At 69.7% G+C, this 45,300-nt stretch carries 40 protein-coding genes and 5 pseudogenes; 23 read left to right on the top strand and 22 right to left on the bottom strand.

Features of this window, described 5'->3' with window-relative positions:
* Positions 1–211 precede the first annotated feature (211 nt).
* The 11 genes from ABZ818_RS31705 to ABZ818_RS31755 all read left to right on the top strand — a co-directional run bounded on the left by ABZ818_RS31705 (position 212) and on the right by ABZ818_RS31755 (position 11,753).
* On the top strand, positions 212–565 hold the full coding sequence (locus ABZ818_RS31705; protein WP_361422232.1) for a YciI family protein: 354 nt from the start codon (positions 212–214) through the stop codon (positions 563–565).
* A complete protein-coding gene (locus ABZ818_RS31710; RefSeq protein ID WP_361422235.1) occupies positions 562–1,815 on the top strand; it encodes a DUF6596 domain-containing protein in 1,254 nt (417 codons plus the stop codon). Before ABZ818_RS31705 ends, ABZ818_RS31710 begins: the two co-directional genes overlap by 4 nt.
* Before the next feature lie 439 nt (positions 1,816–2,254).
* Positions 2,255–3,259 (top strand): substrate-binding domain-containing protein, encoded by a 1,005-nt coding sequence (locus ABZ818_RS31715; RefSeq protein WP_361422238.1) that lies wholly within the window; start codon positions 2,255–2,257, stop codon positions 3,257–3,259.
* A gap of 172 nt (positions 3,260–3,431) precedes the next feature.
* Complete coding sequence (locus ABZ818_RS31720) at positions 3,432–5,945, top strand: nitrate- and nitrite sensing domain-containing protein (protein ID WP_361422338.1); 2,514 nt, start codon at positions 3,432–3,434, stop codon at positions 5,943–5,945.
* 11 nt (positions 5,946–5,956) lie between these two features.
* Entirely contained in the window at positions 5,957–6,385 is a 429-nt protein-coding gene (locus tag ABZ818_RS31725; protein WP_361422241.1) for a roadblock/LC7 domain-containing protein, read from the top strand.
* Position 6,386: 1 nt separating this feature from the next.
* A complete protein-coding gene (locus tag ABZ818_RS31730) occupies positions 6,387–6,743 on the top strand; it encodes a DUF742 domain-containing protein (RefSeq protein ID WP_361422244.1) in 357 nt (118 codons plus the stop codon).
* Positions 6,730–7,347: an ATP/GTP-binding protein gene (locus ABZ818_RS31735; RefSeq protein WP_361422247.1), complete on the top strand. Its 618-nt coding sequence runs from the start codon at positions 6,730–6,732 to the stop codon at positions 7,345–7,347. Before ABZ818_RS31730 ends, ABZ818_RS31735 begins: the two co-directional genes overlap by 14 nt.
* 186 nt (positions 7,348–7,533) lie before the next feature.
* A complete protein-coding gene (locus ABZ818_RS31740) occupies positions 7,534–8,556 on the top strand; it encodes a phosphotransferase family protein (RefSeq protein WP_361422250.1) in 1,023 nt (340 codons plus the stop codon).
* A 5-nt stretch (positions 8,557–8,561) separates the two neighbouring features.
* Positions 8,562–9,785, top strand: a complete 1,224-nt coding sequence (locus ABZ818_RS31745) for an acyl-CoA dehydrogenase family protein (protein ID WP_361422253.1) — start codon at positions 8,562–8,564, stop codon at positions 9,783–9,785.
* 259 nt (positions 9,786–10,044) lie between these two features.
* Entirely contained in the window at positions 10,045–10,695 is a 651-nt protein-coding gene (locus ABZ818_RS31750) for an RNA polymerase sigma factor (RefSeq protein ID WP_361422256.1), read from the top strand.
* Complete coding sequence (locus ABZ818_RS31755; protein WP_361422259.1) at positions 10,692–11,753, top strand: CU044_5270 family protein; 1,062 nt, start codon at positions 10,692–10,694, stop codon at positions 11,751–11,753. The genes ABZ818_RS31750 and ABZ818_RS31755 overlap by 4 nt, the downstream gene beginning before the upstream one ends.
* A 306-nt stretch (positions 11,754–12,059) precedes the next feature.
* Here the strand turns inward: ABZ818_RS31755 and ABZ818_RS31760 are convergent, their stop codons facing one another.
* The 3 genes from ABZ818_RS31760 to ABZ818_RS31770 all read right to left on the bottom strand — a co-directional run bounded on the left by ABZ818_RS31760 (position 12,060) and on the right by ABZ818_RS31770 (position 17,279).
* The gene (locus ABZ818_RS31760; protein ID WP_361422262.1) at positions 12,060–12,413 is read right to left on the bottom strand and encodes a hypothetical protein; all 354 of its coding nucleotides are present in this window, start codon (positions 12,411–12,413) and stop codon (positions 12,060–12,062) included.
* A gap of 329 nt (positions 12,414–12,742) precedes the next feature.
* Positions 12,743–15,418 (bottom strand): S8 family serine peptidase, encoded by a 2,676-nt coding sequence (locus ABZ818_RS31765; RefSeq protein WP_361422265.1) that lies wholly within the window; start codon positions 15,416–15,418, stop codon positions 12,743–12,745.
* 244 nt (positions 15,419–15,662) lie between these two features.
* Complete coding sequence (locus tag ABZ818_RS31770; RefSeq protein ID WP_361422268.1) at positions 15,663–17,279, bottom strand: metallophosphoesterase; 1,617 nt, start codon at positions 17,277–17,279, stop codon at positions 15,663–15,665.
* Positions 17,280–17,602: 323 nt separating this feature from the next.
* On the opposite strand from ABZ818_RS31770, the gene ABZ818_RS31775 reads away from it, so the two are divergent.
* Positions 17,603–17,959, top strand: a complete 357-nt coding sequence (locus tag ABZ818_RS31775) for a hypothetical protein (protein ID WP_361422271.1) — start codon at positions 17,603–17,605, stop codon at positions 17,957–17,959.
* Positions 17,960–18,312: 353 nt separating this feature from the next.
* On the opposite strand, the gene ABZ818_RS31780 is transcribed toward ABZ818_RS31775, so the two are convergent.
* Positions 18,313–18,852: a 2'-5' RNA ligase family protein gene (locus tag ABZ818_RS31780; RefSeq protein ID WP_361422274.1), complete on the bottom strand. Its 540-nt coding sequence runs from the start codon at positions 18,850–18,852 to the stop codon at positions 18,313–18,315.
* Positions 18,853–18,974: 122 nt separating this feature from the next.
* Positions 18,975–19,964, bottom strand: coding sequence for a helix-turn-helix domain-containing protein (locus ABZ818_RS31785; RefSeq protein WP_361422277.1), 990 nt, complete (start codon positions 19,962–19,964; stop codon positions 18,975–18,977).
* Positions 19,965–20,174: 210 nt separating this feature from the next.
* On the opposite strand from ABZ818_RS31785, the gene ABZ818_RS31790 reads away from it, so the two are divergent.
* Both ABZ818_RS31790 and ABZ818_RS31795 read left to right on the top strand, forming a co-directional pair.
* The gene (locus ABZ818_RS31790) at positions 20,175–23,936 is read left to right on the top strand and encodes a S8 family serine peptidase (protein ID WP_361422280.1); all 3,762 of its coding nucleotides are present in this window, start codon (positions 20,175–20,177) and stop codon (positions 23,934–23,936) included.
* Between the two features lie 732 nt (positions 23,937–24,668).
* A complete protein-coding gene (locus ABZ818_RS31795) occupies positions 24,669–25,325 on the top strand; it encodes a formylglycine-generating enzyme family protein (RefSeq protein WP_361422283.1) in 657 nt (218 codons plus the stop codon).
* A 22-nt stretch (positions 25,326–25,347) separates the two neighbouring features.
* On the opposite strand, the gene ABZ818_RS31800 is transcribed toward ABZ818_RS31795, so the two are convergent.
* From ABZ818_RS31800 to ABZ818_RS31815, 4 genes are all read right to left on the bottom strand, one after another.
* The gene (locus tag ABZ818_RS31800; RefSeq protein WP_361422286.1) at positions 25,348–26,286 is read right to left on the bottom strand and encodes a sugar phosphate isomerase/epimerase; all 939 of its coding nucleotides are present in this window, start codon (positions 26,284–26,286) and stop codon (positions 25,348–25,350) included.
* Between the two features lie 230 nt (positions 26,287–26,516).
* Positions 26,517–26,717 (bottom strand): hypothetical protein, encoded by a 201-nt coding sequence (locus tag ABZ818_RS31805; protein ID WP_361422289.1) that lies wholly within the window; start codon positions 26,715–26,717, stop codon positions 26,517–26,519.
* A gap of 10 nt (positions 26,718–26,727) precedes the next feature.
* Complete coding sequence (locus ABZ818_RS31810) at positions 26,728–27,045, bottom strand: hypothetical protein (RefSeq protein WP_361422292.1); 318 nt, start codon at positions 27,043–27,045, stop codon at positions 26,728–26,730.
* A gap of 62 nt (positions 27,046–27,107) precedes the next feature.
* Positions 27,108–28,004 carry a methylenetetrahydrofolate reductase gene (locus tag ABZ818_RS31815; protein ID WP_361422294.1) on the bottom strand — a complete coding sequence of 299 codons (897 nt, stop codon included), beginning with the start codon at positions 28,002–28,004 and terminating at the stop codon, positions 27,108–27,110.
* Positions 28,005–28,363: 359 nt separating this feature from the next.
* Between ABZ818_RS31815 and ABZ818_RS31820 the strand changes: the two genes are divergently transcribed.
* On the top strand, positions 28,364–29,107 hold the full coding sequence (locus ABZ818_RS31820; RefSeq protein WP_361422297.1) for a GNAT family N-acetyltransferase: 744 nt from the start codon (positions 28,364–28,366) through the stop codon (positions 29,105–29,107).
* Positions 29,108–29,204: 97 nt separating this feature from the next.
* On the opposite strand, the pseudogene ABZ818_RS31825 reads toward ABZ818_RS31820, so the two are convergent.
* From ABZ818_RS31825 to ABZ818_RS31855, 7 genes and pseudogenes are all read right to left on the bottom strand, one after another.
* Positions 29,205–29,345: pseudogene (locus ABZ818_RS31825) on the bottom strand (NAD(P)/FAD-dependent oxidoreductase); the annotation flags it as partial.
* A gap of 53 nt (positions 29,346–29,398) precedes the next feature.
* Positions 29,399–29,548 (bottom strand): hypothetical protein, encoded by a 150-nt coding sequence (locus ABZ818_RS31830; RefSeq protein ID WP_361422300.1) that lies wholly within the window; start codon positions 29,546–29,548, stop codon positions 29,399–29,401.
* 14 nt (positions 29,549–29,562) lie between these two features.
* Positions 29,563–29,913, bottom strand: a pseudogene (locus tag ABZ818_RS31835) (transposase); the annotation flags it as partial.
* 183 nt (positions 29,914–30,096) lie between these two features.
* Positions 30,097–30,540, bottom strand: a complete 444-nt coding sequence (locus ABZ818_RS31840) for a VOC family protein (RefSeq protein ID WP_361422303.1) — start codon at positions 30,538–30,540, stop codon at positions 30,097–30,099.
* Between the two features lie 68 nt (positions 30,541–30,608).
* The gene (locus ABZ818_RS31845) at positions 30,609–31,004 is read right to left on the bottom strand and encodes a helix-turn-helix transcriptional regulator (protein WP_361422341.1); all 396 of its coding nucleotides are present in this window, start codon (positions 31,002–31,004) and stop codon (positions 30,609–30,611) included.
* A 159-nt stretch (positions 31,005–31,163) separates the two neighbouring features.
* The gene (locus ABZ818_RS31850) at positions 31,164–32,303 is read right to left on the bottom strand and encodes a DUF6596 domain-containing protein (protein WP_361422344.1); all 1,140 of its coding nucleotides are present in this window, start codon (positions 32,301–32,303) and stop codon (positions 31,164–31,166) included.
* On the bottom strand, positions 32,300–32,719 hold the full coding sequence (locus ABZ818_RS31855; protein ID WP_361422306.1) for a YciI family protein: 420 nt from the start codon (positions 32,717–32,719) through the stop codon (positions 32,300–32,302). The genes ABZ818_RS31850 and ABZ818_RS31855 overlap by 4 nt, the downstream gene beginning before the upstream one ends.
* A 122-nt stretch (positions 32,720–32,841) precedes the next feature.
* On the opposite strand from ABZ818_RS31855, the gene ABZ818_RS31860 reads away from it, so the two are divergent.
* The gene (locus ABZ818_RS31860; protein WP_361422309.1) at positions 32,842–33,045 is read left to right on the top strand and encodes a hypothetical protein; all 204 of its coding nucleotides are present in this window, start codon (positions 32,842–32,844) and stop codon (positions 33,043–33,045) included.
* 37 nt (positions 33,046–33,082) lie between these two features.
* On the top strand, positions 33,083–34,216 hold the full coding sequence (locus ABZ818_RS31865; protein WP_361422312.1) for an FAD-dependent oxidoreductase: 1,134 nt from the start codon (positions 33,083–33,085) through the stop codon (positions 34,214–34,216).
* Between the two features lie 93 nt (positions 34,217–34,309).
* On the opposite strand, the gene ABZ818_RS31870 is transcribed toward ABZ818_RS31865, so the two are convergent.
* A complete protein-coding gene (locus tag ABZ818_RS31870) occupies positions 34,310–35,179 on the bottom strand; it encodes an alpha/beta hydrolase (RefSeq protein ID WP_361422315.1) in 870 nt (289 codons plus the stop codon).
* Positions 35,180–35,205: 26 nt separating this feature from the next.
* Complete coding sequence (locus tag ABZ818_RS31875) at positions 35,206–35,598, bottom strand: hypothetical protein (protein ID WP_361422318.1); 393 nt, start codon at positions 35,596–35,598, stop codon at positions 35,206–35,208.
* 155 nt (positions 35,599–35,753) lie between these two features.
* Here ABZ818_RS31875 and ABZ818_RS31880 point away from each other — a divergent pair.
* Positions 35,754–35,933, top strand: a pseudogene (locus ABZ818_RS31880) (LysR family transcriptional regulator); the annotation flags it as partial.
* 149 nt (positions 35,934–36,082) lie between these two features.
* Positions 36,083–36,691 carry a LysR family substrate-binding domain-containing protein gene (locus tag ABZ818_RS31885; RefSeq protein ID WP_361422347.1) on the top strand — a complete coding sequence of 203 codons (609 nt, stop codon included), beginning with the start codon at positions 36,083–36,085 and terminating at the stop codon, positions 36,689–36,691.
* Between the two features lie 387 nt (positions 36,692–37,078).
* Here ABZ818_RS31885 and ABZ818_RS31890 read toward each other — a convergent pair.
* Both ABZ818_RS31890 and ABZ818_RS31895 read right to left on the bottom strand, forming a co-directional pair.
* Positions 37,079–38,091 (bottom strand): annotated as a pseudogene (locus ABZ818_RS31890) (aldo/keto reductase).
* 243 nt (positions 38,092–38,334) lie between these two features.
* Positions 38,335–39,131: pseudogene (locus tag ABZ818_RS31895) on the bottom strand (SDR family oxidoreductase).
* A 221-nt stretch (positions 39,132–39,352) separates the two neighbouring features.
* On the opposite strand from ABZ818_RS31895, the gene ABZ818_RS31900 reads away from it, so the two are divergent.
* On the top strand, positions 39,353–39,820 hold the full coding sequence (locus ABZ818_RS31900; RefSeq protein WP_361422320.1) for a MarR family transcriptional regulator: 468 nt from the start codon (positions 39,353–39,355) through the stop codon (positions 39,818–39,820).
* Positions 39,821–39,871: 51 nt separating this feature from the next.
* On the opposite strand, the gene ABZ818_RS31905 is transcribed toward ABZ818_RS31900, so the two are convergent.
* The gene (locus tag ABZ818_RS31905; protein WP_361422323.1) at positions 39,872–41,044 is read right to left on the bottom strand and encodes a mandelate racemase/muconate lactonizing enzyme family protein; all 1,173 of its coding nucleotides are present in this window, start codon (positions 41,042–41,044) and stop codon (positions 39,872–39,874) included.
* Between the two features lie 127 nt (positions 41,045–41,171).
* Positions 41,172–42,212: a LacI family DNA-binding transcriptional regulator gene (locus ABZ818_RS31910; RefSeq protein WP_361422326.1), complete on the bottom strand. Its 1,041-nt coding sequence runs from the start codon at positions 42,210–42,212 to the stop codon at positions 41,172–41,174.
* Positions 42,213–42,483: 271 nt separating this feature from the next.
* On the opposite strand from ABZ818_RS31910, the gene ABZ818_RS31915 reads away from it, so the two are divergent.
* Genes ABZ818_RS31915 through ABZ818_RS31925 form a run of 3 tightly spaced genes read left to right on the top strand, consistent with a single transcriptional unit; the run spans position 42,484 to position 45,240 of the window.
* Positions 42,484–43,347 carry an ABC transporter permease gene (locus ABZ818_RS31915; RefSeq protein ID WP_361422329.1) on the top strand — a complete coding sequence of 288 codons (864 nt, stop codon included), beginning with the start codon at positions 42,484–42,486 and terminating at the stop codon, positions 43,345–43,347.
* Between the two features lie 37 nt (positions 43,348–43,384).
* The gene (locus ABZ818_RS31920; protein ID WP_361422332.1) at positions 43,385–44,404 is read left to right on the top strand and encodes an ABC transporter substrate-binding protein; all 1,020 of its coding nucleotides are present in this window, start codon (positions 43,385–43,387) and stop codon (positions 44,402–44,404) included.
* Positions 44,401–45,240: an ABC transporter ATP-binding protein gene (locus ABZ818_RS31925; protein ID WP_361422335.1), complete on the top strand. Its 840-nt coding sequence runs from the start codon at positions 44,401–44,403 to the stop codon at positions 45,238–45,240. Before ABZ818_RS31920 ends, ABZ818_RS31925 begins: the two co-directional genes overlap by 4 nt.
* Positions 45,241–45,300 lie beyond the last annotated feature (60 nt).

Raw genomic sequence — 45,300 nt, forward strand, 5'->3', positions numbered from 1 at the left:
CCCGGGGGGGGGGCTCGGTGGGCGGGGGGGGCCGCCTGTGCGGGTGCGGCCCCGCGGGGGGCGCCCCGCCGCCCCGGCGCCCCCCCCCCCCCCCCCCGTCACGAGGCACGCCCTGGGGCGCTCTGCCAAGATTTCTCCGGTCGTCCTGTCGATTCTCCCCGCGGCCATTCGTCATATCCGCGCAACCAACCCCAGGCACGAGGAGCGGACCGTGAAGTACCTGCTGCTGATCAACACCCTGTCGCCCGACTCCCTCGAGGAGCGACCGGCCGAGGGACCGACCGTGGAAGAGTTCATGGCGTTCGACAAGGCCGTCTCCGATGCCGGCGTCAAGCTGGACGGCAACGCCCTGGACGTCTCGAACGCGACCACCGTACGCGTCCGCGTGAATGGTGAGCGCGTCGTGACCGACGGGCCGTTCGCCGAGACCCGGGAGATCGTCGGCGGCTATTACCTGATCGATGTTCCCGACCTCGACGCGGCGCTCGACTGGGCGGCTCGGTGCCCCGGGGCCCGGTACGGCACCGTCGAGGTCCGCACGGTCTGGGAGCCGGATCAGTCGTGAACGAGTGGCGAGCGGCCCGCTCCGTGGAGGCGGTGTTCCGCGAGGACCGGAGCCGGCTGCTCGCCCTGCTCGCGGCTCGGTTCGGAGATCTCGACCTCGCCGAGGAGACCGCCTCCGACGCGATCGAGGCCGCGCTGGAGCGGTGGCCGGTCGACGGGGTGCCGGACAAGCCACTGGCCTGGTTGCTCACCACGGCACGCCGCAAGGCCATCGACCGGATCCGGCGTGACCGCGCGTACGCGGAGCGGCTGGCGGTGCTCCAGGTGGAGAGCGACCGGGCCGCCGCCGAGGTCCCCGCCGAGCCCGGCTTCGACGACATCCCCGACGAGCGGCTGCAACTGTTCTTCACCTGCTGCCATCCCGCGCTCTCTCCGGAGGCACAGACCGCGCTGACGCTGCGCTTTCTCGCCGGCCTGACCACACCCGAGGTCGCCCGGGCGTTCCTGGTGCCCACCGCGACGATGGCCCAGCGCATCGTGCGCGCGAAACGCAAGATCCGCAGTGCGCGCATCCCGTTCCGCGTCCCGGGGCCGGACGAGCTGCCCGCGCGGCTGCCCAGCGTGCTCCGGGTCGTCTACCTCGTCTTCACCGAGGGGTACGCCGCCAGCTCCGGCAACGACCTCGTCCGCCCCGACCTGGCCGACGAAGCCATCCGGCTCGCCCGCATCCTGCACCGGCTGCTCCCCGGGGAACGAGAGGTGACGGGGCTGCTCGCGCTGCTCCTTCTCACCGACGCCCGGCGCGCGGCCAGGACCGACGCTGCGGGAGGCCAGGTGCTGCTCGAAGACCAGGACCGCGCTCTGTGGGACGCCGGCCTCATCGCCGAGGGGCGGCGGCTCGTCGTACCGGCCCTGACCGGTCCCGGCGTCGGACCGTACGCGGTGCAAGCGGCGATCGCGGCACTGCACGACGAGGCGACCGGCTTCGAGTCGACCGACTGGCCGCAGGTCGTCGCGCTGTACGACGTGCTCCTTCAGATCGAGCCATTCCCGCTGGTCGCACTGAACCGGGCCGTGGCGGTCGCCATGTGCGACGGCCCCGAGGCGGGGCTTGACCTGCTGGACGCCCTTGCCGAGGCCGAGGAACTGCGCGGCTACCACCTGCTTCCCGCGGCGCGGGCCGACCTGCTGAGACGGCTGGGCCGCACCACTGAGGCGGCCGCTGCCTACCGGGCCGCCCTCGACCTCGTCGGCAACGAACCGGAGCGAGCCACGCTCGCTCGCAGACTCGCGGAACTCACCGACCGGTGACGGGCCGAAGCCGACGCGGGCGCACCACACCCTGCGCGGTGGCGTCGAGTGGCAGAACCGGCGTCTGCGCCGGGTAGGTGCCGAACTATAGACGCGCGGCGAAAGGACCGGCAAGGTCAACTGGGCCCCGACGAACTCCGGTTCCACCGCCGTCCTTCTCGCCCTCAGCGCGCTCGCCTCGCCGGTCGGCCGCTCACGCACGGGCGACCAGCGCGCGGGACGTACCGGACCTCAACCGTGCCGCCACAAAAGGCAGATGATCACAATGCGGCAGCAACAAGCCACGACAGGTCGCCGGTCACTTGACTACCGGGCGTCACACGCGGTTGGCTCCGGCTCAGCGAGAGCCACCCGCCCGGTCGTACGTCCGTAGGCCCTCCGCCCAAGTCCTCCCCCCGTTTGCTCCATGCTCGGCTGCACAGTGAGGTGCCGCACCCTCATGAAGACTCCTCCTTCGCACAAGTACCGCAGATCCGCCCCCGGCACCGCACTGACGGCCGCCGCCGTCTGCCTGCTCATGGCCGGCTGCTCCGGCACCGGCGACTCGCAGTCCGGGTCGGGCGCAGGGGAATCCGGTGGGTCCGGGCTCAAGGTCGCCATGGTCACCCATGGGGCCGAGGGAGACGCCTTCTGGCAACTGGTCCGCAAGGGCGCCGAGGTGGCCGCGGCCAAGGACGGCGTCGAGCTGACCTACGCGAGCGACGCCGATGCCGCCGGGCAGGCGAAGTTGGTGCGGGACGCGATCCGGGAGGGAGCCGACGGCATCGCGCTGACGCTGGCCAAGCCGGATGCGATGAAGGGGCCGATCGCGGAGGCCAAGGCGGCGGGCATACCCGTGGTCGGGCTGAACTCCGGTATTGGTTCGTGGCGTTCCAGCGGTGTGCTGCAGTACTTCGGCCAGGACGAGAGCGTCGCGGGCCGGGCTGTCGGGGACAAGCTGGACGACCTGGGGGCCAAGCACGCCCTGTGCGTCATCCACGAGCGGGGCAACATCTCGCTGGAGGCACGCTGCGCCGGTGTGAAGAAGGCCTTCGGCGGCAGGACCGACATGCTCTACAGCGACGGCACCGACATGGACTCCTTGACCGAATCGGTCGCGGCCCGGCTGCGGTTGGACCCCGACATCGACGAAGTGGTCACCAACGGAGCACAGTTCGCGCTGGCCGCGGTCAAGTCCGTCCACAAGGCGGGCAGCAGGGCGCATGTCGCCACCTTCGACCTGAACAAGGACCTGGTGAAGGCGGTTCAGGACGGAGATGTGCAGTTCGCGGTGGATCAGCAGCCCTATCTCCAGGGGTACCTGGCCGTGGACGCGCTCTGGCTCTACAAGTCCAACGGCAATGTGAGCGGTGGCGGCGTCGCTCCGGTGCTCACCGGTCCCGCCTTCGTGACCAAGGCGAACGTCGCGTCGGTGGCGAAGCTGGCCGCCGACGGCACGCGCTGAGGACATGCCGTGTACGGGGCGCCGGTGACATGACGACACGGTCGTTCTCCGTCCGCCCGGTCACCTGCGCGGACGGCGTCCCCCGCGCTTCCCGGTCCGTACCGGTCGCGCCGTCACCCCGCCCGCTCGTTTCCCTCGTCCCCGTCTTCCCGCAGATCGCTCTAGGACGATGATGTCTCCACGGACACCGACAGGTTCCCGGCGCCGTCTCGGTTCGATACGGCTCTCACTGGTCCTCCTGGCCCTGGTCCCCACCGTCGCGCTCGCCGCCATGTGGGGTGTGACCACGACGCAGATGTTCTCCGAGGGCCTCCGGCTGCGCTCACAGACAGCGCTGAGCAGGTCGACCGGCGCCATGGGCACCGACGCGGCGCTCGCCCTCCAGTTGGAGCGCGGGCTGTCGGCGGCGTGGCTGGCGTCCCCGCACGGCTCCCGGGCCGCTCTGGACGCGCAGCGCAGCACCACGGACAAGGCGGTGGCCGAGCTGGTCGGCCAGTCCGACTCGATCAGGCAGGCCCCCGCCCGCATCAAGAACCGGATGTACTCGGTCGTCGCGTCGGTGGGCAGCCTGGAGTACTACCGGGGCCAGGTGGACAAACCGACGGACATCACCGGTGAGCAGGCCCTGGACCAGTACACCGCGATCATCGACGACCAGATCCATGCCTTCCAGGAGCTCTCACAGGTCGACGACGGCGACCTCACCTCCCAGGCCGGTCCGCTCGTGGCGCTGGAGCATGCCGCGGAGCTGGTCTCCCAGGAGGACGCACAGCTCACCCTGGCGTGGTCGTCCGGGCACATGGACCAGAAGGCGTGGGACAGGTTCGCCCAACTGGTCCACACCCGGCGCTGGCTCGTCGAGGACCAGATCGTCCCCTCGCTTCAGGGCAGCACGAAGACGCAGACCGAACGGATCCTGCAGTCGGCGGAGTGGCGGACGCTGGAGGCCGTCGAGGACCGCGTGCTCTCGGCCCGGGGCAAGGCCACCGGAGCGCGCGGGTTCGCGCTGCCGGACGCGCGCGAGCGTTGGGGCGCCGCGATCGACAAGCTGTCCGTCCAGTACTCGACGCTGATCCAGCAGCAGACGGCCGCGCTGCTCGACCGCAGTGCCGACCGGGCGTACGGGCTGCTGCTGAAGGCCGCCGTCCTGAGCGCGGCCGGCCTGGCCGCCCTGGTCCTGTGCGTTGGCATGTCCTGGCGGATCACCCGGTCCCTGTCCCGGCGGCTGCTGGGGCTGAGGATCGCCACGCTCCGCCTGGCGGAGGAGCGGCTGCCCGATGTGGTGGCCCGGCTGGAGCGGGGCGAGAAGGTGGACGTGGACTCCGCGACGCCGCCGCTGGACTACGGCACCGACGAACTCGGCCAGGTCGCCCAGGCGTTCAACGCCGCGCAGCGAACGGCCGTGCACACCGCGGTCGAACTCGCCGACACGCGGCGCGGTTTCCAGAAGGTGATCCTCGGGATCGCCCGGCAGAGCCAGAACCTGATCAACCTTCAGCTCAGCAAGCTCGACGCGCTGGAACGGCGGCACCAGGACCCGGAGGTCCTCCAGGGCCTTTACGAACTGGACTCCATGGCAAGCCAGTTGCGCCGTTACGAGGAGAACCTCGTCATCATCAGCGGGGAGCAGCCCCGGCGCAGCTGGACCGAGCCGGTCGCGCTGATCGACATCCTGCGCGGCGCCGTCGGCGAGGTCGCCGAGTACCAGAGGGTGGAGGTGCACACCGACGAGGAGGTGTACCTCGCCCCGCCCGCGGTGGCCGACGTGATCCACCTGATGGCCGAACTCATCGACAACGCGACCGCGTACTCCGCCGCCCCGAGCCCCGTCGGAGTGCGGGCGGCGATGGTGGCCAAGGGCCTCGTCATCGAGGTGGAGGACCGCGGCCTCGGTATGTCCGAGGAGGACTACGGCCAGTTCAACGCCCAGTTGACCGTGTCCCCGCAGTTCGATGTGGTGGCGCTCGCCGACGACCTGCGGCTCGGCATGTTCGTGGTCGCCCGCCTGGCCACCCGGCACGGCATCACCGTGACCCTGCGCTCCTCGCCTTACGGCGGGACCACCGCGATCGTGCTCGTCCCGCACGACATCGTGGTGCACGAGGCCGCCGGCTCCCCGCAGCCGCAGCCGTCCGAGTCCGTCCGGGTGCCCGGGCCGGGGCATCCGGAACGGACCGGCGAGAGCCCGGCCCCCGTCGTCAGCGCCCGGCGGAGGAAGCCGTCCGCGGGGCAGAATGCCTCCCGTGCGGGCGACAGCGGACGCGGGGCGGAACGGACACATGAGCCGGGGCTCTCCCCGCTGCCGCGCCGGGTGCCGCAGAGCAGTCTGGCCGCCGAGCTGCGCGGAGAGGCCGTGCCCGTCGTCGAGGACGACCCCCTCGACGACTTCACCGCCGAACGCGCCGCCTCCTCACTGGCCGGCTTCCAGCGCGGCACACGCGAAGCGCGGCACGACGACACCCAGGAGCGGGCCGGCGACCCGAAAGAGGCCGCCGCACCGGACAGCGCCAGACCGGACGGCGCCAGACCGGCCGAGTCCGCACCGGACGGTGCCAGACCGGACGGCTCCGCACCGGACGGCGCCGATGCGCGCGTTCCCGCCGCAGGCACCACCACCCCCAAGGCCTCGACCGTGTTCGAGCCGGGGGGACATCCACCCTCGACTTCGCCCGCCGACCGCACATGAAGGACACCCACATGACACGCCCCACCCCCGCCACGCACACCCAGCTCGACCAGCTGCTGACCGGTCTCGTGGAACGGGTCGCCGACGTCAACCACGCCGTCGTGCTCTCCGAGGACGGGCTGGTCGTCAGCAAGTCCACCGGATTCCCGCGTGACGACGCCGAGCGGCTGGCGGCGACCGCGTCCGGCCTGATGAGCCTCAGCAAGGGCGTCAGCATGGACTTCGGCGGCGGCCCGGTGCGGCAGGCGCTCATAGAACTGGCCCACACCTATCTGATTCTCACCTCGGCCGGACCGGGCGCCCATCTCGTCGTGCTCACCGGCCCGGGCGCCGACGTCGGTGTGGTGGCGTACCAGATGAACATGCTGGTGAAGAAGATCGGCGAGCACCTGAGCGCGGCCCCGCGTCCGGGTGCCGACGCGTCCGGCAACGGCGCGTGAGGTGAACGGAGGCGACGCGGCGGGCCGGCTCGTTCGGCCGTTCACCCTGACCGGTGGACGGACCCGTCCCAGCCGCGCCGACTTCACCCTCATCACGATGGTGACGGCAGTGGATCCGCCGCCCGAGCGGGCCGTCCGGCCCCAGCCCGAACACGCGCGGATCCTGATGCGGTGCGCGGAGCCGATCACCGTGGCAGAGCTCGCCGCCCATCTCGATCTTCCGGTGAGCGTAGTGGTGATCATGCTCTGCGATCTGCTGGAGGCCGGACGGATCACCGTCAACCGGCCGTCCCCGGTCTCCCGCACCCCGGACCTGGACCTTCTGCAGAAAGTGAGGGACGGCCTTGGCCGGCTCTGACACCACCGCCCGGCCGTCGCCGGCCCCCGACACAGCGAAGATCCTGATCGCCGGGGGCTTCGGGGTCGGCAAGACCACCATGGTCGGGTCGGTCAGCGAGATCGCTCCGCTGCGCACCGAGGAACCACTGACCGCCGCGGGCCTGGGCGTCGACGACCTCGACGGCATCGAGCACAAGCAAGCCACCACCGTGGCCCTGGACTTCGGCCGGATCACGGTCAGCTCGGATCTCGTGCTGTATCTCTTCGGCACACCCGGTCAGCAGCGGTTCTGGTTCATGTGGAACGACCTGGCCGTGGGCGCGCTCGGCGCCGTCGTCCTGATCGACGTCCGCCGGCCGGAGACCAGCTTCGCCGCCATCGACTTCTTCGAGAACCGGGGCATCCCTTTCGTCGTCGGCGTCAACGGCTTCCATGGACGGCACCCCTACCCGCCGGACGAGATCCGGGAGTCCCTGGCGCTGCCGGAACACGCCCAGGTACTGCTGTGCGACGCGCGTGACCGCGAGTCGTGCCGTGACGTTCTGATCGCCCTGGTCGACCAGTTGATCGCCTCGGCCACCCAGGCGGACGCGGCCCGGCCTCGACCGCTCCGGGGCCGCTGAGGTCCGGCGCAGCGGAGCGGCGGGCGACCGCGCCCACGACCAGGTACCGCCGCCTGGTCTTCAGGATTTCCACAAGGACTGGCGTCCGAGACACGGATCACTTTGGCATACAGGCACTGGACGACATACCGACCAGTCGGCATGATGGTCGGTCACGTGATGTCGTCTCGTCTCCCAGGAGCAATGATGAGCCCCGACCACCCGCCCGGACTCGATCTCGACCGGCTGCGCGGACTGCTCGACCGGGAGCGGCCAGGTCTGGTGCGGGGCCCCCTGACCGGCCGGCTGATCGAGGGCGGACGGTCGAACCTCACGTACGCGGTCTCGGACGGCGCCTCGCAGTGGGTCGTGCGGCGCCCCCCGCTGGGCCATGTCCTGGCCACCGCGCACGACATGGGACGCGAGCACCGGGTGATCAGCGCCCTGCACCCGACGGAGGTGCCGGTGCCGCGCACGGTGCTGCTGTGCGAGGACGAGGACGTGCTCGGCGCGCCGTTCTACGTGATGGAGTTCGTCGAGGGCACCCCGTACCGCACCGCGGACCAGCTCGCCCCGCTGGGCGAGGAGCGCACCCGGAACGCGGTGCTGTCGCTGGTGGACACCCTCGTCGAGCTGCACGCGGTGGATCCGGCCGAAGTGGGCCTCGAGGGCTTCGGCCGCCCCGAGGGCTTCCTGGACCGGCAGCTGCGGCGCTGGGGCAAGCAGCTGGCGGCCTCCCGCAACCGCGAACTGGCGGGCGTCGACGAGCTGCACGCGGCGCTCGGGCGCGCGCTGCCCGTCTCCCCCGCCCCGGCCGTCGTGCACGGCGACTACCGCCTCGACAACGTGCTGCTCGGCCCGGACGACCGGATCACGGCGGTCCTCGACTGGGAGATGTCCACGCTCGGCGACCCGCTGACCGACCTGGGCCTGCTGGTGATGTACAGCACGCCGCTGGGCATGCCCGACTCGCCTGTGTCCACCACCGCCGAGGCTCCGGGCCACCCGTCCGCGGCGGAGCTGGTCGAGCGGTACGCCGAACGCTCGGGACGGGACGTCTCGGCCGTGTCCTGGTACACGGCGTTCGCCTGGTTCAAGCTCGCCGTGATCCTGGAGGGCATCCACTACCGGTACACGCTCGGCCAGACGGTCGGGCGGGGCTTCGACCGCATCGGTGACCTCGTCCCCGTCTTCATCGACCATGGACTGACGACTCTTCAGGAAGGCTGACCGACATGGACTTCGCGTTCGACGCGCGCACCGAGGAGCTGCGCGCCAGGCTCCTGGCCTTCATGGACGAGTACGTGTACCCGGCCGAAGCGGTGACCGAGGAGCAGCGGGCCGCGCTGGCCTCCCCATGGGACACCCCGGCGGTGGTGGAGGAGCTGAAGGCGGAGGCGCGCAGGCAGGGCCTGTGGAACCTCTTCCTGCCGGACGCCGAGTACGGTGCCGGGCTGACCAACGTCCAGTACGCCCCGCTCGCCGAGATCACCGGCCGCTCCCCGCACCTGGCGCCCACCGCGCTGAACTGCGCGGCGCCCGACACGGGCAACATGGAGGTGCTCGCGCAGTTCGGCGACGAGTGGCAGAAGAAGCAGTGGCTCCAGCCACTGCTCGCGGGCGAGATCCGTTCGGCGTTCGCGATGACCGAGCCGGAGGTGGCCTCCTCGGACGCCACCAACGTCACCACGCGCATCGAGCGCGCCTCCGACGATTCGGACGAGTACGTCATCACCGGCCGCAAGTGGTACATCTCCGGCGCGATGAACCCGGACTGCAAGATCTTCATCGTGATGGGCAAGACCGACCCGGACGGCCCGGACATCCGCCGCCAGCAGTCCATGGTGCTCGTGCCGCGCGACACGCCCGGCGTCACCGTCCGACGCGCGATGCGGGTCTTCGGGTACGAGGACCACTCCCACGGCGGCCACGCCGAGGTGGTCTTCGACCACGCGCGCGTGCCGGCCTCCCACCTGATCGGTGAGGAGGGAAGCGGCTTCGCCATTGCCCAGGCCCGGCTCGGACCGGGCCGCATCCACCACTGCATGCGGCTGATCGGCATGGCCGAGCGGGCGATCGAGCTGATGTGCCGGCGGGCCGTGTCGCGCACCGCCTTCGGCAAGGCGCTGGCCCAGCAGGGCGTCGTCCACAACTGGATCGCGGACGCACGGGTCACCGTCGAGCAGCTGCGGCTGCTGGTGCTGAAGACTGCCTGGCTGATGGACACCGTCGGCAACAAGGGGGCGCACACCGAGATCCAGGCCATCAAGATCGCCACACCCCGCGCGGTGGTCGGCATCCTCGACCGGGCGATCCAGCTGCACGGCGCGGGCGGTTTCAGTCAGGACCTCCCGCTCGCCGAGCTGTACGCGGGCGCGCGCACGCTGATGATCGCCGACGGGCCGGACGAGGTCCACCAGCGGTCGCTGGCACGGCGGGAGTTGAAGAAGTACCTGTGACCGCGGGGTGAGGAACGGCAGCTCCTCCTCACCCTCTCAACCACGCGAGGAACGCAACTCCTGGCGCTGCTCACACCAGCGCCAGGAGTTGCTTGTCTCCAGTACGAAGGACCGTGCACGGCGGGGCCGTCCGGCGGGCGAGGCGGGTCCCGGCCTGCCTCGCCTCTTCTCACCCCACCAGGCGGTTTCGCCTGTGTCACCGGTCCGTGATGTGACGCAGGACACCGGAACGGCATGGCGGATGCGGACAACTGGCAGCGTGGACTATTCACTTCACGCCCGCATCAGAGCGGGCGATCCAGAGACGTTCCGGGAGCTGTTCCGCGCCCATGCGCAGCTTGTCTTCCGGCATGCGGTGCGTGTGACCGGGGACTGGACGACGGCCGAGGACGTCGTCTCGCTCACGTTCCTGGAAGCGTGGCGGCTTCGCGCGAAGCTGCGGGACGAGGGCGAGAGCCCACGGCCGTGGGTGATGGGCATCGCCGTCAACGTGCTGCGCAACACCTCGCGGGCCGCCCGTCGGCACGCGGCCGCGCTGACCCGCCTGCCGGCCAAGGACACGGTGCCGGATTTCGTCGACGAACTCGTGGGCCGCATGGCGGACGCCGAGGAACTCGCCGCGGCCAGCCGTGCTCTGGCACGCCTCAGACGAGGCGAGCGTGAAGTGTTCACCCTGTGCGTGTGGTCCGGGCTGAACTACGCCGAGGCGGCTCAGGCCCTGGGGGTTCCCGTGGGCACGGTGCGCTCACGGCTGTCGCGGACGCGTACCCGGCTGCGCAAGCTCGCCGCGGAAGAACTGACCACAGGCCGGACTAGACCCTACGAGCCGGTGGAACCGGTCCGCGGGAGCGGACAACACCAGGGCAGTCGCACCACAGCGGCCCGGTCGGGAGAGGAGACGGACCGATGAAGCCGACACCGAGGTTCACACAGCCGGACCTCGTGGAGCTGGCCCGCCTGCTGCCGGCGCCCGGCGATCCGGAGTTGCCGCGCGACCGCCACCGCCAAGTCGAGGACGCCGTCATGGCGCACATCCAGCAACTCCACAGCGCCGCCGGCCCTGGCCCGGCCGATGCCCCCCGCCCGACCCGCAGGCGCCTGCGCAGGACCGTGCTGATCGGCATCCCGGTCGCGCTGGCCCTGGCCGGCGTGGCGCTCGTCGCCCTGAACACCGCGGGCGGACCGGCCGGCCCCGGCGAGCCGGCGCCGGTCGCGGCGCCCGTCGTGAACATCCAGGCGGGCTCCGACATCACCCTGGCCTCCACGGTCGAGCACATCGCCGAGGCTGCCGACCGCGATGCCCTGCCTGCACCTCGCCCGAACCAGTTCATCTACGTCAAGAGCAAGGTGTCCTACACGACCACGTACGTGAACGGGGACACCAACAGCTCCCGCACCTGGGTTCAGCCCCTGCACGCCCGCGAGGTCTGGCTCTCCCCCGACGGGCGCAAGGGCTGGCTCGATGAACCCGGCTACCAGCCCGAGGAAGGCATCACCCTCGACAGCGACGTCACCCGCGACTCCTACAACGAGACCAAGTCACTGCCCACCGAACCCGCGGCACTGCTGAAGAAGGTCTACGCCCGCACCAACGGCGAGAGCGACCGCGACCAGCAGGCCTTCGCCACCATCGGCGACATCGTCGGCGAGCAACTGGTGCCCGCGCGAACCGCCGCCGCCCTCTATCGCGCCGCGGCGAAGATCCCCGGCGTCATGGTCGTGGCTCACTCCCAGGACGCCGCCGGCCGCGACGGAATCGCGCTGGCCCGCCTCGACCCTCAGACAGGCCAACGCATCGAGTGGATCTTCGACCGGGACACCTTCGCCTACCTCGGCAGCCGCGGTCTGCAAGTCGCCCCGGGCCACGACGCCAAGCCCGGCACCGTCACCGAACGCACCGCGATCCTGCAACGGGCCGTCGTCGACGAGGAGAAGGAGCGACCCGCGTCACCCGGCCGCGCCTCCTGACCTGGTGACCTGTCCAGACCCGACTACCGGTGGCCGGGGGCGGCCGGCAGTCGGGTCCGCACCAAGTTCACGGCAGTGTCCCGCGCCACTCAGGATCGTCAGCCGCGGCTGCGGCCGGGTCACCCCGGTGAAGGGCCGAAGGGGGCGCACCCTGTCTGCCGAGCAGTTCCGTCGCCCGGTGCTGCGTGTGTGCGGCTGCCAGCTGAGCCTCCGCGACGACGTCACCGCGTTCCCGTATCAGATCCTCGTAGATCAGCAGTTGGATTTGTTCAGTGGGGCTGGGTGCCACAGTCGGTCCTTGCGCTTTCAGGCCCGGTTGAGCCGGGCGGCGATTCCGTGCCCGATCAGCAAATACATCACTGCGGGAAGACCATAATTAAGGACGACGCGTAGGCCCTCTGTGTCCATTGTGAAGATATCCTGCGACCACCAGGCCAGCCAGTCCGCCGTTCCGTGCACGAACTCGACGAATACATTCGCCTGGTTCGCTTCGAGCAGGAACAACAGGATCCACAGGACCAGCAGACCAGCCGCGGTGTCGGCGATCGTGCAGACCGTCAGCGCAGCGCGCCGACCAGCGGCCTGGCGGCGCACGGAGCGGTCCGGACTCGGGGTCTGGTGGTACGCGGGGTATCCGGAAGCCGGATCTGTGTTGCTCACAAGAAATTCCGATCTGGGGAGGTGTCGTGTTGGCGCGGTCACCTCGAACATTGAAATTCAGTCCGGGGTGCCGCCCCGCTTCTCTTTTCTTCTGCGTCTTGCAGACGCGGTCGCGTTACACCTCGATCGCAATGCCGCATCTATGGCTGCCTATTCCGGGTTGCAGGGACATAGGCGGAAAGTGCCTTCCCACTGCGGTGACAGAGGCTCTGGATGCCTCATCACCCCAGTGCGGAAGGCACTTTCGCGATTGCCGCTCAGCGGCTGGGCCGGTGTCGCTCCGGCCGTTGTGGCGGAAACGGTGTCATCACGCCGTCACGGAGCGGTCGTCACTGGGCGATGGACGCCTCCAGGTGGAAGGGGTTGCGCAGCTCCGGAGTGGTGCGGCGGGCCTCGACGACGAACTCCCAGACACCGGGCTTGGGCGAGGAGTAGGTGCGCGTCAGCGGGTTGCAGCCGTAGCCGTCGTAGTAGTTGGGGTAGCAGTAGATGGTGCCGGCCGCGGAGGACTCGCCGCTGACACCCTCGGGGTTGAAGGCCCACCAGCGGGTCTGACTGTCGTCGGCGAGACCGGAGAGGTTGACCGTCAGGCTCTTGGTGCCGGCCGGGACGGCCACGGTGTAGCGAACGGTCTCGTTGCGGGAGACCGTGCCCTCCGCCGACCAGGTGGTGCCCGGGGTCAGCGGGGTGGCGGCCTCGACGGCCAGGTAGGCGGACTGTTCGACGGCCAGGGTCGAGGGGTCGTCGATGGTCAGGACGGCGCTGTGGGTGCCCTGGGTGGCAGGGGCGGCGGTCACCTGGACGACGGTCGGGACGTTCTTCTCCAGGGCGACGAACTCGGGTGCGGTGAACGTGCCGTCATTGCCCTGGAGGACGAGCTTGTAGGGCCTGGCGTCGTCTCGGCCGCTGGTGCGGGTGAGGGTGACGTCATAGGTGCGGGACTCCCCGACCTTCTGGCCGCCGCTGCTGCCCGGGGCGCAGCTGTTGAACAGGCCGCTGCCGGTGTTCGGCGTGGCCAACTGGCCGGAGAGCACGGTGCAGACCGGGGCGGAGACGGTGACGTCGTCGGCGCGGGCGACGCCCTTGGCGATCTCCTTGCCCGCCTTCGTCAGGTACTTCCAAGCCGCCGGAACGTCGAACTGGCCACGGCCCTGGGCAATGGCCTCCACGGTGTCGTTGTAGTCGGCCGTGGAGTAGACGGCCCTGCGCAGCTCGGCAGGGGTGACGTCGATCCCGTTCTGCTTGGCCGCGGAGAGCAGCAGTGCGGCGGCGCCGGTGGCCTGCGGGGCGGCCATGGAGGTCCCCTGCATCATGGTGTAGCCGTCGGGCAGGGTGTACCCGGTCTCGGCGACGGGCGCGGAGACGAGCCAGCCCGGGGTGGAGGAGATCGCGGCGCCCGGTGCGGTGATGCCGGGTGCGAAGCCGCCGTCCTCACGCGGGCCGAGCGAGGAGAAGGGGAAGATGCCCTTGTCGAAGCCGGCCTCGGAGCCGTAGTCGGCCCACCAGGTCGCCTTGGAGACCGATGCCCCGACGGCGACCGCCTTGTCGGCCAGGGCCGGGTCGCCGATGGTGTTGGTGCCGGTTCCGGAGTTGCCGGCGGCTATGACGATCTGGACACCGGTGGTGTCGATCAGACGGTTGTAGAGCAGCGCCATGGCGCTCCGGCCGTCGTTCAGGGCCGGGCTGGAGCCGATGGACAGGTTGACGACGTCGACGCCGTACTTGGTGGTGAGGTCGACCATGCCGTCGGTGAGCGCCGCGCTGGAGCAGCCGAGCGCGTGGCAGGCCCGCATGGAGACCAGCTTGGCGCCAGGGGCCTGACCGTTCATGGCGCCGTCGAGCAGGCTGCGCGCGGCGGCGATGCCGGCCACGTGGGTGCCGTGTGCCTCGTTGATGAGGTTGAGGTTGATCGCGAAGTTGCTGCTGCCGACCTTCTTGGCCTGGATGGTGAAGGGGACCCGCTGGCTGCTGGTGCTCAGGTAGGCGATCTGGTGGTTCTCCTTGAAGGGCCGCAGCAGCTCCTCGTCGGTGAAGTCGTGGTTGCCGTTGGTGTCGACCCAGACGGCGCCGTCCGAAGGCCGGTAGAGCACACCCAGGTCGGGGACCTTGCTGCCGTTGGGAAGGGTGGCCGACTTCACGCCGATGCGCAGGTCGCTGTCGGCCGGTGCGGTCCAGGTCGCCCTGCCGCCCGGGTCGGTGAAGGTCGGTCCGGAGACCTTCGTCGACGAGAGGAGGTACCAGGTGCTGTCGAACAGCAGGTCGATGAAGTTGTTGGGATCGGTGCCGGCGACCGTGTCGACGAGTTTGCGCTCACCGGTCGTGGTGGTGGCCAGCGCGGGATGGGTGGGGTCGACCCCGGTGTCCATGATGCCGATGGTGACGCCTCGGCCGTCATAGGTGGGGTTCTTCTTCTTGAAGTCGACCGAGCCGGTCTCGTTGGTCGGCATGTAGGGGTTGTCGTCGGGCGTCGCCCCGGACGGCGCCGCCGGAAGGTTTCCCGCTTCCTTCGCGGCGGCAGCCCGGGCGGCCACGCCGGTCCTGCCGGAGTCGACCCGGGTGTCCTCCAGCTTCAGCAACTCGTCGACGTCCACCCGGAGCACGTCGTTGAGTGCGACGACCTTGTCGACGTCGGCGAACGGCACGTTGGCCTTGATGTAGCCGATCCCGGGGTCCGTCCTGGTGACCTGGGCTCCGAGCTCCGTCAGGGCCTTCTCGGCCTCTTCGGTACGGCCGTCCTTGACCGCGAGCATCAGGGTGACGAAGTCGGGGACCGCCTTGCGGGCTCCGGCGGGGACGCTACGAGCCAGGTGCTGCCGCTTGTACTGCGCGATCAGTGACCGGTCGTGGTTGCCGAGCTTGTCGTGGGGGGAGGACTGCGAGGCTTCGCTGCCATCCGCTTGGGCGGCAGCGGCCGGCAGAGACAGGCCGCCGACGACCAAAGCGGCGACCAGCGCGGCGGCTGTCCGCCGGGCGGTGCGCGGGCTCGCCGTTCTGAAACGGAACATCAGAGTCCTTCCGAGCTGAGGAGTGATCGGTTGGAACGGCGTTACCGTGTCACCGGCCATGAGCTGCGGAAAGTGTTTCGGCCTGGCGTAATGCCGCCTTGTCGTAAACACGTCGTCACATCAGGCGTACGACAGCGAGGCCGGGTCGCGCGTCGCGGTCGAACACGACGGGCGACCCGGCCAGGGGCAGGGTGGGACGGGGCGGGATCTCAGGGTGGGGGGTGGCCGCAGTCCCGGGCCCCGTTTACTTGCCGAACGTGAGCGAGGCGGCCGGTGAGGCGTTCCCGTAGGCGTCCACGGCCACGACCCGGGCCACATACTGGGCGCCGTCGACCGTGCCCGGCACCGGGATGTCGAGGGTGTTCGGGCGGGGCATGAAGTAGTAGTCGGAGAAGACCTTGGACGAGACGACCGACTTCCCCGTCGAGGCGTCGGTGATGTCGACGTTGTAGTGGTGCACCATCTGGTCGTCGGTGGCCTGGGCGATCCGCAGGACCGTGCCGCCCTTGTCGTCGTTCACCCGGGACAACGGCTGACGCGTGGTGAACGTCGGTGCCACGGTGTTGCGCGCGGCGTTGGTGTAGCGGAAGTTGTCCTTGATCTCCTGGTTCGTCGAACCCTTCAGACGCACGGTCCAGGTGGCGCCGCTGAGGGTGCCCGCGCTGGCGTACGGCGGCTGCCAGCTCGCCGACCACTTGCCGCCGGTGTAGATGTCGTGCTTGTCCGCGGCCATGTTCACTCGCGCGATCTCCGTACGGTCCTGGTAGACCTCGACGAAGAGCGCCTGCGCGGTCGGCGACTCGAAGCGGTTCGCCAGTCCGCCCTCGGTGACCATCTGGTAGCCGTGGTCCATCTCGATGTACGACATCGAACCGTCGTTGACCGAGGTGAAGTCGCGCTGGTGGATGGAACGGTCGTCGTTGATGTTCAGGTGCGAGTGGCCGGAGAAGTAGATGGCCTGCGGGAAGGCGCTCAGGTCCTCCGCGAGGCGGGGGTTGGCCGTCTGCTGTCCGTCCATGACCGTACCGGTGGTGGGCCGGTGCCCCTGGACCAGGACGGGCTTGCCGGCGTACGCCGGGTCGGCGGTGATCGCGGCGAGGCGCTCCTTCAGCCAGGTGCGCTGGGCCGTGTTGGAGTTGTACGTCTCGGTGTTCACCGTGAGCACGTGCAGGCCGTTCACCTCGGCCTCGTAGTAGCCGCCGCCCGAGTCGGGGAACCACTCCTTGGGGTACCCGTCCCGTATCGCGGCGAGGCTCGCGTCGTGATTGCCGTTGGAGATCAGCACCTTGGTGCCGGTCATGCCCTTGCGGGCGAGGTTGGCCTGGAAGATCTCGGAGACGATCTTGTGGTCGGGTCCCTTGCCGTCGCCGTTGTCGTTGATCATGTCGCCGTTCAACAGGATCGCGTCCGGATCGGGGAAGACGGACCCGATGGTGTTGAAGAAGCTCTCGTACTTCGCGTCGTTGCCGGCGTGGCCGCCGACATGCACATCGGACATCACGACGAAGCGGGCGAGCGGCTTCTCATGAGTCCTGATCAGGTAGCCGTACGACACCGGAACGCTGCTCCGGTTGCCCTGGAAGGCGACCGCCGTGACGTTGGTGTCCTTCTTGATCTGCGGCGGGTTGTCGGGCGAGTAGACGCGGCTGTCACGGGTGGGCGTCGTGCCGTCCAGGGTGTAGCGGACGGTGGTGCCGCGCTCGACCTGGAACTTCAGCTCCACCGCGTGCTCGTACCGCCCGCCGGGGACGCTGACGCGAGGCGCGGCCGGGGTGGCGGAGCTGGGGGTGTCGGCGTGAGCCACGGCCGGGGAGACAAGCGCGACGGAGGCCGCGGTGATCACGAGAGGGGTGAGTCTCACGGGTTTTCCTGTTCTCTGGTTCGGGGTTACGGACGCGGATTCACCACACGGTTTGATAACGTACTGGTAACCGGTCTGGTCCAGACGGTACGGCGATCGCGCCGGGCCATGGTGCGTTCCGATTGACATCCCGGTGAAATGATCATGAATGTCCGCCCGCGGCTCGTTCGGGCGGCTTCCCTTTGACGCCCAGACGGTGTGACGGCCGGACGGCGCCCCACTGCGGCCGGCCCCGTCCTCGTCAAAGCCCGCGTGCGCTGCAGACGGCCTGTCAAGTCTGCCTCTGGAGTGCCGTCATGGGGAGCAGGCGCAGGGTCCGCCGCATGGTGGTGGGCAGCACGATGTACGGCTGGTGTTTCGCGCACCGGCACGATCGGGTGCGGGGCTACCCCGGGTGCAGCAGCACGGTGACGCTATGGCGTCCCGGAAGCCGGACTCGTCTGCGTCTGGTGTTCCGGCCGGGACCCGACCGGATCATCTCCGACAGCTACTTCGACGAGGGCGCGGTGGTGCGCCTGCCGGACCGGGAGTTTCTGAATCTCTTCGCGCCCGCCAGCGTAAGGGCGCTGCTGGACGAGGCCCTGGCCCGTGAACTGTTTCCTGCGACGGGGTCGGTGGAGGTGGACGGCTGGCCCCTGTTCGACGCTGTGACGCCGCAGGATCTGCCGGGCAGACCCTAGCCGCGAACTTGTGTTGCGGCAGGTGAGCGGGATCTTCGCGGTTCCTTCGCGCGTTGCGGAGGACGACCTGATCGTTTGATGTGTGAGACGACGGCGGCGGCGTCGTCGTCGGGAGAAGTGAGCAACCCATGTCCGTGGTGGGCCTGTTCTGGATCGCCGAGGGTGGCGTGTACGTGGGCTGATTCTCGGCCGGCGCCAGGCCGGCCGCGACGTGCCGGCATGACGCACCACAGGATCCTGACTCGCCCAAGCCCAATCGGATCAGCCGTCGTCAAGCAGGGCGGAGCCCGCTGAAGGTGGTCACGCTGGGTCCAGTGCACGCAGCGGCGCGGACCAGCCAAGCCTCGGCCTCTTCAGTCACGGAGTGAGAACGACGCCCGCTCTTGCCACTTCGCGCCGTCATGCACCATGAGGTCAACCGACGAGACCCTGGACGTGAAAGGCAGTTTGCCGAGAAGGTCGGCTTCGATCTCATCCAGGACACCGTCGTCCTGGCCGTCGGCGATGGTCAGGTGGGGCACGACCTCGGTGAACTTGCCGCCATAGGGAGGGGCTTCGGGCCACCGGTCAGCGATCACCTCGGCGAGCCGCCGCAACGGGATGTCCGGCTCAGGAGCGAGATAGAGCACCCCCGGAAACCGCCCACAGCCCTCAAACCGCACGTCAAAGGCGTGATGCCTGCCGAGGACGTCAGCGAGAGCCGACCAGACATGCGCATCTATTCGGCTCTCGTCGAGGAACGGGAAGAGCACCGTGACATGTGCTGGAACCCCTGCTCGGGCGGACGGATCGAACCGTTCACGCCATACGCGCACGGCCGGCTCCGCGTCCGGCACTCTGACGATGAGGCCCGTCTGGCCTGCCCGGAACCTACCGGTGCTGTCGTCTGCCATGACACGGCATGCTGCCACCTCAGAGGCCCACGGCAGGACTCAATTACACGTGATCAGAAGGCAGAACGCGAGTCGTCGCCCGTGTCCAGCCGCAGTCGTCCCGCGTCCCAGGCGACCACAGGTCAAAGTTGGGGCTCCCGGGCCACCCAGCCCCGCTCGTACGCGTGCCAGCCCAGTTGGAGCCGGGTCGACACTCCGGTCAGTTCCATCAGGCCCTTCACTCGCCGCTGCACGGTCCGCAGCCCCAGATCCAGCTGCTTCGCCACGCTCGCGTCCGTCAGCCCGGCCAGCAGCAGCGACAGGACCTCCAGGTCCATGGCGTCCGGCCCGTTGGACTCCTCCTCCGGCCGGCCGCCGCCGCCCAGCCGGATGGGCATCGCCTCCCGCCACACCGCCTCGAAGAGACCCATCAGCGACTCCAGCAGTCCGGAGGCGTGGACGACGAGGGCCGTGGGCTCCGCGCCCCGGCCGGTCAGAGGCACCATCGCCAGGGCCCCGTCGGCGACGACCAGCTTGGTCGGCACCCGGTCGACGACCCGGCACTGCTCGTCACGGCTCAGCGCCGCCGACAGCTCCATGATCCCGGACGGCAGTGAGAGCACCTCGCGCTCCACCACCACCCGGTACGACACCCCGCGCGTGGCGGCCCGCTCCTCGGCCTCGTTCTCCATACCGCTCACCGCGACCGGCTTCCCGGTGACCAGGGCGCACACCTCGTTCGTCGCCCCCAGCTGCAACTGGAAGAAGCGGTGCGCCACCGCGCTCGCGCCCGTCACCACCTCGACCAGGTCGTGCACGGCGGAATCGGTCGCCTCCGCCCGGTACTCCTCGGCGAGCATCGCCGCCGCCAGTTCCGCCTGCTCCAGTTCATGGCGCTGCTGGGTCAGCAGCGCCCCCAGCGCCACCGCGGGCAGCGCCGCCACCCAGCGGTCGACGCGGGACGAGGACTGGGCGGCCAGGCCGGTCTGTTCCAGTCGGCGCAGGGCCCGTTCGGTGTCCGGCTCGGGGAGCGCCAGCCGGTGGGCGAGGTCGGAGACCTCCGCGGCGCCCACCGCCACGAGGGCGCGGTACACCGACTCCTGTATCTCGTCGAGACCTATGGCTCCCAGCATCCCTCGCTCCCCTCCCGGAAGTCCTGACTCCGCACGTCGTCGCCGTACTCGGGCCTCCGGTCGCGGCGAAAAACGGCCACGGCGTAAACCCGCCGTGGCCATCATCCCTGTATCGCCCGTCGCTCTGCCAATGTGGCGCCACGGCGGCTCCGACAACTTCCGGAATGCCACCGTTAGTTCAGAGTTAACCGGTTTTACTTAGGGAGAACGATGCGTCCGATATCGCGCACGGCGCTGGGGGCGGCCACCGCCGCCGTCCTGGCCGTCACCGCGATCGCACCGTCCGCGGCCGCGCCGCAGGACGACCCGACCGCAAAGAGACCACTGACCGGCAGCACGACCGCTGCAAAGGCAGGCACACCGGTCACCGTCACCCTGGTCACCGGTGACAAGGTCCTGGTACGCACGGACGGTTCAGGGGCCGCGTCGGTCACCGCACTGCCCCGCGCGGACGGCTCCATGCCCCTCCTCCAGACCCGGCAGTCCGGCAAGGACCTCTACGTCTACCCCGACACCGCCGCTCGGGCGCTGGCCGCGGGCAAGGTCGACGAGGAACTCTTCAATGTCACGGGACTCGTCCGGCAGGGCTACGACGACGCGCACACCACCGCGCTGCCGCTGATCGCCGTCTACGGCGACACCGCGGGCCGCACCGCGCCCGCCACCCCGCGCGGCGCGAAGCGCGGCCCCGAGCTGGACGCCATCGACGGCATCGCGCTGAAGACGGACAAGGCGAAGGCCGCCGACTTCTGGGCGGACGTCACCAACACCCGTTCCCGCTCCGCCTCCGGTCTCAAGAAGATCTGGCTCGACCGCAAGGTCCAGGCCACCCTCGACCGGTCCACCAAGCAGATCGGCGCCGACCTCGCCTGGGCCGCCGGATACACGGGCAAGGGCACCAAGGTCGCCGTCCTCGACACCGGCGCCGACGCGGAACACCCCGACCTCAAGGGCCGGATCGCCGCTTCGGAGAACTTCACCGACTCCAGCAGCACCGACGACCGGCAGGGCCACGGCACCCACACCATCTCCACCGTCGGCGGCTCCGGTGCCGCGAGCGACGGCAAGAAGAAGGGTGTCGCCCCCGACGCCGAACTGCTCAACGGCAAGGTCCTCAACGACGGCGGCTACGGCGCCGAATCGTGGATCATCGCCGGAATGCAGTGGGCCGTCGACCAGAAGGCCGACGTCGTCTCCATGAGCCTCGGCAGCCCGGAGCCGACCGACTGCACCGACCCAATGAGCGTCGCCGCCGAGAGACTCGCCCAGAGCAAGGACACGTTGTTCGTCGTCGCGGCAGGCAACTCCGGCCCGACGCTCAACACCGTCTCCTCGCCCGGCTGCGCCCCGAGTGTGCTGACCGTCGGCGCCGTCGACCGCGACGACTCCACCGCCTGGTTCTCCAGCCTCGGGCCCGTGGTCGGCGCACACACCCTCAAGCCGGAGATCGCCGCCCCCGGCGTCGGTATCTCCGCCGCGGCCGCGGGCGGCCGGGGCATCTACGCCTACCAGTCGATGTCCGGTACGTCGATGGCCACCCCGCACGTGGCCGGCGCCGCCGCCCTCGTGAAGCAGCGTCACCCGGACTGGACAGCCCAGCAGGTCAAGACCGCTCTGGTGTCGTCCGCGAAGAGCGACATCCCCGGCGATGTGCGCGAGACCGGCGCCGGCCGTCTCGACGTGAAGGCCGCCATCGACACCACGGTCGTCGGCGCCCCCGCCGTCCAGGCCGGCACTTTCTCTTGGCCGCAGAGCAACGGCGACCGCACCACCGTCGACCTCCCCTACACCAACTCCGGTACCGAACCGGTGAAGTTGTCGCTGAAGGTCCAGGGCGTCACCGGCAACGACGGCTCCGAGGTCCGCTCCCCCGTCGCAGCGCTCGACGCGAACACCGTCACCGTCCCGGCCGGGGCCACCGTGAAGGTCCCGCTGCGCATCGACCCGGCCGCGAACCTGAAGGCCGCCCAGTACGGCGACGTCACCGGGCGCGTACTCGCCACCGGGCCCGACGGTGTGAAGGTCTCCACCCCGTTCTCCCTGTACGTCGAGCCGGAGACCGTCACCCTGCGCGTCAAGATGATCGACCGCGCCGGCAAGCCCGCCGCGGGCTCCTCCTCGCTGGACGTCATCGGCACCGACACCTCCAGCGGTGAGCGCCGCTTCAACGACGGCACCGCCGAGCAGGTCTACCAGCTGCGCCCCGGTGCGTACTTCGTCTCCGGCTTCGTCATCACGCCGGACGCCGCGGACGCCACGGGCCGCATGTCCGAGTCCGTCGGCTACCTCGCCCGGCCTCAGGTCGACGTCACCAAGGACACCACCCTGGTGCTCGACGCCCGCAAGGCCCACCGGCTCCAGGTGGAGACCGCGGACCGCGCCTCCGAGAGCCGCTCCACGACCCTGACCTTCGGCCGTACCTGGAACGGAACCTGGCTGCACTCCGGCTCCATCACCGGCAACCGGAGCGTCGGGACCTACCTGGCGGACGTACAGGGCAAGGCACGCGACGGCGACTTCGAGTTCGCCAGCTTCTGGCGCACGTACGCCCCGCAGATCGAGCAGATGTCGGTCATCGGCGGCGCCGAACTGCACCCGAAGGCGGCGAGCACCGGCTCCGTCAACCTCGACGGAACGGGCGAGGCCGCCCTGATCGACGCGGGCAACGGCACCCCCGAGGAGCTGAAGGCCGCGGGCGTCGCCGGGAAGATCGCGCTGGTCCAGTCCGACGACGACGGCTTCCTGTACACCCTGGCGCGTAACGCGAAGGCCGCGGGCGCGAAGGCGATCATCGCCCACCGCCGCGCTGCGGGCCCCTGGCAGCCGTCGCTCGGCTTCGGCCAGGCGCCGGTGCCCGCGCTCGGCATCGACGGCGACGAGGCCGCTCAGCTCAAGGCCGCCCTGGCCAAGGGCCCGGTGACGCTGAGCTGGAAGGCCACCGCCGTCAGCCCGTTCGTCTACAACCTCGCCTTCCCCGAGACCGGCCCGGTCACCTCGGACCGCACCTACCAGGTCCGGGACAAGAAGCTCGGCGCGGTCACCTCGACCTACGAGGCGATGGGCGCCGCGTCGGACTACGTCGACACGATGCTCATGGGCCGGCCGTACGGCGGGATGTTCTCCGCCGCCACCGACTCCGTCGCCGTCCCCGGCAAGCGCACCGAGTACTACTCGGCGGGCGACACCGCTTGGACCCGCTACCTCTCCTCCAGCTTCCCCTGGGGCGAGCTCATGGCCGACCAGGCGCGCACGTACACCGAGGGCTCGAAGCGGGCGGAGAACTGGTACCGGGGCATCCCGGCCCCGACCGCCCCGCGCGACGCCGACGGCAAGCTCCAGCTGGCCGCCGAACGGCAGGACAACCTGATCGGCGTGGCACCCGCCTTCTGGGGCGACACCGAGCACATGGGCATCCAGGGCTCCTTCGGGGACCTCGGCGGTATGAAGCTCACCAGCGGTGGCAAGGTGATCGGCCAGACCGGGTGGCCGTCCGGGGTGTTCACCGTCCCGGCCGAGGACGCCGCGTACGAACTCTCCCTGGAGACCATGAAGTTCGGGTCGCCCGCCGCCGTGTGGAAGCGGTCCACCCACACCCAGACGGTGTGGAAGTTCCGCTCGCACCGGGACGAGAACGCCTACTCCCAGGGAATTCCGCTGCTCTTCCCGAACTACGACCTGGACACGGACGGGCTCAAGACCCTTCCGGCGAAGGACGGTCAGACGATCGGCCTGAGCGTCACCGGCCACGCGGGCTACAAGCCCGGCGAGTTGGTCGCCGTCAAGGTCTCGTACTCGTACGACGGCGGTACGACCTGGACCGAGGGCACCACCTCGCAGAGCGATGGCCGCTGGACCGCGACCGTGAACCACGCGGGCGCGGCCGGCAAGCCGGTCACGCTGAAGACCGAACTGACGGACTCCAACGGCAACTCCGTCATCCAGACCGTGACCGACGCGTACGCCGTGCGCTGATCACGATCACATCCTGACCGGTCCGCCGGGCGGCTTTCCTGTGGGGGGTGAGCCGTCCGGCGGGCCATTTTCATGGCCGGGTCCATGAAGAATCACTGCGACGGACAGCCGATCGGCACTGCTCCAGGAACGAGCGTTCTTTGCGTACAGCGGAGGCTCTGGCGTAGGCCGGGCCTGAGCGCGCGTCGCGTCATAGTGGGCGAGGACGTGGGCTCCGCCCGGCAGGCAACCGAACGCGTCGCCCAGGGTGCGGAGAACCGTCTCGCCGCCACGATACGGAAAGCCTGCGGGGCCGCGAACGAGGGCGACGTTCCGGCCGCGCACGCGGCCAACTCCAGCCCGCACCAGCAGATCACCGCACTCTCCGGCAACCTTTCTGCTCGCCGAGACGCTCGAGCCCATTGTGGGACGCGTCGACTGGCTGCGCCGCAAGATCGAGGACTTCGATCTCATCCATGCCGAGCACGAGGCGCTGGCAGAGGCCATCACCTGCGGCGACCTGATCGGGCCGCCGCCGCTGCGCGCCGCCACGTACGCGCTTCCCGGGAACACACCCTCAAACGGCTCTTCGGCTGAGTGGCTCTTCAACTCTGAAACGGGACCCCGCCCCGGAACTTGCCCCACATTCTTCGGCACTCGATCTGCAGTGTGCCGAGTCACAGGACATCGCGGACGCATGGGCCGAGGATGCCGGTAGGGTGAACCGTTGTGGACGCGGGCTCAGGAAGCGGGATGGTTACGGTCCCGCCGGGGCTGGTGACGCTGTCGGATCGGCGGACGCAGCGCAGTTGGCCGGTCGACGTCGCGCCATTCCAGATGACGGCGTTCCCGGTCACTCAGTCGTGGTACGCACAGGTCACCGGTCAGTGGCCGAGCACCGCCCGAGGTGACCGGCTGCCCGTTGAGGGTGTTTCGTGGTGGGACGCGGTCCGGTTCTGCAACGCGTTGTCCCAGCACGAAGGTCTGACGCCCGCGTATCACCTCCGTGCCGGCGACGAGACGGCCGAATGGGACGCCGCTGCCGACGGTTACCGGCTGCCGACCGAGGCAGAGTGGGAACACGCCTGCCGTGCGGGTACGACCGGCCCGCGGTACGGCCAACTGAACGAGATCGCCTGGTATCAGGGCAACTCGGATGGGCGGATCCACCCTGTCGGCGGCAAGCAGCCCAACGCATGGGGCCTGTACGACATGCTGGGCAATGTGTGGGACTGGTGCTGGGACGTCTACGACGCTGAGGTGTACGGCACCTATCGAGTGCTTCGTGGCGGTGGATGGTCCGACGAGCACTGGAGCTGCCGGGCCTCGGTGCGGCGGCGCAGTCACCCGACCTTCCGTATCGACGATGTGGGGTTTCGCGTCGCGCGCTCACCGCTGCCTCGGCCCTGACAGCTCATTCCGAAGTGGTCGGTCAGGACCCCTGAGCGACGCCGCCGGGGCCGTGGCCGTTGCCCGGAGGGCCTACGCGGATCGTGCGGAAGTAGTCGTAGGACACGTGGGCGGTGCGGACCGGGTGGGGCTGCTGGTCCCTCTCGATGATGTAGTGGTGATGGGGCAGTTGCCGCAGGTTGGCGAAGATTCCCGCAAAGTCGATCTCGCCCTCTCCCAGATCGGTCTCGATGTTGTTCCACGGTGCGCCGTCCTTGACGTGCAGCATCGGGAACCGCTTCTCGTACGACCTGAGGTAGGGGGCCGGGTCCGCGCCTGCCCGCAGGATCCAGTAGAGGTCCATCTCGAACCAGACCAGATCCGGGTCGGTCTCCTCCAGCCACACGTCGAAGAGAGTCTGCCCGGTCTGCCGATCCGCGTGGAACTCGTTGTCGTGCAGGTGGGCATACCAGCGCAGTCCCCGGGCCCGGGCGGCCTCGCCCCACTGGTTCATCTCCCGCGCCATCGCACGGTAGCCCTGAGCGGTCTGGGCGCCGTCCATGTAGGAGACGCCGACGTACTCCTGTCCGAGCGCCAGCGCGTTGTCGAAGGTCTGCTGCGCGCGGGCGCCCCGGAAGTCGCCGGGGTTGTGGTGACTGCCGATCACCCGCAGCCCGTTCGCATCAGCGATCCTGCGGAACTGCTCGGCGGTGCGCCCGCCGTAGGTGTAGGCGGGCTCGATCTCGGCGTAGCCCGCGTCGGCGATCATCTCGAGTGTGCCCTCGGGATCAACGGCGAGCATGTCGCGCACCGAGTAGAGCTGGAGACCGATGCGGCCTGCCGGAACTCGTCTGCCCGCTGCGAGGGACGAGGCCGCCTGCGCCGACCAGGTCTGCGATCCGACGGCCAGTACGGCGGCGGAGACCGCTGCTCCACGGAGGAATTGACGGCGACCGTGTGACTTTCCTTGAGCGGAGTTCATCTTTGTCCCTCTCTCAGCGAAAGTTGAGAGGATGCTATGAACACATCAACCGCTTACACAAGGTCTTTGACATCGATCGCCCATAAGTCGCAGATCACTCGGCTGTCGGCTGCGCTGTGGTCATGAGGGCTACGGGAGAGCTTGTCCGCGACAGTCCGACGAAGCCCTCGTAGGGGAATCCGATCCACCACCGGGCTCCCCGGAGCAGCATGCTGACCAGCACAAAAAAGTCAGCTCGTCTCGCTTCGTGGCCGGCGGCGGCGGATGTCGCGGACCAACTGCCAGACCGTGGTGACTTGCAGCAGGCACGCCGACGCGACCAACCATCCCGGCTGATCCCCGGTCAGATAAGCCTGCAACGCACCGATGACGAGCATGGGGCAGACCAGAACGCCCACAGCCGATACTGCCAGGCCAACTCGATCGATCATGTGCAAATTGTCATGGACCAGTCGCCTCGTTGCCAAGTTCATACGGCCCAGGTTCCACGCGGCCGCACCACGCGACGTCCGAGGCCCACGACCTCGCCGGGTCCGCATAAAGCCCGAAGCGATGCCGGCGAAGGTGCCTTTCCACGATGACCGCCCGCGGCCGTCGCAGGCCGTCGGTGAGCTGCCGGGTCATGTCGAAGGCGCCGGCGACAAGCCCGACCTTTCGCCGCAGGGCGTCCAGGTCCAGGGCCGGGCCGTCGGCATGGGCGAACTCGACCCGCGGATAGAAGGTGTGACTCGTGGAGCTGACGAACTGCTGGCTCTGCACGATGGTGCATCCCTCCTGAGCCAGGCTCCGTGTGTCGTATCCGGGGGCATGTGCGACATGCGTCAGGACAGACGGGCCAGCCAGGCTTGCCGCCAGGCCTCGGTGCTGTCGAGGTCGTTGAACGTGAACACGTGGAAGCCCTGCAAGCGGTGGTCGGACATGCCGAATGCGGGCGTGAGCCGCTCGATCAACTTGTTCGGGCTGTAGCCCCCGGGCAGGAAGAAGCGCCAGAGCATGTTCTGCTGCTTCTTCAGGAAGCGGGCCGACTGGCCCAAGCCGAGCCCGGCGGTGACACGGATCAGCTTCTGGCGGCTGATCGCGCCGGGAATGCCGACCCGGACGGGCAGCCCGACCCCGGCTGCCTGCACTGTGCGCGCCCAACGGACCGTGGTCTCGGCGTCGAAGCACAACTGCGTGATGACATGGCTCGCGTAAGGTGCCTTGACCTGAAGGGCCTTCTCGATCAGCTCGTCGCTGATCGTGCCGTGCCCCTCGGGGTAACCACCGATCCCGATGGACGCGAAAGTCTGTCCCACTGCCTGAAGGCCCTCGAGCAGACTCAGAGCGTCCGGAAAAGCACCCGCCGGTTCGGAGGCGTCCCCGGCGATGACGAAGATCCGATCGACACCGGAGTCCCGCAGCCGCGACACGATGTCGGTGAGGTGTGCCTCATCGCGCACCAACCGCGCCGCTATGTGCGGGGCGGCGCTGTAGCCGTGCTCGCTGAGCCGAACGGCCAGATCGATCGTGGGCCCCAGGCCCTTGGCCTCGGTCGTCGTCACCGTGACCACCACGTCCTTCGGGACATGGGCCAGTACCTTCTCCTCCGCGCTTTTGAACGGCAGGATCTCGTACGAGGCGTTGCGCAGCGCCTCCGCCAACGCCGCTTTCGCCGGGAGGACGAACAAGCTGCCGACGGCTCGGGAAGCGGGTTCCTGCGCGGTTCTCGCGGACGTCATCACATACTCCGTTGGTTGGTGCGGCGAAGCGAACATGAAGGGGCTGCGCGACCCTGCCTTCTTTGCGTGTACGCGCGGCGCATTCCGTGCAGGCCTGGCCCAGGACCTGCTGCAACGCCAGAAGTCCACACCTCGCCGCGGATCACGCGGATGACCTCATCCGCCCTTGGCGACCGTCGCGACCGGACCGGGACATGTGACGTAGACGAAAGCAACATAGGGACAATACGGGCACAGCGGACGCTCACAGCCCGGAAGTTCAGCAGGACTGCCGAGGTGGACCTTAATTCTGTTGCCGTGCCGAACGCGAAACCGCAGGATGTCTGGGCCGATCACATGTGATCCACCGAGGACGAAGAGTGACTGAGAACGACGAACAGCGCCAGACCCTGACGAACGCGCACGGTGTGCCGGTCCTGACCTACCTGCGCGGTGTTCGCGAGGGGCACCCATGGGCGGACCTGGCCGAAGTGGTCGGCCCCGACCCCGTGGACACCATCGTCTCCGACATGTCCGGATGGGCGGTGTCGGGATCGGTGGAGCTCGGCGGGCAACTGCTGCGCCGTGGCGCCCGGGTGATGCGGCACGCTCATGAGATGCGAAAGGACCTGATCGCGTGTCCACCGCCGGCCGACTGGTCATCGCGCCTCGGAGACGGACTTCGCGTGGTTCCTTGCGACCGCGCCGCCGACGCGGTCTTCCCGGCATGGCGAGCCGCATTTGCCGCCGGGCACCCTGACCATCACCAGGGCAGCGACGAAGAAGCACTGAACGAGCGTCTGGCACCTCTGCTGGCGGGCTCCGTCCTCGGTCCCGTCCTTCCGTGCAGTGCCCTGGTAGTGGACGAGACGGACCACGTCGTCGCCGGGGCGATCGTCACCGACCGCAACGGCCTGCCCTGGATCGCCGACGTGTTTCGCCAACCAGGGGCACGCTACGCGGGACTTGGCGCCAACCTGCTCCGCCGAGTGCTCAGCGATGCGGCGGCCGACGGGTTGAGCGAAGTCGCCCTCGCCGTGAGCGACGCGAATCCGGCACGCCGCGTGTACGAGAAGCTCGGTTTCGAACTGACTGAGACGTCGCTGACCGTCGTCGTGCCATAGGTCGCCTTCGTATGGCCCCGCTTGCTCTCTGCGGCGACCAGTGAGGTCGGTTCACGGTGGCCGGGCGGAGCGCGGGTGTGGCCGTAACGGCCGTCCACGGCGTGCGTTCGAGGACCAGGCGGCGCAGTGTGCGCATCTGGCGCGGGGTGTTCCAGCCGAGTGTGCCGACCACCCTGCCGTGGTGGCCGTAAGCGGCGGCGAAGTGGCCGTCCGATGGGTCGCCCTGGACGATCCGCAGGTCCGCATCGTGCGCGCCCGTTCACCCTTGTCGGCGGCGCGCAGCAGGACCCGTCACGCCACTGCGGTCGGCGATCCGTCGTCGACGAATCCAAGCCGCCGGTTCATGCCGATCGCCGAGGCGTTGCCGGGATGGTGGAGGGTCCGCAGCCAGCGCACGTCAGCAGAACGCGCGTACCGGATGGCGATGAGCTTCAGATCCACGACCCGCCGTCCAGGTACTCAGCGCTCCTGCGCGACTTCTTGCGCGACTTGAACCGCGGGTACTTGGCCCGCTTGCCGAAGAAGCCTGCGGAAGCCGCCTGCAAGTGCCGCAACGCCTGCTGAAGCGGCACCGCGGACACCTCGCCCAGGTAGGCCAGTTCCTCGGTCTTCTTCCATGCAGTCAGCATCGCCGACGTCTGGTTGTAGTTGACCCGCTTCTGCCGCGCCCACGCCTCGGTACGGGCCGCGAGCGCCATATTGTAGACCTTGCGCACACAGCCGAACGTGCGCGACAACTCGGCTGCCTGCGCATCGGTCGGATAGAAGCGGCACTTGAACGCCCGCTTCACCTGAATGGCCGTCACATCTCGCAAACTATCAAATCAGCCTGTGACGATCTGCTGAAATCCAGGTGATGGACAACGAATCACCCAGAGGCGATTCGCCATTCCCTGCCCTGCTCCGCAGGAGTCCGATTCCTCCCCAGCCTGAAAGCAGGGGTCTCCTCGGAGGCACCTCTATGAAGGTCACGGTCTACGGCTCACGTGTCAGCAACTCCAATCCTTGTCGAGGTCGAGCTGCTCGCGGCGCTGGGTGAAGGAGAACCAGTTGCCGGAGTCATCACGGAAGATGGCCTCGGTGCCGTACGGCCGTTCCTGCGGTTCCTGCAGGAACTCCACTCCGCGCGCCTTCATCGCCTGGTAGTCGGCATGGATGTCGTCGGTGGCGAATACGCCCGCGCCCAGTACGCCCTTGGCGATCAGCTTCTTCAGTTGCTCGGCGGACTCGGGGTCGAGCGCGGGCGGGCCCGGGACCATCAGCGTGAGTTCGAGATCCGGCTGGTCTTTGGCGCCGACGGTGAGCCAGCGCATCCCGGCCTCGCCCATCGTCATGTCGACACGGACCTCGAGCCCCAGCTTCTCGGTGTAGAACGCCCTGGCCCGGTCGTGGTCGAGGACCCAGACGTTGGCGATGGACAAGCCCTTGATCATGGTTGACTCCATGTGCTCGGCGGGGCGCCACTCGCCCACGCGCTGCAACCACCGTAGTTACCGCCGCCTCACGGGGCTTCTCCAAAGTTGCGCTCTTCGGTGCCGCGCGCCAACAGCCCCTTGAAGCTTCCGTGCCAGAGCAGCGCATAACACCCGGGAATCAGTGCCGCTCCCTGCCCGACATGCCGGGCACGGTACTCACTCGGGGTGAGGCCGGTGTGCTTCTTGAAGCTCGACGAGAAGGATCCCAGGCTGGTGAAGCCCACCAGTGTGCAGATCTCGGTGACCGACAGGTCGGCGGTGCGCAGCAGGTCCTCCGCGCGCTCGATGCGGCGGCGGCTCAGATACTGCCCCGGTGTCTGCCCGTACACATCCCGGAAGACGCGGACGAAGTGGTAGCGCGAGTATCCGGCGCGCGCGGCGAGCGCGTCCAGGTCGATGGGTTCGGCCCAATCGCGGTCCATGGCGTCCTTGGCCAGACGGAGCCGCCGCAACTGCGAGAGCTGGGCGTCGGACGTCGAGGCCGGCGTGGTACTCACCCAGCGATGGTGACACATCCCCCGGTGCCCGCCCCGGACGGGCTGATCCACAGGTCGACTACCGGCACTGCGTGCGGCGATTGTTCACCGGTGCGTGTTGAGCCGGGCTGCCTGGCGTGTCAGGTGGTCGCGTTCCGCGAGGTTGGGGGCCTTGTGGGCCGCCTCGGCGTACAGCCGGGCCGCTGTTGCCAGGTCGCCGTCCCGTTCGTGCAGGTACGCCGCGACCGCGGCGTGGCGGGGCAGTGAGTCGTCCAGTGCCGCGAGTGCCGCCAGGCCGGCGCGCGGTCCGTCGGCCTCGCCGACGGCGACGGCGCGGTTGAGCCGGACGACGGGGTTGTCGGTCAGGCGCGTGAGTTCGTCGTACCACTCGACGATCTGGACCCAGTCGGTCTCCTCTGTGGTGGGCGCGTCGGCGTGGAGTGCGGCGATGGCGGCCTGGGCCTGGAACTCGCCCAGCCGGTCGCGTGCGAGGGCCGTCTGCAGGATCCCGATGCCTTCGGCGATGGACTCGGTGTCCCACCGGCCTCGGTCCTGCTCGGCGAGCGGTACCAGGCTGCCGTCGGGTGCGGTGCGGCTGGCGCGCCGGGCGTGGTGGATCAGCATGAGGGCGAGCAGCCCCGCCGCCTCGGGGTGGTCGATCACGGTCGCGAGCTGCCGGGTGAGGCGGATGGCCTCGGCGGCGAGGTCGACGTCGCCGGAGTAGCCCTCGTTGAAGACCAGGTAGAGGACGCGGAGTACGGTGGCGACGTCGCCGGGCTGGTCGAACCGTACGTCGGAGACGGTGCGCTTGGCGCGGCTGATGCGCTGCGCCATGGTCGCCTCGGGCACCAGGTAGGCCTGGGCGATCTGCCGGGTGGTCAGCCCGCCGACGGCGCGCAGCGTGAGCGCGACCGCCGACGACGGGGTGAGCGACGGGTGGGCGCACAGGAAGTAGAGCTGGAGGGTGTCGTCCACCGCGGGCGTGGGCCCGGGTGCCGGTTCCTCGTCGACGAGGTCCTCACGCCGGCGGCGGGCGGCGTCCGCGCGGGTCGCGTCGAGGAAGCGGCGCCAGGCCACGGTGACCAGCCAGCCCTTGGGGTCCCTCGGTGGATCGGCCGGCCAGACGCGGACGGCTTCGACCAGGGCGTCCTGCACGGCGTCCTCGGCCGCCGCGAAGTCGGCTCCGCGGCGGACGAGGATCCCGAGCACGCTCGGCGTGAGGCTCCGGAGCAGGGCCTCGTTCATCGGTGAGGGCACTCCGTGATGGTGGGCGGCGCGGCCAGGAACGGGCGCACCTCGAGCCACTCGTGGATCGGCTTTCCGCCCGCCCCGGGGGCGGCGGACAGTTCCCCGGCCAGCTCGATGGCCCGCTCGTAGCTGTCGACGTCGATCACCATCCAGCCGGCGATGAGGTCCTTGGTCTCGGCGAACGGGCCGTCGGTGACCGGCGGGCGCCCCTCACCGTCATACCGGACCCAGGCCCCCTCGGGGGCGAGCGCCTGACCGTCGACGAACTCGCCGGTCTTCTCGAGCCGGGCCGCGAAGTCGTTCATGTACTGCATGTGGGCGGAGATCTCCTCCGGCGCCCACTGGTCCATCGGCACGTCGTTGACCGCGGCCGGAGCGCCTCGGTAGTGCTTGAGCAGCAGGTACTTCGCCATGGTGGTTCTCCTGGGTACTGGTGCGACCCATTGTCGTCGCGTTCACCCCGGGGACGGAGCCGGTCATCGATTCTCGACATCGCCGTCCGAAGTTTTTTCGGGCCCTCGTGATGAGCCCGGGGATGTGGGAGCGGTTCTCCTCCTACGGGATGTCCGCGAGCCTGCTGTACTACCTGTACGACCAGACCTCCGACGGCGGACTCGGGCTGGACAAGCCGACCTCGTCGGCGTTGGTGTCGATCTACGGTGCCCTGGTGTTCATGTCAGGCATCCTGGGCGGCTGGTCGGCGCGGCCGTCATGGCGGCCGGAGCTGTCATGCACCTGATCGCGCCGTGGGTGCAGCGGCGCATGGGCGGTGTGCGATGAGAAGAAGTAGGTCCAACGAGGAGGAGCAGGACATGCGAGTGGTGGTCGTCGGCAGCGGCATCACCGGTGCGGCAGCCGGTTACGAGCTGGCCCGGGCCGGAGTGGACGTGGTCCTGGTGGACTCGCTGACCCCCGGCCGCGCGACGTCGGCCGGTGCGGGCATCATCTGCCCGTGGTCGTCCCAGGTGGACGATCCGGACTGGTACCGGATCGCGGTCGCCGGAGCGGAGCACTACCCAAAGTTGCTGGCGGCGTTGACCGATGACGGGGAGACCGAGTTCGGCTACCGGCGGGTCGGCTCGCTGCGGCTGGTCTCGGAGGCCGAATCCGAGGAGGCGCTACGGCGCGTGGCCGAGCGTGCCGCGAAGTCCCCGATGGCCGGCGAGGTGGAGTTGATCGGCGCGCGCGGGGCCCGCGAGCTCTTCCCGCCGCTCGGACACGACGGCCCGGCGATCCACATCCCGGGCGGAGCGCGCCTGGACGGCCGCTCGGTCCGTGACGCGATGCTCGGCGCCGCGGTCCGGCACGGTGCTCGGGTCGTCAACGGCACGGCCGCGATCGTCGCCGACGGCACGGTCCGCGGAGTGCGGGTCGACGACGAGTTCGTCGGCGCGGACGCCGTGATCGCGGCGGCCGGCGCCTGGTCGCCGCAACTACTCGAACCGATCGGCGTCCAGGTGCGGGTCGCGCCGCAGCGCGGCCAGATCATGCATCTGCGGCTGCCCGGCGTGGAGACCGCGAACTGGCCCGTCGTGCTGCCGCGGTCACGGCACTACCTCCTGGCCTTCGACGACTCGCGGGTGGTGGTCGGCGCGACCCGCGAGGACGAGGCCGGCTTCGACCACCGGGTGACCGCGGCCGGAATGGCGGAGGTGCTCGGTGAAGCACTGTCGGTGGCCCCTGGGCTGGCCGGCGCCACGCACGTGGAGACCCGCATCGGGTTCCGCCCGATGGGACCCGACATCCGACCGCTGCTCGGCACGGTTCCGCAGGTTGCCGGGCTGGTCGTGGTCAACGGCCTCGGGGCGTCCGGTCTGACGATCGGCCCCTACGCGGGTTCGGTCGCCGCGCGCCTGGCCCGCCAGGTCGATCCCGGCATCGACCTGACGCCCTACGATCCGCTGCGTTGAGGTCTCGGCCCCGCGCCGGGTCGGCAGCCGCGCCACGGCTGCCGACCCGGCGCACGGGGTCAGGAGAGTCGAACGCCCCGGGGCGGCGGCGGCTCAACCGGGGAGGCCGGTCCGTTCCTCGATTCGCTGTAGAGCGTGCTTGAGGTACTGCGCGAACCGCGGGTAGTTCTCGCTCATCGGGAAGTGGCCGATGTCCTTCATCTCGATGAATTCCCCGCCGCGGATCTGCTTGGCGGTGCGCTCGCCGTCCTCGGGGGTGGTGAGGTAGTCGTAGTCGCCGGTGAGCATGATCACCGGGCACGCCTCGCCGTCGATGTCGCCGAGCCGGTCGCGCAGGTCGTGGTCGACCGAGTAGAAGTACAGGTCGCCCTTGAACGCCTCGGACCCCTGGCTGTAGTAGAACCACGTGGCCCAGCGGTCCCGCTCCGGAGACTGCGGTGCCATGAGGTCCCACACTCCGCTGGCGCACACCTGGGCCGCGTTGGCGTGCGGGTGCTGCCACCAGTCGAGGTAGAAGCCGGGCGAGTAGTCGGCGCCCTCGACCGGGATGACGGCCTTGAAACGGTCCGGGTGGCGCAGCGCCAGTTGCAGCGCGACATTGCCGCCGAAGGAGGAGCCCATGAAGATCGGGTCCTCCAGCCCGAGAGCGTCGCAGAATGCGGTGATGAACGCCACGTAGTGGTCGGCGGTGAGCTTGCACTCCTCTTTCCACCAGTCCGTATTCCGTGGCGGGTCGGACTTTCCGTGGCGGGCGAAGTCGTATGCGATGACGCGGTAATTGCTGGTGATCTCCTCGTCTTCCAGGAGATCACGCCACTGGTGGTTGTGGGCGCCGGCGGTGTGCTGGCAGACGAGCGGCTGGCCCTCGCCGTTCTCCAGATAGAACACCTTGTACTCGATGCCTTCGACGTCGATGGTGACGTAGTGGCCGGTGACCGGGGAGATGCGGGAATTGTTGCTCATCGGATTCCTTTCGGCGGGGGGATCGGTCAGCCCAGCGGGCCGGTGACGCGCAGCAGTTCCAGCTGCCGGGTCAGGCAGCGCAGGTTCTGCATGAGGACCAGCAGGTCCCCCTCAAGGCGCATGCCCCGTCGGAAGGTGGCCGCCCAGATGCCGTGGTACATGGGGCCGGGGGTCGGCCGGCAGAATCCCTGCCAGGTCTCGGCGGTCGCGCGGATCGCGAAGTCGTAGCCCGCCAGCGGCTCCGGGTCGACGATCAGTTCCTCGATGCGCCCGCGGTGCACGCGGACGAGAAAGGAATGGGTCTCCATGTCGAGCAGGTAGCTGCATGAGAAATACTTCCCGTGCGCCTGGATTTCCGCGTCGTCGTCACTGAGCCGACGGAAACGATCCACTGGCTTCTGCGCCGTTGCTGTCGCCATTTACCTCTCCTCGGTAATGCCGATGTTTCTGCAAAGCTAATGCGGTGCGGCGAGGCGGACTAATACAAGTCCGCCGCCGATCGATAATCCAGGGTTATTGATGGGCTGCGGCATGCTTCTGGGCCCGCGGAGAAGCCGGCGGTATCATTCCGGCCATGGAGCTGGACCTGCGTCTGCTGAGGTACTTCACGGCCGTCGCCGAGGACCTGCACTTCGGTCGGGCGGCCCGACACCTGCACATCTCTCAGCCCGCGCTCAGCGTCCAGATCCGCAAGCTGGAGCACATGTGCGGCGTGGAGCTGTTCCGCCGTACCAGCAGGCATGTCGAGCTGACCGCAGCCGGTGAGGCGGTCCTCGTCGAGGCACGCAAGACGCTGGCCGCCGCGGACCGGACCATCGCCGTGGCGCGGAGCGCCGCCCGAGGCAAGGCGAGCCGCTTGACAGTGGGGTTCGTGGCGAACGCCGCCGCGGAGCTGACGCCGCGATCCTCGAGGAGTTCGACCGCCGGCACCCGCGCGTCGACGTCCAGATGCGGCAGTTCGCCTTCCCCGATCCGCTCGCCGGGTTGGGCGACGGTGACGTCGACGTGGCGTTCGTCCGCCCTCCGCTGCGGTCGGACCCGGCCATCAAGAGCGCCCCGCTCCTCGACGAGGAGCGGGTGCTCATCCTTTCCGAGCGCCATCCGCTGGCCCAGTACCCGGCCGTGACGGTGGAGATGGTGCTCGACGAGCCGTTCGTCGCCCGCCGCGCCCCGGACGAGTGGCGCGATTTCTGGCTGGGCGTCGAGCACCGGGACGGCCATGCGGTGCGGATCGGAGCCGAGGTCTCCACCGTGGACGAGTGCCTGGAAGCCGTACTGACCGGCCGCGGAATCGCGTTCACGCAGTCCTCGTCCCAGCGCTACTACGCCCGCCCCGGGCTCGCGTTCGTCCCGGTCTCCGGACTGTCCGGCAGCACCGTCGCGATCGCCTGGCGGCAGGACGACTCCACCCCCCTGGTTCACGAGTTCGTCTCCGCAGCCCACAGTGTGCGCCGTTCACACGGTGGCGTGCCGGCTCCCCTTCCCGCCCGCTGGGGCCGGCAGACCGCTTAGCCACTTCACCGCACGGCTCGGGGGCGGGCAGCAGCGCGGGCAGCCGCACGGTGTGGACGTTCCGCACCTCGGCGGCGCGGCAGGGCCGGCTGTCGGTGCTGTCCGCCGCCTACGACGCGGACCTCGACCGCACCAACACCGCGCCGGCCGCTGCGGACTCGCGCTGAAGGTGTCCGCCGGCGAGCAGGGCGGCGGCACGGTCGAACTCTCGGACGTGACGGTGGAGTACGCGGTCGGGCAGCAGCAGCCCGTGGTCCGCGCCTACTCGGTGCGCTGACGCCTGAGGCCCGACGGGTGTGTCCCGGTCCGGTACCGGACCGGGACACCCGTTCGCCGTGGCGGGGTCCTTCGTGCGCGGGTCGCTGTCGCGCGGGGGCGCCGGGCGGGTCAGGCGCCGGCCGGGAGCGGGGCGGCCGGGTCGAGCAGGCCGGTCTCCCGCAGGTCGTGCCAGAAGGCGGCGGGAACCTCCTCGCGCAGGGCGCCGAGGTCCTCGGCGATGCGGGAGGGGCGGGTGGCGCCGGGGATCGCGGCGGCGGCTGCCGGGTGGGCGAGGGCGAACTGCAGCGCGGCGGCCTTGACGGACACACCGTGCCGCTCGGCCACTTCCCGGATGCGGCGGACGGTCTCCAGGATGTGGGCCGGTGCCGGCTGGTACTCGAAGTGGGTGCCGCCGGCCAGGACGCCGGAGCTGTAGGGGCCGCCGACGACCATGTCGACGCCCTGTTCACGCGCCGCGGGCAGCAGCCGCTGCAACGCCTGGCGGTGGTCCAGCAGGGTGTAGCGGCCGGCCAGGAGGAATCCGTCGGGGCGCGGCTCGTCCAGGGCGAGGGTGAGCTCGACGGGCTCCACCCGGTTGACGCCCAGGCCCCAGGCCTTGATCACGCCCTGGTCGCGCAGGTCGTCCAGGACCCGGAAGGCGCCGGTGCGGGCGGTCTCGAACTGGGCGAGCCAGCGGTCGCCGTGGAAGTCCTGTGCGATGTCGTGCACCCAGACGATGTCCAGCCGGTCGGTGTTCAGCCGCTTGAGGCTGTCCTCGATGGAACGCTTGGTGGCGTCGGCGCTGTAGTCGTCCGTCATCCTGTTGGGACGGCCGTGCTCGAACAGGCCGCCCTTCTCGCCCAGGTCGCGGGTGGCCGGGTCCTCCACCGCGTCGTCGATGACACGGCCGACCTTCGTGGACAGGACGAAGGAGTCCCGCGGCTGCCGGGACAGCATCTCGCCGAGCCGCATCTCGGCCAGGCCCGCGCCGTAGAACGGGGCGGTGTCGTAGTACCGGATGCCCTGGTCCCAGGCGGCCTGCAGGGTGGCCTGCGCCTCGTCCTCGGTGATGGCCCGGAACATGTTGCCCATGGGGCGGTACCGAAGCCCAGCGAACCGGGCAGCAGGTGGGTGAGGCTCATCAGGAGCTCCCTTTCGTACGTGGTGGTGAGCCGCTCGGCGCCCTCCCCGTACGCTCTTCCGCGACCTTTCTTGCGTACGACGATAGTTGCACACGCCTTTTAATGCAAGCGCGCGTTAAGCGCGTGCGAGGGTGGGTCCGGCGTGCCCTCTCGGCCTGCGGAATCAGAGGAAACGGCCCGTGGCCGGACCGTCCTCGGCGGAGGACGGTCCGGCCACGGGCTTGGGAGCAGAGGTCGCCGGGCTCAGGGCAGGATGGAGTCGACGTACCCGCCGTCGACGCGCAGGGCGCCGCCGGTGGTGGCGGAGGCGTGGGGCGAGGCGAGGTAGACGACCATGTTGGCGATCTCCTCGGGCTCGATGAGCCGCTGGAGCAGGGACTGGGGACGGTACTTGACCATGAACTCGTGCTGCGCCTCGTCTCCCAGGGCAGCTCGTCGCCGACGAGCTCGCGGACGAATGCCTCGACGCCGCCGGTGTGGGTCGGTCCGGCGATGACGGAGTTGACGGTGACGCCGGTGCCGGCGGCATCCTTGGCGAACCCGCGGCCGACGGCGAGCAGCGAGGTCTTCGTCATGCCGTAGTGGATCATCTCGGCGGGGGTGACCACGGCCGAGTCGCTGGCAAGGTTGAGGACGCGCCCCCAGCCCCGTTCCTTCATTCCGGGCAGGTAGGCGCGGATGAGCCGAACGGCGGAGAGGACGTTGACCTCGAAGTAGCGGCGCCACTCGGCGTCGTCGATCTCCAGCGGAGCGGCGACGCCGAAGATGCCGAGGTTGTTGACGAGGATGTCGACCGTGGGCACGCCCTCCAGTACGGCGGCAGCGCCCTGCTCTGTCGCCAGGTCGCCCGCGGCGCCGGTGACGTCGTCGCTGCCGGAGTCGGCACGTACGGTGCCGACGGCCGCCGCGACGCGCTCCTCGCCGCGGCCGTTGACGACGACGCGGGCGCCCGCGCGGGCGAGGCCGGTGGCGATGGCGTGGCCGATGCCCTGGGTGGAGCCGGTGACCAGGGCGGTGCGGCCGGAGAGATCGATCTGCATGACACGTTCCCGTCGTTGAGGCTGTGGAGCTGCTGCGGCGGTGTCGGTGCCCCTGGGCCCCCGGGTACCCGTCCGCGGCGGACGGGCGAGCGCCTTACGTGCGCCAACAATAATTGCACACGACGACTAATGGCAAACGCGGGTAGAGTGAGGTACGTGATACCGCGGCAGGCCTTCCGCCTCCGCCTCCACTCGCACGACCCGCACCGAGGGAGTTGCTCATGACCGCCACCGACCCGGCGATGACCGCACTGGCACACGGCTGGTCGGCGCTCTCGCTGCTCCACGGACGCATCGAGAGCAGAGTCGAACGCGCGCTTCAGACCGCACACCGGTTGAGCGCGCGCGAATACTCACTGCTGGACGTACTGAGCCGCCAGCACGACGGCGAGGGCGGGCACCTCCAGATGCGGCAGGTCGCCGACTCCGTCGTCCTCAGCCAGAGCGCCACCACGCGGCTGGTGACCCGGCTGGAGGACCGCGGGCTGCTCTCGCGCTACCTGTGCCCCACCGACCGCCGCGGCATCTACACCGAGGTCACCGACGACGGCCTGCGCCTGCTGGAGGAGGCCCGCCCCACCCACAACACGGCCCTGCGCGAGGCCCTCGACCAGGCGGCCACCGAGCCCGTGCTCGCACCCCTGGTCCACGCCGTCGAGCAATTGCAGGGCGGCGTCCAGCCGGTATGACCCGACGCCGCCTGTGATGGCGTCATGGAGGGGCTCCTCGCCCGATCCTGCTCACGACCTCTGTTCGAGGACGTCCACAGCCAGTTTCCCCACCGCGGTGTCGTCGACCTCGACACCGAGCCCCGGACCGTCGGGCACCCGCGCCGTCCCGTTCTCGATCGTCACCGTCGGCCCCGCGTAGGGTGATTCGACGAACTGACGACCATTCAGGTCCACGGGCGTGTCGAGCCCGTGGGCCGCGAAGAGGTGCAGCGAGGCGGCGAGCCCCACGTCCGAGTCGGTGAGCCCCGACCCCATGAGCTGTACGCCGCAGTCCTCGGCCAGTGCGCACAGCCGCCGTGAGAGCGTGAGCCCGCCGCTGCGCTGCACCTTGGCGATGGCGATGTCGACGGCCTCGAGACGGACGAACGTCGCCAGGTCGGTGGGGTGGCGCAGGCTCTCGTCGAGCGCGACCGGGATCGGCGAGCCGTCCCGGAGCCTGCGCAGTCCGGCGATGTCGTTGGCGGGCAGCGGCTGTTCGAAGGCGGTCACCCCGAGGCCGGCCAGGCGGGCGGACATGCGCAGCGCGGCCGGCACGGTGTACGCCTGGTTGGCGTCCACCCACAACGGGGCTCCGGCCGGGGCGTGTTCGCGCACGGCCGCCACCACGGCCGCGTCCGTCTCCTCGTCGTGCAGCCCCACCTTCACCTTGAACGCCCGGTAGCCCTCGCCCACGCCCTCCGCCACGCTGTCGCCGACCTCCGCCGGTGACTGGCCGGAGACGACCCAGCCCAGCTCGATCGTCTCCCGGCGCCGCTGCCCCCACAGCGTGCCCAGCGGCACGCCGGCCGCCCGGCCGAGCAGGTCGTGCAGCGCGACGTCGACCGCTCCCTTGGCCAGCGGGGCGCCGATGGTGAAGCCCCGGTTGACGGCCCGGTCGAACGCGGTGTCCACGCCGTCGAGGTCCCAGGCCGGGCGCCCGAGGACCGCCGGCGCGAGATAGCGGTCGACGGTCGTGACGATCGACTCCGCGGTCTCGTAGGTCCACGCGGGGATCGGCGTCGCCTCGCCCCAGCCGTGCACGCCGTCGGCGTCGACCCGTACCAGGACGCGGATGCTGGGCCGGCCGGCCACGGCCACCGCGCCGCCGGAGACTCCGAAGGAGCGCCGGGTGGGAAGGGCAACGGCGTACGTGGTGACGCGGTCGATGGTCAGGTCGCCGAGCGAGAGCCGAAGCGGTGTCATGGGCGGTCCTATCTATTGATGTGGGTCTGAACGGGCGGCTCGGGAGCCGGTAGGCGGCACCGGAGCCGGTGGGCGGCAGCGGAGTCCGTGCGCGGCCGGGAGTCGGTGGGCGACCGGGCGCGTGACGTCACCCCCGTCCCGGCGGCGCCGTGCCGCCCCGCCAGGGGGCCGTGCTGCCCCGCAGCAGGATCTCGCCGGCGATGCGCTCCACGCGCGAGCGCCGTCCCCGCGGCTCGCGCAGCGCCAGGTCCAGGACGGTCTCCCCCATCCGCACGAGCGGCAGCGCGACCGTGGTCAGCGGCGGGGTGAGGTCCCGGACGATCGGTACGTCGTCGAAGCCCGCGAGCGACAGGTCCTCCGGCACCCGGAGCCCGCTTTCGCGCAGTGCCGCCAGCGCCCCGACGGCCATCACGTCCGTGACGGCGAAGACGCAACTCGCCCTGAGGCCCCGGTCGAGCAGTTCGGCGGTCGCCGCGTACCCGCCCTCACGGGTGAACGCGCCCTCGACCACCTGGTCGGCGGCCAGCCGGATCGAGTGCTCGGCCAGCGCGTCACGGAAGCCGCGCAGCCGATCGGCGACCGTCGTCAGCGACGGCGGCCCGGTCAGTACCGCGAACTCCCGGTGCCCCAGGCCGATCAGGGCCCTGGCCAGCTCCGCCGCCGCGGCCCGGTTCTCCGGCAGCACCGTGTCCACCCGCAGGCTGCGGTGGCGGCTGACGACGGCGACCCGGCCGCCGCCGGCCACGTACGGCCCCAGTTCCGCGGCCATCGACCGCTCCCAGTCCGCGTCCTCGAAGCCTGAGCCGATGAGCAGGATGGCCCGGGCGCGGTGGGCGCGCAGCGTCGAGACGTAGGCGACCTCACGCGCGGGTTCGCGGAAGGTGCTCGCCAGCATCACCATGAGGTGCCGGGCGGCGGCGGCGCGCATCACGCCGCTGGCTATGGCGGAGAAGTACGGGTCGCCGACGTCGTGGCAGATGACACCGACGACTGAGCTCTGGGCGCTCGCGAGCGCCTGCGCATGGGCGTTGGGGATGTAGCCGAGGTGCTCGGCGGCGAGCAGCACGCGCCTGCGCAGGTCCTCGCGGACCCGTGCGGTGCCGTTGAGTGCCCGCGAGGCGGTGGCCGCGGAGACCCCGGCGGTACGGGCGACGGAGTCCAGGGTCACATGCGCCCGTGCCCGTTCGGGCCGTTCGGGTACAGGCGCGTTGTCTCGGCTTACGGGTCGGTTCACGGCACCCCCAGATCGCACAGGGCCACGGGCGCGGCGAGGTCCGGAAACCTCTTGACGCCCTATTGACCATTCGTACGCGCTGTCCCTAACGTGGCAGAGCATAGCAGAAAGCGCTTTCTGGAAGCGTTTTCCGATACTACCAGGCGTTTCACCAACCCCCCACGGCTCCTTTCCCGGCACGACCCGACGTCAGAGGAGTTCACTCATGAGCCAGAGCACCATCCGCCGAACTCCCGCTCCCCCGGCGGGAGTCAAGGAGCGCGCGCAGCGTGGTGCGGCCGAACGGCTCGGCGAGGCGGTGGAGCGGTCGTGGCGGCCGTTCGCCCTGCTCCTCGCGTGCCTCGTCGCCTGGTGGGCCGTCTCGGCCTCCGGCCTGGTCGAGTCGTACCTCGTGCCGTCACCGGGCGCGACCCTGGATCTGATGGCCACCAAGAGCGGCTACCTCTGGCACCACAGCTGGGTGACCACGTACGAGACGCTGCTGGGCTTTGTGATCGCGGTCGGCGTCGGCGTCCTCGCGGCCGTGCTGATGGTCTACTCGTCGACCGTCGAGAGGACGCTGTATCCCATCCTGCTGTTCGCCCAGGTGATCCCGAAGATCGCCATCGCGCCGCTGTTCGTGGTGTGGTTGGGCTTCGGCATCGCGCCGAAGATCCTCATCGCCGTGCTCATCGCCTTCTTCCCGGTGGTCATCTCCATGGTGACCGGCCTGAAGTCGGTGGACCCCGAGATGATCCAGCTCTCCCAGACGATGGGTGCGAGCGCGCTGCAGACCTTCGTCAAGATCCGCTTCCCGGCGTCGTTCCCGCACCTGTTCTCCGGCCTGAAGGTGGCCGTCACGCTGGCGGTCACCGGTGCGGTCGTCGGCGAGTTCGTCGGTGCCAACGAAGGTCTCGGCTATGTGATCCTCCAGGCGAACGGCAATCTCGACACCCCGATGCTCTTCGCCGGACTCCTGGTGATGTCGCTGATCGGTGTCGTCCTCTTCGTGCTGGTGGAAATCGCCGAGAAGCTCCTGCTCCCCTGGCACGCCAGCCGCCGGGGCGACGCCGTCAGCACCGCGTACTGAGGCAACTTCCCGCTCCCGCTCCGAGAAGGGTCGAACCATGCACCTGCGCAGACTGCCCATCGTCATCGTCCCGCTACTGCTGTTCGCCACCGCCTGCGGCGGCGAGGGCTCGGACAAGACCACGAGCTCGTCGGGCAAGGAACTCGACAAGGTCACGCTCACGCTGAACTGGTATCCCTACGGCGAGCACGCGCCGTTCTACTACGGCAAGCAGCAGAAGATCTACGAGAAGCACGGCATCGACCTCCAGATCCGGGCCGGACAGGGCTCGCAGAAGACCGTGCAGGCCACTGCCGCCGGGCAGACCGACTTCGGCTGGGCGGACACCCCGGCGGTCCTCGCGGGCGTGGACCAGGGCGTCAAGGTCAAGAGCCTGGGTGTGTTCCTTCAAACCACCCCGGCGTCCGTGCAGTTCTTCGCCGACAAGGGCATCGACAAGCCTGCGGACATCAAGGGCAGGACGATCGCCGGAACCGCCGGTGACGCCCTCTCCAGGACCTTCCCGGTCTTCCTCGAGAAGAACGGGATCGCCGAGTCCGACGTGAAGATCCAGAACACCGACCCGGCCGGCAAGATCGCCGCGGTGATCTCCGGCCAGACCGACGCGCTGCTCGGATACGCCAGCGACCAGGGCCCCACCATGCAGAACAAGGCCGGCAAGAAGGTCTCCTACCTGCGCTTCTCCGAACATGGGCTCAACTTCTACTCCAACGGCCTCATCGCCGGGCAGCGCGCCCTCACCAGCGATCCCGACCTGGCCAAGCGCATGGCCCAGGCCACCAGCGAGGCATGGGCCGCGGCGGAGAAGAGCCCGGGCCCCGCCGTCGCCTCGATGGCGGGCGCCTCCGACCAACTGCCGCCCGAGAAGGTCCTGTCCGACCAGTTCGCCACCACGCTGACCCTGCTGCACACCGACGCCACCCAGGGCAAGGCCCCGGGCGTCAACACCGAGGCGGACTGGCAGAAGACCGTAGACCTCTTCGCCCAGGTCGGCATGGTCCGCAACGCCAAGCCGGTCTCGGAGTACTGGGACACCAGCGCGGCCCCGAAGGGATGACTGTGGCAGAGAAGACCATCCGCACGCCGTGGGCGGCCGACCGGGAGCCGTCCGCGGCCGAGTCGTCCACGGCCGTCGAACTCGACGCGGTGCAAGTGCGGTTCCGTACGAAGAAGAGGGACGTCACCGCCCTGCGGGAAGTCTCGCTCGACGTCGCGCCCGGTGAGTTCGTCGCCATCGTCGGACCGTCCGGGTGCGGCAAGTCGACCCTGCTCAAGCTTGTCGCGGGCCTGCTGCGGCCGTCCTCGGGCGCCGTCCGGCTGCACGGCGAGGACGTCACCGCGCCCCGCCCCGACATCGGGTACGTCTTCCAGCGCGCCGCGCTGCTCGAATGGCGCACGGTCCGGCGGAACATCCTTCTCCAGGCCGAGATGCGGAAGATGCCCGCCGACCGGGCCCGCGCCCGGGCCGCCGAACTCATCGAGATGACCGGCCTGACCGGCTTCGAGGACGCGTACCCGCACGAACTGTCCGGCGGCATGCAGCAGCGCGTGGCGCTGTGCCGAGCGCTGCTGCACGAGCCGCCGGTGCTGCTCATGGACGAGCCCTTCGGCGCCCTCGATGCTCTCACCCGCGAGCAGATGAACGTCGAACTGAACCGTATCTGGCGGGAGACCGGCACCACCGTCCTGCTGGTCACCCACTCGATCTCCGAAGCGGCCTACCTGGCGGACCGCGTGGCGGTGATGAGTGCGCGGCCCGGCACGATCACCGAGATCATCGACGTCGGCCTGCCGCCGGAACGTGACTACACCGACACCATGAGCCGCCCGGAGTTCCGCCGCGCCACGGCCCGAATCCGCACTCTGCTGGGCGCGGCCTCGGCAGCCGACTGAGCGGCACCGAACTTCCGGCCGTCGCGAAAAGGGCGGTGCCTTCGGCCGACGAGGCCGAAG

The sequence above is a fragment of the Streptomyces sp. NPDC047453 genome (assembly GCF_040643155.1).
Taxonomy (GTDB): Bacteria; Actinomycetota; Actinomycetes; order Streptomycetales; family Streptomycetaceae; genus Streptomyces.

Excerpts from the sequence above, each read along its gene's own strand:
- ABZ818_RS31715 (WP_361422238.1), top strand. The coding sequence starts at position 2,255 with ATGAAGACTCCTCCTTCGCACAAGTACCGCAGATCCGCCCCCGGCACC.
- ABZ818_RS31720 (WP_361422338.1), top strand. The coding sequence starts at position 3,432 with ATGTCTCCACGGACACCGACAGGTTCCCGGCGCCGTCTCGGTTCGATA.
- ABZ818_RS31725 (WP_361422241.1), top strand. The coding sequence starts at position 5,957 with ATGACACGCCCCACCCCCGCCACGCACACCCAGCTCGACCAGCTGCTG.
- ABZ818_RS31740 (WP_361422250.1), top strand. The coding sequence starts at position 7,534 with ATGAGCCCCGACCACCCGCCCGGACTCGATCTCGACCGGCTGCGCGGA.
- ABZ818_RS31745 (WP_361422253.1), top strand. The coding sequence starts at position 8,562 with ATGGACTTCGCGTTCGACGCGCGCACCGAGGAGCTGCGCGCCAGGCTC.
- ABZ818_RS31755 (WP_361422259.1), top strand. The coding sequence starts at position 10,692 with ATGAAGCCGACACCGAGGTTCACACAGCCGGACCTCGTGGAGCTGGCC.
- ABZ818_RS31765 (WP_361422265.1), bottom strand. The coding sequence starts at position 15,418 with ATGTTCCGTTTCAGAACGGCGAGCCCGCGCACCGCCCGGCGGACAGCC.
- ABZ818_RS31775 (WP_361422271.1), top strand. The coding sequence starts at position 17,603 with ATGGTGGTGGGCAGCACGATGTACGGCTGGTGTTTCGCGCACCGGCAC.
- ABZ818_RS31780 (WP_361422274.1), bottom strand. The coding sequence starts at position 18,852 with ATGGCAGACGACAGCACCGGTAGGTTCCGGGCAGGCCAGACGGGCCTC.
- ABZ818_RS31785 (WP_361422277.1), bottom strand. The coding sequence starts at position 19,964 with ATGCTGGGAGCCATAGGTCTCGACGAGATACAGGAGTCGGTGTACCGC.
- ABZ818_RS31790 (WP_361422280.1), top strand. The coding sequence starts at position 20,175 with ATGCGTCCGATATCGCGCACGGCGCTGGGGGCGGCCACCGCCGCCGTC.
- ABZ818_RS31795 (WP_361422283.1), top strand. The coding sequence starts at position 24,669 with ATGGTTACGGTCCCGCCGGGGCTGGTGACGCTGTCGGATCGGCGGACG.
- ABZ818_RS31800 (WP_361422286.1), bottom strand. The coding sequence starts at position 26,286 with ATGAACTCCGCTCAAGGAAAGTCACACGGTCGCCGTCAATTCCTCCGT.
- ABZ818_RS31805 (WP_361422289.1), bottom strand. The coding sequence starts at position 26,717 with ATGATCGATCGAGTTGGCCTGGCAGTATCGGCTGTGGGCGTTCTGGTC.
- ABZ818_RS31815 (WP_361422294.1), bottom strand. The coding sequence starts at position 28,004 with ATGACGTCCGCGAGAACCGCGCAGGAACCCGCTTCCCGAGCCGTCGGC.
- ABZ818_RS31840 (WP_361422303.1), bottom strand. The coding sequence starts at position 30,540 with ATGATCAAGGGCTTGTCCATCGCCAACGTCTGGGTCCTCGACCACGAC.
- ABZ818_RS31845 (WP_361422341.1), bottom strand. The coding sequence starts at position 31,004 with ATGGACCGCGATTGGGCCGAACCCATCGACCTGGACGCGCTCGCCGCG.
- ABZ818_RS31850 (WP_361422344.1), bottom strand. The coding sequence starts at position 32,303 with ATGAACGAGGCCCTGCTCCGGAGCCTCACGCCGAGCGTGCTCGGGATC.
- ABZ818_RS31855 (WP_361422306.1), bottom strand. The coding sequence starts at position 32,719 with ATGGCGAAGTACCTGCTGCTCAAGCACTACCGAGGCGCTCCGGCCGCG.
- ABZ818_RS31860 (WP_361422309.1), top strand. The coding sequence starts at position 32,842 with ATGTGGGAGCGGTTCTCCTCCTACGGGATGTCCGCGAGCCTGCTGTAC.
- ABZ818_RS31865 (WP_361422312.1), top strand. The coding sequence starts at position 33,083 with ATGAGAAGAAGTAGGTCCAACGAGGAGGAGCAGGACATGCGAGTGGTG.
- ABZ818_RS31870 (WP_361422315.1), bottom strand. The coding sequence starts at position 35,179 with ATGAGCAACAATTCCCGCATCTCCCCGGTCACCGGCCACTACGTCACC.
- ABZ818_RS31875 (WP_361422318.1), bottom strand. The coding sequence starts at position 35,598 with ATGGCGACAGCAACGGCGCAGAAGCCAGTGGATCGTTTCCGTCGGCTC.
- ABZ818_RS31900 (WP_361422320.1), top strand. The coding sequence starts at position 39,353 with ATGACCGCCACCGACCCGGCGATGACCGCACTGGCACACGGCTGGTCG.
- ABZ818_RS31905 (WP_361422323.1), bottom strand. The coding sequence starts at position 41,044 with ATGACACCGCTTCGGCTCTCGCTCGGCGACCTGACCATCGACCGCGTC.
- ABZ818_RS31915 (WP_361422329.1), top strand. The coding sequence starts at position 42,484 with ATGAGCCAGAGCACCATCCGCCGAACTCCCGCTCCCCCGGCGGGAGTC.
- ABZ818_RS31920 (WP_361422332.1), top strand. The coding sequence starts at position 43,385 with ATGCACCTGCGCAGACTGCCCATCGTCATCGTCCCGCTACTGCTGTTC.
- ABZ818_RS31925 (WP_361422335.1), top strand. The coding sequence starts at position 44,401 with ATGACTGTGGCAGAGAAGACCATCCGCACGCCGTGGGCGGCCGACCGG.